Annotated in this window: 37 protein-coding genes and 1 pseudogene; 15 read left to right on the top strand and 23 right to left on the bottom strand. The window is 65.4% G+C overall.

What is annotated here, in order from left to right; genetic code table 11:
- Nucleotides 1-313 precede the first annotated feature (313 nt).
- Complete coding sequence (locus ACLMAL_RS36480; RefSeq protein WP_412003219.1) at nt 314-964, top strand: hypothetical protein; 651 nt, start codon at nt 314-316, stop codon at nt 962-964.
- A gap of 602 nt (nt 965-1,566) precedes the next feature.
- On the opposite strand, the gene ACLMAL_RS36475 is transcribed toward ACLMAL_RS36480, so the two are convergent.
- The 6 genes from ACLMAL_RS36475 to ACLMAL_RS36450 all read right to left on the bottom strand — a co-directional run bounded on the left by ACLMAL_RS36475 (nt 1,567) and on the right by ACLMAL_RS36450 (nt 6,274).
- Nucleotides 1,567-1,989 carry an NUDIX domain-containing protein gene (locus tag ACLMAL_RS36475; protein ID WP_412003218.1) on the bottom strand — a complete coding sequence of 141 codons (423 nt, stop codon included), beginning with the start codon at nt 1,987-1,989 and terminating at the stop codon, nt 1,567-1,569.
- A 136-nt stretch (nt 1,990-2,125) separates the two neighbouring features.
- Nucleotides 2,126-3,025 carry an amino acid ABC transporter permease gene (locus tag ACLMAL_RS36470; protein WP_412003217.1) on the bottom strand — a complete coding sequence of 300 codons (900 nt, stop codon included), beginning with the start codon at nt 3,023-3,025 and terminating at the stop codon, nt 2,126-2,128.
- Nucleotides 3,022-3,696, bottom strand: a complete 675-nt coding sequence (locus tag ACLMAL_RS36465) for an amino acid ABC transporter permease (protein WP_328403669.1) — start codon at nt 3,694-3,696, stop codon at nt 3,022-3,024. Before ACLMAL_RS36465 ends, ACLMAL_RS36470 begins: the two co-directional genes overlap by 4 nt.
- A gap of 149 nt (nt 3,697-3,845) precedes the next feature.
- A complete protein-coding gene (locus tag ACLMAL_RS36460; protein ID WP_328403667.1) occupies nt 3,846-4,682 on the bottom strand; it encodes a glutamate ABC transporter substrate-binding protein in 837 nt (278 codons plus the stop codon).
- Nucleotides 4,683-4,730: 48 nt separating this feature from the next.
- A complete protein-coding gene (locus tag ACLMAL_RS36455; protein WP_412003225.1) occupies nt 4,731-5,459 on the bottom strand; it encodes an amino acid ABC transporter ATP-binding protein in 729 nt (242 codons plus the stop codon).
- 179 nt (nt 5,460-5,638) lie between these two features.
- Complete coding sequence (locus ACLMAL_RS36450) at nt 5,639-6,274, bottom strand: HD domain-containing protein (protein ID WP_412003216.1); 636 nt, start codon at nt 6,272-6,274, stop codon at nt 5,639-5,641.
- Between the two features lie 706 nt (nt 6,275-6,980).
- On the opposite strand from ACLMAL_RS36450, the gene ACLMAL_RS36445 reads away from it, so the two are divergent.
- The 3 genes from ACLMAL_RS36445 to ACLMAL_RS36435 all read left to right on the top strand — a co-directional run bounded on the left by ACLMAL_RS36445 (nt 6,981) and on the right by ACLMAL_RS36435 (nt 10,735).
- The gene (locus ACLMAL_RS36445; protein WP_412003215.1) at nt 6,981-7,967 is read left to right on the top strand and encodes a GlxA family transcriptional regulator; all 987 of its coding nucleotides are present in this window, start codon (nt 6,981-6,983) and stop codon (nt 7,965-7,967) included.
- Nucleotides 7,968-8,226: 259 nt separating this feature from the next.
- Complete coding sequence (gene miaB, locus ACLMAL_RS36440) at nt 8,227-9,762, top strand: tRNA (N6-isopentenyl adenosine(37)-C2)-methylthiotransferase MiaB (protein WP_412003214.1); 1,536 nt, start codon at nt 8,227-8,229, stop codon at nt 9,760-9,762.
- Between the two features lie 379 nt (nt 9,763-10,141).
- Nucleotides 10,142-10,735 (top strand): hypothetical protein, encoded by a 594-nt coding sequence (locus ACLMAL_RS36435; RefSeq protein WP_412003224.1) that lies wholly within the window; start codon nt 10,142-10,144, stop codon nt 10,733-10,735.
- A 60-nt stretch (nt 10,736-10,795) separates the two neighbouring features.
- Here ACLMAL_RS36435 and ACLMAL_RS36430 read toward each other — a convergent pair whose 3' ends face one another.
- On the bottom strand, nt 10,796-12,178 hold the full coding sequence (locus tag ACLMAL_RS36430; RefSeq protein WP_412003213.1) for a DUF349 domain-containing protein: 1,383 nt from the start codon (nt 12,176-12,178) through the stop codon (nt 10,796-10,798).
- 276 nt (nt 12,179-12,454) lie between these two features.
- Here ACLMAL_RS36430 and ACLMAL_RS36425 point away from each other — a divergent pair, with 276 nt between their 5' ends.
- From ACLMAL_RS36425 to ACLMAL_RS36390, 8 genes are all read left to right on the top strand, one after another.
- A complete protein-coding gene (locus tag ACLMAL_RS36425; RefSeq protein ID WP_412003212.1) occupies nt 12,455-13,240 on the top strand; it encodes a hypothetical protein in 786 nt (261 codons plus the stop codon).
- Nucleotides 13,237-14,175: a tRNA (adenosine(37)-N6)-dimethylallyltransferase MiaA gene (gene miaA / locus ACLMAL_RS36420; protein ID WP_412003211.1), complete on the top strand. Its 939-nt coding sequence runs from the start codon at nt 13,237-13,239 to the stop codon at nt 14,173-14,175. The genes ACLMAL_RS36425 and miaA overlap by 4 nt, the downstream gene beginning before the upstream one ends.
- Nucleotides 14,172-15,011, top strand: a complete 840-nt coding sequence (locus ACLMAL_RS36415; protein ID WP_406231322.1) for a TrmH family RNA methyltransferase — start codon at nt 14,172-14,174, stop codon at nt 15,009-15,011. The genes miaA and ACLMAL_RS36415 overlap by 4 nt, the downstream gene beginning before the upstream one ends.
- Before the next feature lie 56 nt (nt 15,012-15,067).
- Complete coding sequence (gene dapF, locus ACLMAL_RS36410; RefSeq protein WP_328413220.1) at nt 15,068-15,949, top strand: diaminopimelate epimerase; 882 nt, start codon at nt 15,068-15,070, stop codon at nt 15,947-15,949.
- 201 nt (nt 15,950-16,150) lie between these two features.
- Nucleotides 16,151-17,662: a GTPase HflX gene (gene hflX / locus ACLMAL_RS36405; RefSeq protein WP_412003223.1), complete on the top strand. Its 1,512-nt coding sequence runs from the start codon at nt 16,151-16,153 to the stop codon at nt 17,660-17,662.
- Between the two features lie 171 nt (nt 17,663-17,833).
- On the top strand, nt 17,834-18,736 hold the full coding sequence (locus ACLMAL_RS36400) for a lysophospholipid acyltransferase family protein (RefSeq protein ID WP_412003210.1): 903 nt from the start codon (nt 17,834-17,836) through the stop codon (nt 18,734-18,736).
- A 60-nt stretch (nt 18,737-18,796) separates the two neighbouring features.
- A complete protein-coding gene (locus tag ACLMAL_RS36395) occupies nt 18,797-19,864 on the top strand; it encodes an alpha/beta hydrolase (RefSeq protein ID WP_412003209.1) in 1,068 nt (355 codons plus the stop codon).
- A 390-nt stretch (nt 19,865-20,254) separates the two neighbouring features.
- Nucleotides 20,255-21,400, top strand: coding sequence for an acyl-CoA dehydrogenase family protein (locus ACLMAL_RS36390; protein ID WP_412003208.1), 1,146 nt, complete (start codon nt 20,255-20,257; stop codon nt 21,398-21,400).
- Nucleotides 21,401-21,527: 127 nt separating this feature from the next.
- On the opposite strand, the pseudogene ACLMAL_RS36385 reads toward ACLMAL_RS36390, so the two are convergent.
- The 14 genes and pseudogenes from ACLMAL_RS36385 to ACLMAL_RS36320 form a co-directional block, all read right to left on the bottom strand.
- Nucleotides 21,528-21,686, bottom strand: a pseudogene (locus ACLMAL_RS36385) (IS30 family transposase); the annotation flags it as partial.
- 1,681 nt (nt 21,687-23,367) lie between these two features.
- The gene (locus ACLMAL_RS36380; RefSeq protein WP_412003207.1) at nt 23,368-24,030 is read right to left on the bottom strand and encodes a histone deacetylase; all 663 of its coding nucleotides are present in this window, start codon (nt 24,028-24,030) and stop codon (nt 23,368-23,370) included.
- Nucleotides 24,031-24,263: 233 nt separating this feature from the next.
- Nucleotides 24,264-24,905, bottom strand: coding sequence for a class I SAM-dependent methyltransferase (locus ACLMAL_RS36375; RefSeq protein WP_412003222.1), 642 nt, complete (start codon nt 24,903-24,905; stop codon nt 24,264-24,266).
- A gap of 137 nt (nt 24,906-25,042) precedes the next feature.
- Nucleotides 25,043-25,432: a VOC family protein gene (locus ACLMAL_RS36370; RefSeq protein ID WP_412003221.1), complete on the bottom strand. Its 390-nt coding sequence runs from the start codon at nt 25,430-25,432 to the stop codon at nt 25,043-25,045.
- Nucleotides 25,433-25,434: 2 nt separating this feature from the next.
- A complete protein-coding gene (locus ACLMAL_RS36365; RefSeq protein WP_412003220.1) occupies nt 25,435-25,719 on the bottom strand; it encodes an ArsR/SmtB family transcription factor in 285 nt (94 codons plus the stop codon).
- A gap of 184 nt (nt 25,720-25,903) precedes the next feature.
- Nucleotides 25,904-26,500: a hypothetical protein gene (locus ACLMAL_RS36360; protein WP_412003206.1), complete on the bottom strand. Its 597-nt coding sequence runs from the start codon at nt 26,498-26,500 to the stop codon at nt 25,904-25,906.
- 38 nt (nt 26,501-26,538) lie between these two features.
- Complete coding sequence (locus ACLMAL_RS36355) at nt 26,539-27,495, bottom strand: MlaD family protein (protein WP_412003205.1); 957 nt, start codon at nt 27,493-27,495, stop codon at nt 26,539-26,541.
- 26 nt (nt 27,496-27,521) lie between these two features.
- The gene (locus tag ACLMAL_RS36350; RefSeq protein ID WP_412003204.1) at nt 27,522-28,595 is read right to left on the bottom strand and encodes an MlaD family protein; all 1,074 of its coding nucleotides are present in this window, start codon (nt 28,593-28,595) and stop codon (nt 27,522-27,524) included.
- Nucleotides 28,592-29,689 (bottom strand): MlaD family protein, encoded by a 1,098-nt coding sequence (locus tag ACLMAL_RS36345; protein ID WP_412003203.1) that lies wholly within the window; start codon nt 29,687-29,689, stop codon nt 28,592-28,594. Before ACLMAL_RS36345 ends, ACLMAL_RS36350 begins: the two co-directional genes overlap by 4 nt.
- 2 nt (nt 29,690-29,691) lie before the next feature.
- The gene (locus ACLMAL_RS36340; protein WP_412003202.1) at nt 29,692-30,720 is read right to left on the bottom strand and encodes an MlaD family protein; all 1,029 of its coding nucleotides are present in this window, start codon (nt 30,718-30,720) and stop codon (nt 29,692-29,694) included.
- Complete coding sequence (locus tag ACLMAL_RS36335; RefSeq protein WP_412003201.1) at nt 30,708-31,727, bottom strand: MlaD family protein; 1,020 nt, start codon at nt 31,725-31,727, stop codon at nt 30,708-30,710. The genes ACLMAL_RS36340 and ACLMAL_RS36335 overlap by 13 nt, the downstream gene beginning before the upstream one ends.
- Nucleotides 31,724-32,776 (bottom strand): MlaD family protein, encoded by a 1,053-nt coding sequence (locus ACLMAL_RS36330; protein WP_412003200.1) that lies wholly within the window; start codon nt 32,774-32,776, stop codon nt 31,724-31,726. The genes ACLMAL_RS36335 and ACLMAL_RS36330 overlap by 4 nt, the downstream gene beginning before the upstream one ends.
- 5 nt (nt 32,777-32,781) lie before the next feature.
- Nucleotides 32,782-33,648, bottom strand: coding sequence for an ABC transporter permease (locus ACLMAL_RS36325; RefSeq protein WP_412003199.1), 867 nt, complete (start codon nt 33,646-33,648; stop codon nt 32,782-32,784).
- Nucleotides 33,648-34,499 (bottom strand): MlaE family ABC transporter permease, encoded by an 852-nt coding sequence (locus tag ACLMAL_RS36320; protein WP_412003198.1) that lies wholly within the window; start codon nt 34,497-34,499, stop codon nt 33,648-33,650. The genes ACLMAL_RS36325 and ACLMAL_RS36320 overlap by 1 nt, the downstream gene beginning before the upstream one ends.
- A 453-nt stretch (nt 34,500-34,952) precedes the next feature.
- Between ACLMAL_RS36320 and ACLMAL_RS36315 the strand changes: the two genes are divergently transcribed.
- On the top strand, nt 34,953-35,561 hold the full coding sequence (locus ACLMAL_RS36315) for a TetR/AcrR family transcriptional regulator (RefSeq protein ID WP_412003197.1): 609 nt from the start codon (nt 34,953-34,955) through the stop codon (nt 35,559-35,561).
- Nucleotides 35,562-35,565: 4 nt separating this feature from the next.
- Nucleotides 35,566-36,216, top strand: a complete 651-nt coding sequence (locus tag ACLMAL_RS36310) for a TetR/AcrR family transcriptional regulator (RefSeq protein ID WP_412003196.1) — start codon at nt 35,566-35,568, stop codon at nt 36,214-36,216.
- A gap of 59 nt (nt 36,217-36,275) precedes the next feature.
- Here ACLMAL_RS36310 and ACLMAL_RS36305 read toward each other — a convergent pair whose 3' ends face one another.
- Together ACLMAL_RS36305 and ACLMAL_RS36300 are read right to left on the bottom strand one after the other, a co-directional pair.
- Nucleotides 36,276-37,061 (bottom strand): GntR family transcriptional regulator, encoded by a 786-nt coding sequence (locus ACLMAL_RS36305; protein WP_412003195.1) that lies wholly within the window; start codon nt 37,059-37,061, stop codon nt 36,276-36,278.
- Nucleotides 37,062-37,161: 100 nt separating this feature from the next.
- The gene (locus ACLMAL_RS36300; RefSeq protein WP_412003194.1) at nt 37,162-38,748 is read right to left on the bottom strand and encodes a flavin-containing monooxygenase; all 1,587 of its coding nucleotides are present in this window, start codon (nt 38,746-38,748) and stop codon (nt 37,162-37,164) included.
- Between the two features lie 213 nt (nt 38,749-38,961).
- On the opposite strand from ACLMAL_RS36300, the gene ACLMAL_RS36295 reads away from it, so the two are divergent.
- Nucleotides 38,962-40,038, top strand: coding sequence for an AraC family transcriptional regulator (locus tag ACLMAL_RS36295; protein ID WP_412003193.1), 1,077 nt, complete (start codon nt 38,962-38,964; stop codon nt 40,036-40,038).
- Nucleotides 40,039-40,624: the final 586 nt, after the last annotated feature.

The raw sequence follows: 40,624 nt of genomic DNA, 5'->3' as shown, positions 1-40,624 counted from the left end.
CCCGCAGGACACCGCAACCAGCACCCGGCACCACGCTACGACGTGCACATCAAGACGCCCAGCAACCAGAAAGCATCCAAAGCCGCCGGGCCGCGACCACGCCGCACAGGTTAAAACTCAAGCTAGCGCCTGTTTCATAAGTGAATCGATTTGAGGGTGTCGTTCTACAGCGCCGCAACTTCTGCCCACTTCGCTCGCTGACGGCTGCCTGGCCTCATTACATCCGACATGCTTGGATGACGCGGTGTCGAATGCTTTCGATGAGCATGTGACGGCTCTTCTGGCGAGGCTGTCTTCTCGAGGTTCGGATGCCATGGTGTGGAAAGAGTTGTGGGATGAGCTCTACCACCAGTATCGAAGCGATGTCGCCTGCACGGCATTGCCCGAGCTCGCTGCTATCGCCGCCGACGGCGCCCCGAGTGACCGCTTCGAAGCCGTGCAGCTCGCGGGTGCTCTCCTCGCGAAAGCCGATCCGTATACCGCGGAGATACGCGAGCGATACGCTGGGCACATCGCCACCTTGCTTCGGGAAGCACAGATCGAACTGGCCGAGAACAGCCCCGAAGACGATCACGATCCGACCTCCTTCGTCTTCCGTGTGCAAGCCGTGTTGGCATTCGAGGATGCCACGATCTGGTCGGAACAACTGATAGGGCTGCTCGACGAGGAATTCGAGATCATCTGTCCCGTATGCTGGGCAGCGATGGACCTACACCTCGGCGAGCGCGGGTTTTTCACCTGTACGGGCGGCTACCCGCCCGAGACGGTCACCCGACGGCCCTTGGTTGCGACTCATCCTGACGAATTGACCGGTCTCGGCCACAGACTCCATCGACTCGCCGCCGCCGCACGACAGCACACACTTGCTCGACAGCTCACCTACCTGTTCGGCCGCGGCACATGTACGGAAAACGGACACCAGTTCATACCCGCCGACTCTGTCGTTGAGCTGTGGACGTCTTAGCTCATCTCTTGAATGTGGGTGAGGGCGGGCGTGTGCCCGCTCTCACCCGTGTCGTAGCCATTTGATGGCGGCGATGCTGACGATGGCCAGGTAGCGGAGGGCGAGTTTGTCGAATCATGTTGCCACATAACGGTTTTCCTTGAGTTGACCGATTCCGCACTCCCAGCATGACGTTGCTTGTAGTCCTCGGCGTCGAACACCGGTGGCCGTCCACCGGCCGAACCCTTCTTCTGGCGGTGGGCGGCTTGGTCGGCCTTGATCGGGATGGTGGCCTTGATCCCGCGGCGCCGCACGGCGGCGCCCTCAGCTCAGACCACTTTCAAAACACGGGCTAGCGCCGGCAGCTGCTCCGTAGCCCCCCTTCAGCAGCTCTGCGCAGCGACCTCGGCGAAGTCGTCCTCGGCCCGTGGATGCCGCGCGGACTCTCGACGGGATTCACGGCGGCACAATGACGGTCACAGCGCTGATCGACACTTGCCGGTGCGGGGCCACAATCTCGCCACTGGATTCGGTGGGTCACCGCTTGCCTGGTGCCCCTCGGGCCCGGCACCTGTTTGCATATATCCCGGTCCGTCTCCCTTCGGATCGGGACATGCCCATACTCAGCCGTTCCAACCGTGCCAGAACGACTGTGCACCGCTGGCGATGACGCCCTTCAACGCGCTCGGTCGCAGATCAGTCGTCGACAGCTGGTTTATCGGCAACCAGAAGAATTCGAGGTGATCTTCCTGGCTGGCGGGGAAACTGTCCACCTCAGCGGCAAACACCAGATTCACCTCATGACGCGTGGTCGATTCGTCGTCGACATATCCGTGCTCGACGACACCGACGAGGCCGAGGATCCTGCTCGCCGTTCCGAGTTCTTCCGACAGTTCACGGACCAGGGCTGACTCGACAGGCTCTCCGGGCTCGACATGGCCACCGGGTAGGAACGCCCCTTGCTTGCCGCGTGCGCGTGCCACGAGCAGCCGATCGCCGTCGCGGATGACTGCGCGGGCGATGATTTCGGTTGTTGCGGCGCTCATCTGGACCCTTCTATTTCGGATGCCGCCCGTATGGAGGTAGGTGACTTCGGTGCTTATTACCGCATCGAGCGCCCGCCGGCCCGGCCCTCGGGTCCGGTCCGGGCCAGGTATTCGTCTAATGCCGCCGCGTCGAGGCTCACGGCTTCTTCGTGATATCCATGCCGGGTGCGGCGTCGGTGAGGACTGAGTCGGCCGCGAGGACCGTTGCGCCCTTGGCCCGTTTGCGCGAGCGCAACCGCTGCTCCAGCTTGTTCGCCACGAATGTCAGCGTGCTGTTCAGCAGAATCATGACGATCGCGACGACGATCAGTGCGGGCACCGTATTCCGTTCGGACGCACCGAGTTGCGAGCCCTGGCGCACGATCTCGAGGTAGGTGATCTGGTAGCCGAGCGCCGAATCCTTCAGTGCGACAACCATTTGCGAGATCAATGCAGGAAGCATCGCGGTGATCGCTTGCGGCAGCAGGATCAACCGCATCAGCTGCCCCTTGCGCAGCCCCAGCGCCACTGCGGCCTCGGTCTGCCCCTTCGGTAGCGACTTGATGCCCGCGCGCACGATCTCGGCGATAACTGAGCCGTTGTAGATGGTCAGCGCGATCACGACGGCCGCGAGGGCGAGCTGATCGACCTTGAACAACTTGTAGTCGGAGAAGATGTAGAACAGGAAGATCATCAAGATCAGCACGGGGATAGACCGGGCCACCTCGACGATCGCCCCTGCCACCCACCGCACCAGACGGTGCTCCGACAGCCGGAGGATGCCGAAGATCATGCCGATCACGAGCGCGAACACGATCGAGAGCAGTGCCGCGACGAGGGTGCCCCGCAGGCCGGGCAGCAAGTAGGTCGTCCAGACGTCGGCCTCTGTGAACGGCTTCCACTTCTCCGTGGTGAACTGTCCCTTATCGGCGAAGCCGCGGTAGAACACCCAGCCGATCGCCAACACGGCGATGACGGCGATGACGGAATAGATCTGGTTGCGGATGCGCGCCCGGGGACCCGGCGCGTCGAAAAGAACCGAAGCACCGGTACTCATCGGGCCACCTCGAATCGCTTGGCGAGCCAGCCGAACAGCAGGCCGGTCGGCAGGGTCAGGATCACGAAGCCGAGCGCGAAGATGGCGCCGATAGTGATCAGCGCGGCCTCGTTCTCGTTCATCTTGGCCATCAGAGTCGCGGCCTCGGCGACGCCGATCGCCGAGGCGATCGTGGAGTTCTTGGTCAATGCGATCAGTACGCTGCCGAGCGGCGCGATGACCGAGCGGAATGCTTGCGGCAACACCACGATTCGCAGATTCTGTGTGAAGCTGAAGCCCAGTGAGCGGCCTGCCTCCGACTGGCCCATCGGCACGGTGTTGATGCCAGAGCGCAACGATTCGCAGACGAATGCCGCGGTGTAGATGCTGAGTCCAAGTACGGCATACCGAAAGTTGTTCTGCGCCAGCGAGTTCGGGCCTTCCGGTGCCAGCTTCCAGCCCATGGTCGAATAGAGGCCCAGCGAGCAGAACACGATGATCAGCGTGAGCGGGGTGTTGCGGAAGATGGTGACGTAGGCGCTGCCGAGGAAACGGGCGACCGGCACAGGGGATACGCGCATTGCGGCGACAAATGTGCCGAGGATCAGGGCAAGGACCGCGGACGACGCGGTCAGCTTGATGGTCACCCAGAAGGCTCCGAGGACGTCATACCTCGAGATCAGGTCGAACACGGCGGATCCGTCCCTCCGATCGGGGTCGGTGCGCGAGGCCGGGGATCATCCTGGCCGCGCGATGTGCAGGGCTTGTAGCGACGGTGAAACCATCCCTCAGCACGTCGAGAGCGATTGGGTGGCCCTTCCGGACCACCCAGTCAGCAATCTCAGTACCGGTTCACCGTCGGCGGAGTCGGGGCCTGGTAGCCCGAGACACCGACCGTCGTGTCGAACGCCTTCTTCCAAGAGCCGTCCGCAATCATCGCCTCGATTGCGTCGTTGACCTTGTCGCGGAGTTCCTTGTCGCCCTTCTTCACGCCGATGCCGTAGTTCTCCGTGGTGAACGGCTTGCCGACGACCTTGTACGAGCCCGCACTTTGCGCGGCATAACCGGCCAGAATGATGTCGTCGGTGGTCACCGCGTCATACGAACCTGCCGAGAGGCCCTCGAGGCACAGCGAGTAGGTGTCGTTGGTCTGCAGCTGGGTGTCGGGGTAGTTCTTCTCGATGTTCTGGGCGGGGGTCGAGCCCTTCACCGAGCAGACCTTCTTCCCCTTCAGATCATCGGGGCCGTTGATGTTGCTGTTGTCGGCCTTCACCAGCAGGGACTGGCCCGCAACGTAGTAGGGCCCGGCGAAGTCGACCTTCTCTTTGCGCTTGTCGTTGATCGAGTAGGTGGCGACGATGTAGTCGACCTGTCCGTTCTCGATCAGCGTCTCGCGCTGGCCGGACGGGGCTTCCTTGAAGGTGATGCTTTCCGGCTTCACGCCGAGCTTGCCGGCGACGTATTTGGCGACCTCGATATCGAACCCGCTGTAGGAGCCGTCCTTGTTGCGCAGGCCGAGGCCGGGCTGGTCGAACTTGATCCCGACGGTGAGTTTGCCGTCCTTGGCGTTGTCCAGGGCGGTCTTGCTGTCGCCTCCGCCACAAGCGGCTGCGGTCGCGGCGGTCAGCGCCAGGGCGATCGCCCCGACACCGATTCGAAGCGCACGGTTGATCCTCATCGAGTTCCTTCCCTCATATGGTTTTCGATGGCCGTGATTGTCAGATGGTCAGTGGCTCAATATTTTCCCGAGGAAATCCTTCGCACGCTCGGATTTCGGCGCGGTGAAGAATGCCTCCGGCTCGGCATCCTCGACCACCTGTCCGTCGGCCATGAACAGCACCCTGTTCCCGGCGCGACGAGCAAAACCCATTTCGTGGGTGACCACCAGCATGGTCATCCCTTCTTTGGCCAGCGACACCATCACATCGAGCACCTCCTGGACCATTTCCGGGTCCAGTGCGGAGGTCGGCTCGTCGAACAGCATCACCTTAGGGCTCATTGCCAGGGCGCGCGCGATGGCTACGCGCTGCTGTTGGCCACCCGACAGCTGCGCCGGGTATTTGTCGGCCTGGTTGGCGATGCCCACACGTTCGAGCAGTTCCATCGCCCGGGCGCGGGCGTCGCTCTTGGCGATCTTGCGCACCTTGAGCGGCGCGAGCATCACGTTCTCGACGATGGTCTTGTGCGCGAACAGGTTGAAGGATTGGAACACCATCCCGACATCGGCGCGCAATGCGGCGAGCGCGCGGCCCTCGGCAGGCAGCGGCACACCGTCGATGGCGATATCGCCGGAGTCGATCGGCTCCAGCCGGTTGATGGTGCGGCAGAGCGTCGATTTCCCGGACCCCGAGGGGCCGAGAACAATGACGACCTGTCCCTTGGGAACTTCGAGGTTGACATCCCGCAGCACATGGAGCTCACCGAAGTGTTTATCCACATTGCGCATCGAGATCATCGGCGCACTGGTGGTGGCGCTCTCATCCCCGGTCGTGGCGGCCCCGGTCGTGTCGGGCGCGGCAGCGGCGTCGGTCATGCATCAAGACCTTAAGCGGAAAATACGAATTTGCCCGAGTTTCTGCGACACACCGCCCCGCCGCGCCGAATCGACACGTGCCTGTAACCTTCCGGTCGGCCCTACTCGGGCCAGCTGGAGCCCTCGATCACCTCGACGAAATCGGTTCGCTCGAAGCCGGGCACGAATCGGGCGAGCACGTCGGCTTTGACATTGCCGAAGGTGGTCTGCGGCCGATCCTCGATGCCGTGCGTGAACGCGGCGAGAATTCTCTTCTTGAAGTCCGGGCGCGGGTGCGCGGCGACTATGGCGTCACGAATGTCGGCGGGCAGATCGCGATAGCCGATCCCGAGGACATCGAGTTCGACGCCCGCGGTGACCAACGCGATCTCCGGCCGCATCCAATGCGGGATCTCCGGTGTGGTGTGCAGCGCGATGGCATCCCACACCAGCCGCACCGACTCCTCCGGAATGCCGTGTGCGCGCAGGAACGCTGCGGCCTGCTCGGCGCCGTCGATCTCGAATCTGCGGTCGGAGGTGCGGTATTCGTCGGTCAGGCCGAGGTCGTGGAACATCGCTCCGATGTAGAGCAGCTCCGGATCGAACTCGAGGCCGCGACGGGCGCCCTGCCAGGCACCGAACAGGTAGACGCGGCGGGAATGGTCGAACAGCAGATCGTCGGTGGCGTCGCGAACCAGTTCGGTTGCGGAGGCGGCCAGGCGGCTGTCGGGGATGACGATGTCGGCGATGTGGCTCATGGGGACTCCTGGTGTCGGTGTTCTCGTCATCGAGTCTTGTTGCGGCCGAAGGTCGCAGCCATGTCTGTATGGACAGGTATCCCTCGGATTCGGCCATATTTCCGCGATAGGCTCGCGGTATACGACGGCGTGCGACAGCTCGACATCACGAACCGCTCGGGGTGTCATCGCTCGCTCTACCGCCGTCCTGACCCGGATCGCGGTGGACCTGCCCACGTCAGCCGCATCGAGAAACGCGTTGTCCTGCGATGGTGGGACTGCTCGTGGTCAGCGGTCCGAGTCCTCGAGTATCGGTGTAACCGTGTCTCGCGCGGGATCGGCCGGGCGACATTCGGTGAGCAGCCCTTCGCGGACGAGGCGTCGGATGAGCACCACACGCCCTTATTTGTCGATATGGCCGGGTAGCTGATTCGCTGCGCATTCTCCGGTTTCGAGGAGAGCGCTTGGATACAGAAGATCGTTCAGGTCCACGGTGACCCCTGGCACGACTTCGGAACGGGCCTAGTGCTCGGTTACGGGTTGTTCCAGATGTCCCTCGCCGCTGGGTCGTGTCCACAGTGTCCATCGGCATCTGTGGCGGAAGCGGGTATTCGGGGCCTGGTCGGCGTTGTCGAAATAATCTGCGGTTGCGGCTGAAGACCGAGTCATGTCCGTATGGATAGATATCCCTCGAATTCGGCTATGGCCACACGAATAGGCTTGCGGCATGTCGCGCAAGGTTCGTCACATCGTGTTCCTGGCCTACAACGGCGTGCGGCAACTGGACATCACCGGACCACTGGAAGTGTTCGCGACCGCCCGCGACCTGGGGGCGCGGTATCGATGGTCGGTGTGCTCTGCCGATGGCGCGGACGTGACCACCGCGACGGGTCGACTCGCTGTCGACGGCCGGGTCGAGCACGCCCCGATCGACACCGTGGTGGTCCCCGGTTCCGCGGATCTCCCGCGCAACCGAATCCCCGTGACTCTGCTGACCGATCTCGCCGCGCTCGCTCCACGAGTGCGCCGGGTGGCCTCGGTGTGCACCGGCGCGTTCGCCCTGGCCGAAGCGGGCATGCTGGACGGCCGCCGCGCGACCACCCATTGGCGACACGCCGCCACGCTGGCGCACCGCTATCGCGCCGTCCGCGTCGAGCCGGATGCCATCCACGTCCGTGACGGACATGTGCTCACCTCCGCAGGCGTGACCGCGGGCATCGACCTCGCCCTGGCGATGGTGGAGGAGGACACCAGCGCCGCCCTGGCCCGCGAGGTCGCTCGTGACCTGGTGGTCTTCATGCAGCGCCCCGGTGGACAGTCGCAATTCTCTGCCGCGCTGCGCACTCCGGCGGTCCGCCACTATCCGCTGCGCGCGGTCGTCGACGCCATCGCCGTCGACGCCGCGGCCGACCATTCCACACCAGCCCTTGCCGCTCGCGCGGGCCTGAGCATCCGCCACCTGACCCGCCTGTTCCATGACCAACTCGGCACAACCCCCGCCGCATACGTCGAGTCCGTACGCGTCGAGGCGGCACAAGCCCTGCTCGCCGAGGGTGCAACAGTTACAGATACGGCCCTACACACCGGCTTCGGCAGCGACGAATCGCTGCGGCGCGCATTCGGTCGTCGCCTCGGCATCACCCCCTCGGCATACCGCGCGCGCTTCCGCACCACAGCCAACGGCACCGCCGAGACCGACACCCATCACGCGTAGCCCGAACGGGCACACCGAGAACCCCCGCTCGGCGCGGGCGAAGGCGAGGCTGCCGCGCACCGCTTGATCGGGTGTAGTTGGGCGGAGTCCGCCGTTAGTTGCGCTTGGTTCGAGCGGAGGCGAGGCCACCGCTTGATCGGGTGTAGTTGGACGGAGTCCGCCGTTAGTTGCGCTTGGCCCGAGCGGAGGCGAGGCCACCGCATACCGAGGCGCTGAACGGCGCAGATGCCGGCGGCCTTACCCTGGATAGGTGAATTCGATGGGCCAGGTAGAGGGAGCAGTTCGCAGCTACGAGGTGCGCACCTTCGGCTGCCAGATGAACGTGCACGATTCCGAACGTTTGTCTGGTCTGCTGGAGGACGCGGGATATGTGCAGGCCGCGCCGGGGGCGACGGCCGACCTGGTGGTTTTCAATACCTGTGCGGTTCGCGAGAACGCCGACAACAAGCTCTACGGCACCCTCGGCCACCTCGCTCCGATCAAAGCCGAACGGCCCGGTATGCAGATCGCGGTAGGCGGCTGCCTCGCGCAGAAGGATCGCGACACCGTGGTGCGCAAGGCGCCCTGGGTCGACGTGGTGTTCGGCACCCACAACATCGGCTCGCTGCCGGTGCTACTGGAGCGGGCCAGGCACAACCACGAGGCACAGGTGGAAATCCTGGAATCGCTCGAGGCGTTCCCCTCGACACTGCCCGCCAAACGGGAGTCCGCGTACGCGGGCTGGGTGTCGATCTCGGTGGGCTGCAACAACACCTGCACCTTCTGTATCGTGCCGTCGCTGCGCGGCAAAGAGGTCGACCGTCGCCCAGGTGACGTACTGGCCGAGGTGCAGGCACTGGTCGACCAGGGCGTGCTCGAGGTGACGCTGCTCGGGCAGAACGTGAACGCCTACGGAGCTTCCTTCGCCGATCCCGAGGAACAACGTGATCGCGGCGCGTTCGCCAAGCTGCTGCGCGCGGCCGGACGGATCGAAGGACTTGAGCGCGTGCGTTTCACCTCCCCGCACCCGGCCGAGTTCACCGACGACGTGATCGAGGCGATGGCGGAGACGCCCAATATTTGCCCACAGCTGCACATGCCGCTGCAATCCGGCTCGGACCGGGTGCTCAAGGCGATGCGCCGCTCCTACCGCAAGGCGCGCTACCTCGGCATCATCGAAAAGGTCCGTGCGGCAATGCCGCACGCAGCGATCACCACCGACATCATCGTCGGCTTCCCAGGCGAAACCGAGGAAGATTTCCAGGAGACCCTGGACGTGGTGCGCCAGGCCCGCTTCACCAGCGCCTACACCTTCCAGTACTCCAAGCGTCCCGGTACGCCCGCCGCCGATATGCCCGATCAACTGCCCAAAGAGGTGGTCCAGGAGCGCTACGAACGGCTCATCGCGCTGCAGGAGGAAGTCTGCCTGGACGCGAACCGCGAGCTGATCGGTACCGAAGTGGAGCTGCTGGTCGCCGAGGGCGCGGGCAAGAAGAACGCGGCCACCGCACGCATGAGCGGCCGAGCCCGCGACGGCAGGCTGGTGCACTTCCGCCCGCCCGTCACGGAATCGGGCAGCGCCGGCACGGTTCGGCCCGGCGACATCGTCACCGTCGACATCACCGGCGCGGCTCCCCACTACCTGATTGCCGACGGACCCGTGCGCACCCATCGCCGCACCCGCGCGGGCGACGCGCACGAGCGCGGCATCACGCCCAAGACCGAACCGATCGGAGTCGGTCTCGGCCTGCCTCGCATCGGCGCCCCGGCCTCGGAACCGGCCGCCGCGGGCTGCTCGACCGGCTGTGGCGCATGAGCGTGCACAGCATGGCAGTCGCTCCAGCGCCCATCGCGAGTGCGCCACGGTTCGGCGTGGTGGTAGGCGCGCGGAAATCGTGTTCGGAGGGTGGACGAGGTGTGCCGAAACTTAGCATCGACGAGGTAGCGGCATGAGCAGCGCGCCGGATGAGGACAGCGACGCGACGCGCGGACCCGGGGGAGCGGAGCTCGCGTCCGGCCGCAGCGCGGACGGTGCGAATCCGCTTCCGGCCGAAGGCGAATCGAACCCTGGCGCCTCGGATTCGGCGGAAAATACTACCTCGCGTAGTGGGTCGGCTTCCGGTGTCGGACGCACCGATGGCACAGTTGACCCCGGCAGTGCCGACCATGATGACGCCGAACGAAACGAGGGCTCAGTGAATTCGGTCGAGAGCAGCAAAGACTTCGAGCAGTTCCGCGACGACCTCGATGCCGTCGAGCGCCGTGTCGCCGGTGAGATCGATCCCGGCATCCGCGCCATGGTGGTCGCAGGCGCGGTGTTCGTGCTGCTGGTGTCGCTGGTGCTGCCGCACGCGGGCACCGCACGCGGCTTCGACGTCTTGCTCGACACCAGCGCCGCGAGCTTCGAGCACATCGGCCTGCCGTCCCGGATCTTCGTCTGGTTCGTCGTCATCTTCGGCATCGGTTTCTCATTGCTCGCCCTGATGACCCGCCGCTGGGCACTGGCCTGGATCGCGGTCGCCGGATCCGCCATCGCAGGTGCCTTCGGTGTTTTCGCCATCTGGCACCGCCAGACCCCCGGCGTCGGCGGCCCCGGCGGCGCCAACTACTACGGCGCAGGCCCCGGCATCGGCCTGATCCTCGGCGCACTCGCCGCCATCGTGCTGACCTTCCACTGGGTGCGCGTCGTATGGAGCCGCACCACACTGCAATTGGCCGCGGAAGAACAGCGCCGCATCGCCGCGGCCGCGGCGGAAGAGCGCGACCGCCGCCGCTTGATGGGCGAGTAACCCACCCGACCTGCCGGATGACCGTTCCTGAAATCGGTTCGACCGACCGTCTCCCCGGTGTCAGAGGTTGCTGACAGCGCCCTCTGCCGCCTCGGCCCATTCACGCCACTGCTTGGCCTGTTCCATGGCCTTCTCGGCGTCACGCTTGTTGCCCGCCGCGGTCGCCTTCGCCGCCTGCTCCTCGAATTGCGCTACCCGCTCACGGAATTGGGCGGCCCTGGCCATTGCCTCCGGATCGGTGCGGCGCCACTGTGCGTCGACCGCGTCACGGACCCGCTTCTCGATGGCGCGCAGCTTGCCTTCCAATTCCTGGATCCGCTCCCGCGGCACCTTGCCGAGTGCATCCCACTTGTCCTGGAGCTCGCGCAGCGCGTTCCGTGCGGCATCGAGGCCGTTGGCCGGATCGATGTGCTCGTAGGCGTGCAGCAGCTCTTCCTTGGCGATGGCATTGTGTTCGAACTCGGCGTCACGTTCGTTGACGGCGGCATTGCGCGCGGCGAAAAACACATCCTGGGCGCTCTTGAATCGCCGCCACAGCGCCTCGTCGGCCTCGCGCGGCGCGCGGCCCGCGGCCTTCCATTCGGCGAGCAGGTCACGGAACACACCCGCGGTGCCGACCCAGTCGGTAGAGCCCGAGAGTTCCTCGGCGCGCACGCACAGTTCTTCCTTGCGCGTCTTCGCGGCCGAACGTTCCCGATCGAGCTCCGCGAAGTGCGCGCCGCGGCGGCGGTTGAACGCCTCACGGGCCTTGGAGTAGCGCTTCCACAACGCGTCGTCGACCTTGCGGTCCACGCCGCGAATGGACTTCCACTCGTCGAGGATCTCGCGCAGCCGATCGCCCGCGGCCTTCCACTGGGTGGACTCGGTAGCGATCTTCTCGGCCTCGGCGCACAGCACTTCCTTGCGTTCGGTGTGCTCGTGCCTGGCCTTTTCCTTCTCCTCCTTGGCGTGTGCCGCCGCCTCTTCGGAGTGCTCGGCGATCGCGGCGAGCCGGCGAGACAGGCTATCGATATCGCCGATCACCGCTGCGGTGGGCAGCGACTCGGCGATGGTGATCGCCGCCGCCTTGGTCTTGCGAGCATCCGCGCCCGCGGCCAGCCGCGCCTCCAGCAATGCCACCTCGGTGGCCAGGTCGTCGAATCGGCGACCGAAATGTGCAAGGCCTTCGGCGGCGTCACCGGCCTGCCAGGAGCCGACGATGCGTTCGCCGTCGGTGGTCTTCACCCAGGCGGTGCCGTCCTCGTCGACGCGGCCCCAGACACTGGGATCACTGGTGGTCGGGACGACCACAGGATGGGGATGTTCGCCGGGAGCCGGCTTGATGGCGTGCGGCTTGGGATGAGCCTGCGCGGCGCCCGGTTTGGGGGCGCCGGGCTTCGGGACGTCCGAGGGGCGCGGTGTCGTGCCGGGGGTGGCCTTCGCGGTTCCGTTGCTGTCCGTCATTGCTCCTCGTCCCTGCCGCGCGTCACGGCTGCCTGGTTACGCCCTAGCTCATCCCATTGAACCCGGTTCGAGCCTTGCAAACTATCGATCGACGTCCTCACGCGGATGATTCCAAGGGAATGCAACCCGTGATGACCTGGGTTGTAGCACCTCGAACACTATCAATCTCGGCCAAGTTTGCGGCAGAGACACTCGAACCCGACCGGCCGCGGGGTCGCCCGGGGACCGGTACCCGCGGTGCGTGGCACCGGTATTGCGAACGACTACGGTTACGTCGTGTTCTCCATTGCGGCCCTGGTCCCGTCGCCGCCGATCCTCGTGCCCGAGCTCTGTGGCGGTGTCGCGCATGTGACCGGGGCGGATCCCGTCGGTGTGCCCGCCCTGCTGCGTGCGGCGGCGCTGGAGGCCGCAGGCGCTTTGGCGGTCGCACAGCACTGGCTGGTGATCGGGGCAGGCGCCGCCGACGCGCAGCTCGCGCCCGACACTCTCGGCACATTCCGTGGATTCGGGGTCGACACTCGGGTCGCACTATCGAATCCAGCCCTCTCGACAAGGTCTGCTGACGATGTGCCGGACGCACAGCTTCCGCTGCCGGCGTTGATCGCCGGATGGTTGCGGGGACAGGTCGCGCCGGCCGCGGAGGCCGCGGCCCGTATCGTCGCCGCAGATACCTCGACGGCCCGCTGTGCCGAAATCGGAGCAGAGCTACGAACAGTGCTCGACGATGCACCCGAACCACTGGGCGTGCTGGTGATCGCCGACGGTGCAGCAACACTGTCCACGGCCGCACCCGGCTATCTGGATACCCGCGCCACCGCCGTCCAGGACGATCTCGATCGCGCGTTGGCCGCGGGCGATCGGGCCGGACTGCTCGCCTTGGATCCGGCATTGTGCGCCGAGCTGGCGATGGCAGGGCGGGCCGCCTACCAGGTGCTGGCCGGGCTGTTCGCCGCCGATCCGAGCGATCCGGAGGTCGAGACGCTGTATCGGGACGCGCCTTTCGGCGTCGGCTACCAGGTGAGTGTGTGGCGCCCGGTGCGCGAGCAGGGTGATGCGCCGTGACGATCACCCCGATCGCCGTCGTCGGCCCCACTGCTACCGGCAAATCGGATCTCGGCCTCGACCTCGCCGAGCGACTCTGCGGCGAAATCGTCAACATCGATGCGATGCAGCTCTACCGCGGCATGGACGTGGGCACCGCCAAACTTGCCCCCGGCGAGCGTCGCGGCATCCCGCACCACCAGCTCGACGTACTCGACGTGACCGAGACCGCCACCGTGGCCGCCTACCAGGCCGCCGCGATCGCGGACGTCACCGCGATCATCGCGCGCGGGCACACCCCGGTCATCGTCGGCGGTTCGATGATGTATGTCCAAGCGCTGCTGGATGATTGGGGGTTTCCCGCCACCGATCCCGAGGTCAGGGCGCGCTGGGAGACCCTGCTCGCCGAACAGGGCCTCGTCGCGGTGCACGAGGCGTTGCGGGCGGCCGATCCCGCCGCCGCGGCGACCATCCTGCCCACCGACGGCAGGCGGATGGTGCGCGCACTCGAGGTCGTCGAACTCACCGGCCGCCCGTTCGCGGCCTCGGCGCCCGCCATCGGCGAACCGCGCTGGGGCACCGTGATCATCGGCGTGGATCGGGATACCGCCGAACTGGATTCGCGCATCGAGCGGCGCACCGCGCTGATGTTCGAATCCGGACTGGTCGAGGAGGTACGCGGTCTCATAGATGTCGGCCTGCGCGACGGCGTCACAGCGCGCCGGGCGATCGGCTACGCACAAGTCCTGTCCTACCTGGACAACGAATACGACCTGAACCACGCGCAGGAACGCACCCTGATCGGCACCCGGCGTTACGTCCGGCGCCAGCGCTCGTGGTTTCGGCGGGATCCCCGGGTGCACTGGGTGGACGGCGCCGACCCCGAGCTGGTCGCCACCGCGTTGTCTCTGCTGCCCGCGCAACGTCTCGACAACACAGAACGGACTCCGCAGTGACAAGACGTGTGAGTACCCGCAATGCCTCGGTTCAGGTCTGGCAGGCATACCTGAACAATCGCACCAAACGCCACCGTGACAGCCGTTTTCTCGTCCAGGGCGTGCGCCCGATCACCCAGGCGATCGCCAACGACTGGCCACTCGAGACGATGCTCTACCGGCTCGGCGCGCCCGAGCTGTCGAGCTGGGCACGTGAACTCCTCGACACCAGCGGCGTGCCGCAGGTCGGCCTGGTGCCGGAGCTGATGGCCGAACTCGGCGAAAAGGCAACCGGCATACCGGAATTGGTGGCCGTTGCGGTATCGCGGCAGCCCGAGCTGGACACGTTCGAACCCGGTGAGCCCGGTGACACCGCACCACCGGTGGTCGTGGTCTTCGACCGCCCCAACTCGCCGGGCAACCTCGGCACCCTGATCCGCTCGGCGGACGCCTTCGGCGCGAGCGGTGTGATCGTCACCGGCCACGGTGCCGACCAATACGACCCGCAGGCCGTCCGTGCCTCCACCGGCTCGCTGTTCGCCATGCCGGTCTACCGGGCCGCCGGCGCCGCTCAAGTGCTCGAATTCCGGGACCGGCAGGTGCAACGCGGCATCCCCACCCGCATCGTCGGCACCGACGAAGACGGTGCGAGCGCGGTCTTCGACCACGACTTCACCGAGGCGACCATTCTGGTGATCGGCAACGAGACCAGCGGCATGAGTGCGGCCTGGCAGGATGCCTGCGACGACATGGTCTACATCCCGATGGGCGGCACCGCCAGCTCGCTCGGGGCGCCGTCGGCCGCGGCGGCCACGCTGTACGAAATTTCCCGCCAGCGCAGGACGTTTGTCAGATGACTCACCCGCGATCAGCCGGGAGCACACCGAACAGAGAGAATGGGAACGTGGCAGACATCGAATTTTCGAAAGGGCACGGCACCCAGAACGATTTCGTGGTGCTGCCCGACCCGGAGGTTCGGCTGGAGCTGACCCCGGAGCGGATCGCCGCGCTGTGCGACCGCCGGCGTGGCCTCGGCGCCGACGGGGTGCTGCGCGTGGCGCGCGCAGGCGCACTGCGCGAGCGCGGTGTGCTCGACCGGATCCCCGACGGCATCGACGCCACCGACTGGTTCATGGACTACCGCAATGCCGACGGCTCGATCGCGGAAATGTGCGGCAACGGCGTCCGGGTTTTCGCGCACTACCTGGCCACCAGCGGCCTCGAATCGCGTACGCAGTTCGTGGTCGGCAGCCGAGCCGGGGCACGCCCGGTCACCGTGCACGCCGCCGACCCGGTCAACGGCGATGTCACCGTCGATATGGGTGTGGTCCGCGAGCTGGGTCTCTCGACGGCCACCGTCACGGGCTGGGCGTTCTCCGGAATCGGGATCGACGTCGGCAACCCGCACCTGGCCTGTGTCGACCCCGGCCTGTCGGTCGATGCGCTGGCCAAGCTCGATCTGACCGCCTCACCCGGCTACGACCCCGACCTGTTCCCGCACGGCGTCAACGTCGAGATCGTCACCGCGCTGGATGCCGACAACTCCGTCGACATGCGTGTCTACGAGCGTGGTGTCGGCGAAACCCGTTCCTGCGGAACAGGAACCGTCGCCGCTGCCGCCGCGGCACTGGCGGACTCCGGATTTACGATCGCCACCGACAGCGGCGAGGTCCGGGTCCGGATCCCCGGTGGCGAGGTCATCGTCACCCTCCGTGGCGGTTCCGCCCAGCTGCGCGGCCCGTCGGTGCTCGTCGCCTCCGGCCGCATCGCCGCAGGCTGGTGGCAGGCGCTCTGAAATTCCGGGCCGGCGCGGCGTCGCAATACTCGGATGCGCTATGTCGGTGGATCGTGGGATCATGGACCTTGTATGACGAAACAAGAGACGTATGAATTCACGCCGGCAGCCGACGATGACGACTTCACCACGGCCGCCGATGAGGCGAACTTGGACGAAGTCGCCGACACCGGTGACGTAGTAGCCGAGCACAAGGCGCGCATGGCGCGTTCGGGCTGGACCAGAGAATCCAAGTCCGCGGACCCGACAGTCGGCGAGATGCAGCTGCAGGACCGCAGCTCACTACGTCGTGTCGCGGGTCTGTCCACCGAGCTCACCGACATCACCGAGGTCGAGTACCGGCAGCTGCGCCTGGAGCGGGTCGTGCTGGTCGGCGTCTGGACTTCGGGCAGCACCGTGCAGGCCGAGGCGAGCATGGCCGAACTGGCCGCGCTCGCCGAGACCGCGGGTTCCGAGGTACTCGAAGGTCTGATCCAGCGCAGGGACAAGCCGGACCCGGCCACCTACATCGGTTCCGGCAAGGCCGACGAACTGCGCGCGGTCGTCCTGGAGACCGGCGCGGACACGGTGATCTGCGATGGTGAGCTCACTCCCGCGCAGCTGACCGCGCTGGAGAAGGTCGTCAAGGTGAAGGTGATCGACCGGACCGCGCTCATCCTGGACATCTTCGCCCAGCACGCCACCTCCAGTGAGGGCAAGGCGCAGGTCGCCCTGGCCCAGATGGAATACATGCTGCCGCGCCTGCGCGGCTGGGGTGAGTCCATGTCCAGGCAGGCCGGTGGCCGGGCAGGCAGCAACGGCGGTGTGGGTCTGCGTGGTCCCGGTGAGACCAAGATCGAAACCGATCGTCGCCGCATTCGCGAGCGAATGGCCAAGCTGCGCCGCGAGATTCGTGAGATGAAGACCGCGCGCGACACCAAGCGGGCCCGCCGCAATTCCAGTGGCATCCCGTCGGTCGCGATCGTCGGCTACACCAACGCGGGCAAATCCAGCCTCATGAACGCGCTGACCGGTGCGGGCCTGCTGGTCCAGGACGCGCTGTTCGCCACCCTCGATCCGACTACCCGGCGCGCCGACCTCGACGACGGCCGCGAGGTCGTCTTCACCGACACCGTCGGTTTCGTGCGCCACCTGCCGACCCAGTTGGTCGAGGCATTCCGCTCCACCCTCGAAGAGGTCACCGGTGCTGACCTGCTGCTGCACGTCGTCGACGGCTCCGACTCGCTGCCCGCCGAACAGATCAAGGCGGTCCGCGAGGTGATCACCGACGTGATCAAGGAGTCCGGCTCGGCCGCGCCGCCGGAGCTGCTGGTGGTCAACAAGATCGACGCGGCCGATCCGGTGGAGCTGACCCGGTTGCGCGGGGTGCTGCCCGACGCGGCCTATGTGTCGGCCCACACCGGCGCGGGCATCGCGGCACTGCGCGAGCGGCTGGCCGAGGTCCTCGGCGGACTCGATGTCGAGGTCAGCGTGCTGCTGCCCTATACCCGTGGCGATCTGCTCGCCCGCATTCACGCGGACGGCCGGATCACTACATCAACCCACGAAGAAGGTGGCACCCGGGTGCGGGCACGAGTACCGCACGCACTGGCCGCGGCGTTGTCGGAGTACGCCCACGCCGGGTCCGCCGCGGAGGTTTACGGCGCTCCCGACACCAACGGATACGCCGAGACCACTGGACATCCGGAAACGAGCGCCCCATTGCAGGACTGATCGTCGCAATGCGGAACCGGAGTGTGACGTAACGCTCACCGTGCTGTTGTGCGAGCGTGCACGGCCCGCCGACCATCGGTCGGCGGGCTTTGTGCATTCCGGGTACACAACTGATGCGACGCAGTCGATTTCGTTACGATATCGTCGTCGAATCGACATCAGGAGGGTTCCATGTCGCACGACAACTCCGGCTCGGCCGTTTCCCGTGATCGGCCATCCGGTGACTCGTCGCACACCAGCGTGCTCAGTGACGGTGCGCCGCTTTCGGTTTCACTGACCGACACCGATCTTCGGGTGCTCGACACCCTGCTCGCGCCCCTGCGCGCCTGGACGAGCCCCCGCTACTACGGCCTCGAGAACATCCCCGCCGACGGTCCGGTGCTGTTGGTTGGCAACCACAACCTGATGGGCGGCATCGACGCACCGCTGCTGCTGCCGGAAATTCTGCGCCGCCGCGGCAGGCTCATTCGCGGCCTCGCCGAGAACGTCCTCATTTCGGTCCCCGGTGTGCGCGAACTGCTGCACCACTTCGGTGCCGTTCGCGGCAATCGGCGCAACTGCCTTGCGCTGCTGGCCCGCGGTGAGGCCGTCATCGTCTTCCCGGGTGGTGGTCGCGAGGCGGTGCGCCGCAAGAACGAGAAGTACGTCCTGAAATGGCAGGGCCGGTCCGGATTCGCGCACATGGCGATCGAAGCGGGCGCGCCGATCGTGCCGGTGGCGATGATCGGCGTCGATGACGCCTACGACATCGTCTTCGACGGCGATCATCCCGTGCTGCGCCCGCTGCGCTGGGCGGTCGAGGCTCTGGGTCTCAGCAAAGATCTGACCCCGCCGCTTATCCGTGGCATCGGTCCGACCGTGCTGCCCCGCCCGGAGCGCTTCTACTTCTCGGCGGGTGCTCCGATCGATCCTGCGCCGTGGCGCGATGCGGTCGACAAGCATGCTGCCGCAGTGGAATTGCGCGATATCGTGCGCAAAGAGCTGGAGGAGGAGCTGAAGTTCCTCTTCGCCGAGCGGGAGCGCGACTCCGGTCGAACCCTCATCGGTCGGCTGCGTGGCCTGCTGAATCGTTGATGACCGGGTCTCGCCTGCACTGTCAGCAAATTCTCAGTTAGTGGCAGCTACGGTGGTCCCATGCGTTGGACACGAAGACGAATGGCGGTAGCGGCGGGTGCGGTAGTGATGTTCCTGGGGGTGCCCGCAGCGTCAGGTGGCCTCGCTACCGCGGTGTCCGCACCGTCGGATCCGATCATCGCCTCCGGTTCACTGCTCGCCTCGCCCCGCTCGTCGGACGGTTCCCGCATCGACAGCTTCACCATCACAAACGCCCGCAACCTCGTCCTCCAGGTGTTCTCTGCCGCTATGGACAAGAACATCGAGGTCAAGGTGCAGCGCCCCGCCGACGCCTCGGTCGCGCGTCCCACGCTGTACCTGCTTTCGGGAGCGGGCGGCGGCGAGGATGAGGCCACGTGGGACTTGAAATCGTCCGCATCACAGTTCTTCGCCGACAAGGATGTGAACGTCATCCAACCGGTCGGCGGCGCATGGAGCTACTACGCCGACTGGCGCACCTCTGACCCGGTGCTCGGCGTGAACAGATGGCAGACCTTCTTCACCGAAGAATTGCCGCCGCTGATCGACTCGGCGCTCGGCGCGAACGGCACCAACGCGATCGCGGGCATTTCGATGTCGGGCACGCCGGTGCTGCAACTCCCCATCACCAAGCCCGGTCTCTACCAGTCGGCCGCGGCCTACAGCGGTTGCGCTCAGATCAGCGACCCGATCGGCTGGAACTTCGTCAACACCGTCGTCGCGGCAGGGGGCGGCGAATCCGTGAACATGTATGGGCCGCAAGGTGATCCGATGTGGGCGGCCAACGACCCCTACGTCCATGCCGACCGACTACGCGGCACAAACCTGTTCATCTCCAACGGCTCCGGCATCCCCGGCCAGTGGGACACCCTGAACGGTCCCTACGCCCTACCCGGCGTCGGCGGCCTCGCGAACCAGGTGACCCTCGGCGCCGGCCTCGAAGCCGCCGCCAACTACTGCTCCCACAACATGCAGAATCGTCTCAACCAGCTCGGCATCCCCGCCACCTATGACTTCCAGTCGACCGGCACGCACTCCTGGGGCTATTGGCAGCAGGCGCTGGTCGCCTCCTGGCCGGTCCTTGCCAAGGGTCTGGGCCTGCCTGCTTGAGCGGTGGTTGCCAGGATCTCCGGCGACCCATGCTCGCCGTCTCCTGGCCCGAGCTGCCCGAAGCCTTTCATCTGGAGACCGGGCGTTGTCGCTCACCGCGCCGCGGGCAGGCCGGCCGAGGGCTGCGGCCGCCCAGCTCGGGGTCGTGGTTGCCGGATCTCGAGGAGGTCGCGCCAGTCGACGGTTTGTCGGTTCTCGCCATGGTCGAGCCTCGCCGCTCGGGTCACGGCGTTTGCCGGGAATCTCGATCTGCTGCGGAAATCATCGCCACCAGACCAGGTAAGGCAATAGATTTCGGATGCGAAGTGAACTGGCATTCTCTTTCCGGGTACCGTATGTAGCAACAACGGGTCGGTGTGGACCGGCCGCTGTGGTCACTAGGAGGTTGGTGTGGAGCGCACATTGTTCGAACCCGAACATGAACTGTTCCGGGAGTCGTTCCGCAAGTTTCTCGATCAGCACGTCGCGCCGAATCATGCGAAGTGGGAAGAGCAGGGCATCGTCGATCGCGGCGTCTGGCTCGAGGCAGGTAAGCAGGGATTCCTCGGCATGGCCATGCCCGAGGAGTACGGTGGCGGCGGCGTCAAGGACTTCCGCTACAACGCGATCGTCGCCGAGGAATCCGTCCGCGGCCAATACTCCGGCCTCGGCTTCGCCCTCCACAACGACGTCATCGCTCCCTACCTCTCGGAGCTCGCCAACGACGAGCAGAAACAGCGCTGGCTCCCCGGCTTCTGTTCCGGCGAAATCATCACCGCCATCGCCATGACCGAACCCGGCACCGGCTCCGACCTCCAGGGCATCAAAACCCGCGCGGTCCGTGACGGCGACGACTGGATCCTCAACGGCGCCAAGACCTTCATCACCAACGGCATCAACTCCGACATCGTCATCGTCGTAGCCCAAACCGACCCCGACAAGGGCGCCATGGGCTTCAGTCTTCTCGTTGTCGAACGCGGTATGCCCGGCTTCGAACGCGGCGCCAACCTCGATAAGTTGGGTCTCAAAGCCCAAGACACCGCCGAACTGAGCTTCACCGACGTCCGCGTCCCCGGCGCAAACCTCCTCGGCACCGAAGGCATGGGCTTCATTCACCTCATGCAAAACCTGCCCCAGGAGCGCCTCTCCATCGCCGTCATGGCAGCCGCCGCAATGGAAGCCTGCCTGGACATGACCATTCAGTATGTCCGCGACCGCAAAGCTTTCGGCAAACCCATCGGCGCCCTCCAGAACACCCGCTTCGTGCTGGCCGAACTGGCCACCAAGACCACCGCGGTCCGCGTCCTCGTCGACCGTTTCATCGAGGACCTCAACGCGGGCAAGCTCTCCGTCGAGGACGCTGCCATGGCGAAGTGGTGGAGCACCGAGGAGCAGGTCGACCTGATCGACCGCTGCCTCCAACTGCACGGTGGCTACGGCTACATGAAGGAATACCCGATTGCCAAGGCGTACATGGACGCTCGCGTCCAGACGATCTACGGCGGGACGACCGAGATCATGAAGGAAATCATCGGGCGTTCGCTGAAACTGTCCTGACGACAAGCGGTTTCGGACTCCAGAGGTTGTACGAGCCGCCGCCTGGAGTTCCGCGGTCGACAGCGAGAAGCCCTGCACCTCAATGGCAGGGCAGATTCCTGCGGTTGTCGCAATACGTAGTGGTCGATCAGGCGGCAAGTAGTTCAGGCAAGCGCTCGGCTGGGGTTTCCCAGTCGGGCGTTTTGCGTTGTCGGCTGTTGAGTTCGGCCGCGACGGTGGCCAGGCGCACAGCAGTATGGCCGGAATGATCGGTTCCCTTCGGAAGGTATTGCCGCAGTGGGCCATCTGGGCGGATGGGTCGTGGGCTACTCGACTGTGTTCTGTATGTTGCATCCAAGTCGATTCAGCGGTGAGTGATGCATATGTGCAACAAAATAAGGTTGACGATGCTCTTGACGTGGGCGTTCGAATGCGGCTTGATTGCAACATGAGTTGATATCCAATCATGGATGAAACAGGTGAAGGATATGTTGCAATCCGTCGATCCCCGCACGGCCTGCGGGTGGCGAACCGGGGCATGGTGCGCGAGCGCCCTCGATGTCTCATACGTCACCGCCCAGGTAGGAAAACATCACGTCTTTCCGCTTGTGGGCCTGTCGTCCATGATCGCGGAATGCAACGCCGTCGAGGAAACGCCGAGGTCGTGAGCGATGTATCTGAACAGGACGACACCATCGATCCAACAATCGGGCGGGCAATCCTCGTCAGCCATGACGTTGCCGTTACTGGAACCCGCACATCTACTTCAAGCGATCTCAGGCCGCTGTACCAGCGCATCACTCATGGTCGGGTGGGCGCGCGAGCTCAGTGATATGCACGCGGAGCTAATACCATTTCAGGTCGGCCGGGTGCCGCAGCGCAGAGCTCTCGCGTATGAGCAAGTTCGTGCAGGGATCGATCGAGTCGTGCGCGAGATCGATGCGTGGGCGCTACGCAACATACCGCGCGCGAAAAGTGCACGCAAACATACACATTCGCTAGGCGAGGTGATCAGCCACATCGCTAGAACCTACGCCGAGACTTGGTGGACAGTGCTGCATTCGGAGGACGCGGAAACTCGTCACCAGGCATGGTTTCACCTGAGCGAGGCCCGTGAAGGCTACGCGGAAATGGTCAACGAAATACGAGCGCGACACCTCCAGCTGCCATTGGGGTGGAGCGGGATTCCGGGAGGTATCGGATGACATAGGACACGAACGGAGATGGATTGTCATGTCGAAGACGTGTTGGAGCTGCGACCTACTCCCGGCTTCGTCCATCTCGGGGTCGTGGGTGCTTTGCACCCCGACTGCCTGGCAACGGGGCCGACGGCGGTTCACAACGGTGTGGACCTCGAGACAGGCGCGAACCGGAGATCGTTGGATCGGGGTTACCAACCGCGGCAATCCGGCCGGGGTCCGATCCTCTTACCCCGCATCTGCTGATGTGAGAGGTACTGAAGAGATTGGTCATCGGAATGACTGACATATATTGCTCGCGCTGCGGAAGAGCGCTGCGATCGAAATTGGATCGGCGTCGACGTCTGCACATGGCATGCGTCCGATTGGATGAACGTGCTGATATTCGAATGACTCCTGCCGATTGGACAGCTGTGGCCGGTTGGCTCAATCCCGGCGATTGTCACCTGATGGGTCAGATGGGGGTCGAGTAGTCGCCCTGAGATGGGCAGCTCGAGGTGGTCTCAGTGGTGGTCGGCGACTCGACGCTACGGCTACGCGGCGGCGCGGAAGTATCAAGCGTGGTGATCGGCACAATTCACCGTGCGGTTGCGCAAGCCGTGAGCCAGGCGTGGGCCAGGTCGCCAGTTGTCGCGGTGGTCATCAAAATCGTGGGCCAGCAACAACTTCGGACGCTCTGGGGCCGACCAGGGTTTCATCACGCCGGGCACGTACCGCATGCGCAAGCCGGCGGGCGAAATCCTCGATGTTCCACTCGGACCCGGCATGACGGGCCTGCAGCAGTGCGTCTTATGAGCTGAGTAGGGCGGTGAGGGAGTCAGCTGTCCAGCCGATGTCCGCACCTGGGCATGCCGCAAGGTAGGCGGCGATTTGTTCGGTGGCCCATCCGTGCGAATCAGCCAAACCGGTGGCTAGATGACGTAGGTACGCGGCTGATGGTGGATTGCCAGGGAGGTCGGTGCAACGCCAAGGGGCGGTCAAGGTCAGGAGAGGGTAGCCGTCGTGAGTGCCTGCGCAGATCAGTGTTTCGTAGCGGCCGGGGCCGAGTGTGCTGCGGCCCGAGTTGACTGCCTCGGTCAGGTCGAGGTCGGTGCCCGGCTCGCGGTACATCTCTTGCGCTGCGATATCGGAGAACTGGGAGGTCGTGATCAGGTGGGCGCGGACGGCGATCGTGCCGGAAGTATCCGGATCGTAGAAGGCCCGGCCGCCGGCCCAGATCAGCGATTCGGTGGCGAAATACAGTTGGCCGCTCAGCATGATCGAGGCGGAACGTGCCGGGTCGGCAGGGTTGCGGCAGCCGGGGAGGGCCAGGGCGCCACCTTCGGGGGTGCCACCCGCGAGATAGCACCGCAACCGCGGCAGATGCATGTTCGATCCGTAGGCCGCGTACCAGACCCGGCTCGTCCCGTCGTCGGATCGGCCTGTCGTGTGGAAAGAATCGTTGCCAGGCATCACCTCGACGATAAGCACTGCGGCCTGGTTCATGTCGGAGCAACGCGATGTCGTGGCGCGGATCAGACGCCGAGCGCGGCTGCTCGGCAACCGGTGCGCGCGGTCGGTGGATGCCGGCATGAGTGGTCGGGTGGTTGAGCGGTGGTGTCCGGCCGTCGGACATCGGTGGGAGCGGTCGGGTGGCTCAGTGCTGGCGTAGGACCGGCTGATTCCAGCAGGTGCGCCCAGATAGTTCAGTCGCGGCGGGCAACCGTCAATACGTCTGGAACCAGCACGGGCGGAATCGGATACCGTTGCACCGGCCGCTGCTCGGTGACGGTGAACCCGGCCGCCTCGATCAGCGCGCGCATCTCGCTGGGCGGTGGAAAGTAGGCGAGGCGCTGTATCGGTGCGGACTGCAATGCTCGGGCGAATCGGCCGGTGGGGTTGTTCAGCACGATCGCAAGTAGGCCGCCGGGTACCAGAATTCGATGGAATTCGGCTAGGGCGGATCGGTGATCGAAGAAGTGGAAGGCGTGTGTGGATACCACTGCATCGACGGCGGCGTCGGGGAACCCGAGGTCTTCGGCTCGGTGGTGGCGCCATTCGACTCGGCCCGAGCGAGCTATGGCTTGCTTCAACATTCCTGCCGAGGCATCACAGCCATAGACTGCCTCCGGCGCTAGATCCGCGGCGATCCGGGCGGCCAAAATGCCGGTGCCGCAACCGACATCGACAATTCGCCGGGCTCGGTTGAGTGCCAGCTGGGCAATGATCTCGTCCTGCGGCGGTCGGTAGGCGAGCCGTTGCAGGATCGGTGTGTTGTACAAGCGCGCGGCCCTGTTCCAGCCCTGGGTCACCAACCCGTTGAACGCGCGCGGGGACGCTTGTTGCATGGCAGACATCGATCTCCCCTTCAGGAAGTGCCGATTCCAGACTAGATCGTCTGAGACACGTGTGGAACCCCTGATTGCCGCCACTGCTCGACTTCAGCCTCGCCGGGCTGTATCTGGGAATTCGGGGAGGGCGGCGCTCAGTCCGTCTGCTGTGCGATCTGGATGAGATTGCCACAGGTGTCATCGAGAACCGCGACGATTACGGGCCCGTGGTCCAGCGGCTCCTGTGTGAACCGGACGCCGAGAGCGCGCAGCCGGTCGTATTCGGCGCGCACGTCGTCGACGGCAAATGAGGTGAACGGGATGCCGTCCTCGACGAGAGCCTTCTTGAATGGGCTCGCCGCGGGGTGGCCGTCGGGCTCGAGCAACAGCTCGACGCCCTCCGGATCCTGTGGCGACACCACGGTCAGCCAGCGGGCCTCGCCGAGCGGGATGTCGGTCTTCTTCGTGAAGCCGAGCACCTCGGTGTAGAAGCGCAGGGCCTTGGCCTGATCGTCGACCAAGACGCTGGTCACGTTGATTCGGATCATCATTCCTCCTGAAGCCAGTGGTCTGTGAGGTGCCGCAGGGGCTCACGATTCAGGTGGTGGAACTTGTATCGGCCGTCCCGGCGGGTGCTGATCAGGCCGGCGGCTTCCAGCACGTCGAGGTGCTGTGAGACGGCCTGCCGGGATGAAGCGAGTCGGTGCTTCATGGTGAGCCTGCTGCAGATCTCGAACAGCGTCCGGCCGTCGCGGTCGGCCAGTTCGTCGAGGATCGCTCGGCGGGTCGGGTCGGCCAGCGCCTTGAAGACGTCGCCGGGCTCGGCAACAATGCTCACGCTCGTCAGCGTAGGCAAGTATTTACTTGCCTGTCAAAGGTCTCGGCAAGGCCGCCGGGGATGGGCGCGCCGCGAATGCGAGCCGCACAGCCAGGCTGCCACCCGCCGAATCGCCTGCGACGATGATCTTTTCGACACTGTGCCAGACAGCGTCCGTGGGGACGACGAGCGGGTCGTACTACTTGACCGAGAGCGCGCCGTCCAGGCCACCGACATCGGTGATCTTCCAGTCGGAGCCGCGGTCGACGGTGACGTTGTAGGTGACCGTGGTCTGCGCTCCGGCCGGGTTCTGTGCGTTCGTGGAGCTGACGGTGACGAAGACTGTCACCCGGTAGACGCCGTCGCGCTCGGACAGGATCTTGGCCGTGATCGGGCTGCCGGTCGATGCCCACTTCAACGGGGTGAGCAGCTCTTGCAACTTCGGTGCGGTCGCATCGAACTTGTTGGCAAGGGCGGGTGCGGTGTTCTGCTTGAGCCGGCCGACCCAGGAGGCGAACTCGGCGTAATTGACGGTGGCGGCGCCGACGGCGTAGTCGGTGGCGATCTGCTCGGCGTGGCGGTTGTCGGCGGCCACCCGGTCACGGTCGGCGAGGTCGCCGCGTGCCGCGAAGAGGAAGCCGGCGAGCGTGACGGCGAGGATCGTCAAGGCAGTGGTGGCCGCCGCCCATACCACCGTGGTGATCGGCAGTGAAATAGACCGCGGTGCGGCATCGGTTTTCGACGCGACCACCTCGGTTGTCTCGGCGTCGGCGGTCTTGGTGGTGTCGACGTTCATTTCGGCTCCGAATGATCGGTTGTCGGACTGCGTTGGCGCTATTTGACGGTGAGTTGAAGATTCAGCGTCCCGTCGGGGCTGGTGGTATCGAGCGCCTGGGTGATGAGGCTGCCGATGTCGAGTGGCCGCACCGCATTCGTCGCGAGCGGGATCAGCGGTTGCAGCATCGGGATCATCGTCGCCAGGTCCGGTCCGATGGCATTGATCCGTTCGGCCAGCTGACGTAGGAACGGGACGAGTCCGACGGTCTCCGGGGTGTCGATGACGTAATCGGCTGGGACGTTGCCCTTTCGGATGACCCGCGCGATCGCGGCGGCCACCTCGCTGACCCGAGGACCGAAGGCGGCCCATGGTCCAGAGGCATCGGTCAGCGCGGGCCCCGACCACGCCATATCGTTCGCGTTGGCTTGGAACGCTATGAGCATCTCGCGGATGACATCAGAGCGAACCAGCAGTGTCGCGGCCAGCAGGTCGGTCGCGCGGGACAGTTGCGGGATGACCGTTTCGGTGCCCGCCAGCCCCTCGGTGAAGGTCTGGATGATGGCGGCCATCGCCTGCGGATCCAGCTGGTTGAGCAGCCGGGTGGCGGTCTGTGCTACCTCCGGGATCGAGATCGGCATCGTGACCTCGGCGGCATCCACGATCTGTCCGTCGCGCAGGTATGGTCCGTCACCGCTGGCGGGGCGGAAGTCGAGATACGGTTCGCCGAGTCCGGACAGTGTTTCGATGCGGGCCATGCTCGAGCTCGGAATTCGGTATCTGTCGTCGACGCGGAACTGCACCGAAACCGTGGTCCCGGTGTGCGACACCGAGGTCACCGTGCCGACCTCGATGCCCGACAGCAGCACCTTGGAGCGCGGCAGCAGACCGCCGGAATCGGTCAGCACCATGGTCGCCTCGGTGTACTCGTTCAGCCAACCGACCCGCACCACCCCGAGGGAAAGGTAGGTGCTGCCGACAAGGAGGATCGCGGCGATAGTGCCCAGGGATGCCATCGAGCCAGATTTGACCGAGGAGAGCTTCACCGGACCGCTCCGATCATCCGCAGCGTGGCGACGATCCGATCGACCTGGTCGTCGGTGGACATGGGGCTTGCCGCACCGGTCTCCGCCGCGATGCGGGTCAGGTTCACCGTCGGCCCGCGTTCGACGAACGGGATGACCTTGTCGCGCAGCAAGGCCACCAGCCGATTCAGATTGGCGGGCGCGAACAGGTCGAGTGGGTTGGCGGCCAGCAGCATCGGCACGAAGGCCTCGGCCGCGGCGTCACCCGCCTGCAGGAGGGGGCCGAGCCAGGCCACCGCGTGCCCGACGATGCCGAGGGCGCCGACAACGCCGAGGGTCAGCACCAGGGAATTCGCGAAGGCCGGGATGTCACGCGCGCCGCGTTCGGACAGCAGGACGTCGAGCTCTTCCCTATTGTCCTGCACCGCCGTCACATCCTGCTGGATGGCGTCGAGGAATCGGCCGACACTGTCCAGATTGTCGGCCACGTCCTGGGTGTCGCGGCCGAGCGTCTCGAATATCCGGGCCGTGTCTGCTGGTCGCTCCGGCAGCACGGCATTGCTCCGGTTGATGATCTCCTGCACGCTGTGCAGCGCACCGCCGCCGATGAAGGTCGACATGCCTGCCATCAGGTCCTCGATCTGCAGTGCGGGGCGGGTCTGCGGTAGCGGAATCGTGCCGCCCGGCGGCAGAGTCTCGGCGAAATCTGTCGGGGGAGTGGTGAGTCCGATGTAGATGTCACCGAGGATGGTGTTCTGCCGCAGCTGCGCGGTGGTGGTGGTCGGCAGCCGCGCCGACTCGGAGATCTCGACGATCGCGTCGATGCGTCCGGGATGCTGTGTCGAAGGATCGACGACGGTCACGGTGCTCAGTGTGCCGATCTGCGCGCCATTGGCCACCACCTTGGCCTGCTTGGGCAGGTTCAGTGCGTTCGCGAACTCGATCCGGACCTGATAGGTCGGGCCGGACACGGATGCGCCCGGCACCGGCACCGACGAGGGATCGAAACCGCAGCCGCTGACCAGCATCCCCGCCGTGAGCGTGCTGGCAAGCCAGGATCCGGTGCGCCGCACCACTGTCCGCCTTTTCATCGGGCACCCACCGATCCGAGCACGATTGCGGCCAGGTCGACACCGGCAAGGCCGTTGTCCGATGTCTTGCATCGGCCGGGTGCCACCGTGTTGACCGCAGCGCAGATCTGATCGGCATCCGCTTGTGGCAGAGCGACTTTCGGTGCGACGTAGGTGAGCCGGACCTTGCCGGTATTCGGGTTGATCGCGTGCTGGAATGCCCCGACCAGGGCCGGGATCATATCGATAACCTGTTTCAGTGATCCGACGCCCGCGCCGAGCAGCCGCAGGTATGGGGCCAGATCATCGACGCCGCCGAGTATTTCGCGGCCGTACTTGCGGGCGATGTCGTTGAACATCGGAAAGTCGACCAGGAGTGAGTCGACGATCTGGATGACCTGTTGCCAGACCTCGTTGACGAAGGCGATGCCGGGCCCGGCATTCAGCAGCGTCGTCTTGATGTCCTGCCAATTGACCGAGATGCTGGTCGAGAGTTCGCCGAGCGCGTCGAGCAGCGCACCGATATGGCCGATGGCGGCATCCGGTGCGCGCAGTGCGGTGCCGAGATCCTGGATCAGGGCATTCATCTTCGGCCCTGTCCCGGAGGTGGCACGCTGGAAGGCGGTGACAGTGTCACGGATCCGGCTGTGCTCCGCGGGGTCGCCGTTGCCGCCGAGCTGGTCGGCCAACGCCGAGAAGGCCGCCAGGGTTTCTGTCATGCTCTTCGGCGTGAATGTCCTTGTCACGCAGGTGTTTCGGTTCCAATCGGGTGCACCGGGTTCGCCGAGCACCGCGAGATTGCGATCGGCGACGAGAGTGTCGGCGACCGTTGTCGCGATGACCTGCCCGGTGAGCGGGTGATCGGCGTCCACCTCGAATTCGACACGGACGCCGGCGCCGTCGGGCGAGAGCGCCGTCACGGTACCGACCGGCATGCCGAGCATGGTCACGTGGTTGCCGGGGTAGAGGCCGACGGCATCGGGCAGGATCGCGCAGTAGCCGATGGTCTTGTCCAGCGGACGGAAAGCGACAAAATAGCCTGCAACGGAGAGGATTGCAACGAGGACGCCGCCGATCAAGGTGACGAAACCCGGCGAGGCGAGCAGGCGCTGCACGATCAGCACCCCTTTCCCGGCACCGGGACGCAGACGGCCGGTGCGGATATCGTGTCCGCGGACTGGTCGACGACGATGCCGTCCTGTGGTGTCACCGCGGTCTGCAGCCGGTCGTGGGCGGTGCGCAGGGTGCCGAGCACGCCGTCGAGTTTCCCGACGAGCTCACGCAACGCGGGCAGCGTCGCCGTGAGCTTGTCGACCATCGGCTGAAGTTGTTCGCGCCAAGACGGTTCCAATGCCGCGATCCTGGACAACAATTCAGCGGCGATCCGCAACGCTTCGGTGATCTCGGCCTTTTTGTCGAGGCCTTGCACCTCGAGCAGGCCGATCTTGCGGACGAACTGTCCCACCAGCGACCGGTTGCCGTTGATCGCGGTCAGGAACTCGTCGGTGACGATCAGCGCCCGCGACACCTCGGCGTTCTGTTTGTCGAGGATCGTCACGAACGACTGCATGGCGGCGCCCATCCGGCGCAGCCCGTCGGGACTCCGGTCGAGGGAGGTCTGCGCTGCAGCCAGGTTCTCGCGCAGCGTGCTGCCGTTCACCTCGGCCACCGGTTTCGCGGCATCCTGGAGCGTCCGAACCAGGCTGTAGGGCAATGTAACCCGTTCGGGTGGAATCGGCTTGCTGCCCAGCGGCGTCGTCCCGGCGGGAATCATGGCGACGTAGTGGCCGCCGACGACCGTGAGCATCCTGATCTCCAAAGTGGTTGCGTCCCCGATGAAGACATCCCGATTCACGGTGAAGGTCATCCGCACCCGGTCCGGCTGCAGCTCCAGCGAGGAAACCGTGCCGACCGAAATCCCTGCGACCCGTATCTGATTGCCCACCCGGATCGACTGTGCCTCCGACAGGTACGCGGTGTAGGTGCTCTTCCCCAGCGGCAACACATAGAGGACGGCGGTCGCAGCGAGCGCGATAACGATCAGAATCGCGCCGATCACCCCGAGGCGCAGTTCGCGGCGATTCTTGGTGGCCTCGTGCCGGTCGTGGCCTCGACGCCCGGGCAGCCCGATGGTCAGTTCTTGCATATCGCAATCCTTTGCCCAGCGATCAACACCGCGACCACGGACGGCACCTCGGCATTGCCTTTCGAGCAGGTGAGGTCGACATGGACCGCGGACCCGCTGGCGGGCACCAGCGTCGACAGCGACTGCAGCAGGCCGGGTAACTTGCCGAGCTGGTCCAACGCGGTGTCCGGGTCCGGAAACAGCAGGCGCAGGTCGCGTTCGAGATGTGGGTTGGTCGTCTCGGTGAAACCCAGGGTGGCAAGCAGGCTGTTGAGCGGGCTCAGCGCGGACGGTGCGACGCTCGCAAAGTCGATCAGGCCGTCGAGCTTCTCCTGAAAGGCGGTGAACACGTCGGTCAACCCGTGCAGCAGGGTGATCAGATGGGGTGACTTGCCGCCGATCGTGGTGGAGATCGACTCGAGGTTCGCCACGATGGTGGAGATCACCGTCTGCCGATCGGTCACGTAGGCGCTGAGCTTTTCGATCGCGTCGAGGGCGGGCCCGATCCCCGAACCATTGCCCTCGATCACCGCGAGCACGCTCTCGGTGAACTGGTTGAGCGCACCGGGAGAGAACTCCTGCAGGACCGGTTGCAGTCCGTTGAAAAGCTGGGTGACGTCGAAGGATCCGATGGTGCGATCGGTCCCGATGATGCCGGCCGATGCCTGCTTCGGGGTCGGATGCTCGGGCTGGCGAATGTCGATGTAGCGCTGTCCGGTCAGTGACTGGTACCGGATGGCAAGGGAACTCGCGTCGTAGAGGGGCCGGTCGCTGTGCACCGTGAATTCGACCCGCGCGCGGCTCTGCACCAGCGAGATTTCCGCAACCTTGCCGACTGCGACCCCGAACATGCGGACATCATCACCGGTCTTCAAGCCGCTGGCATCGGTGAAATCGGCTCGGTAGCTGTCGGTATCGCCGCCGATGGGCCGAATAATGGCCGCCGCGATCATGGCGAGCAGGGTGATCATCGCCGCGGCGAACAGACCGAGCTTCCACGCGATCGAGAAGGTCGACGTCGGTGTCATCGCGTCCCTCCCGGCGCGGCGAATCCGGCCTGACCGAGCAGCGGCACCGCGAGTCCGGGGACACTGCGCAGGGTGACCGATGCGTTGAGGGTCGGACCGTTCGGGGTGTCGGCGAATATGCGGTCGAGTCGGTCGATCAGTTCGGTGAGTTCGGCATGCGACCGCGCCGGGTGCGGCACCGTCGCGGCGATGGCGGCGACGAGGGGCGCGAGCAGGTCGGCGTAGCCCGAGAAATGTTGTCTGGCAACATCTCCGATGGCGCCGATGTCCGGGAACGCGTCGTCGACGAGCATGCCGATGGTCGCATCGAATTTTTGCCGGTCGTTCTGGAGCACCTCGATGTCCAGCACGGCTTTCAGGAGTTTGAAAGTGGCCGAGGTGAACGACCCCAATCCGTCGTAGAACCTCGCGAATTGGTCGATCAGGAACGAGGAAGGGTACCGCTGAGTGTCGGCGACCGCCCGGCTCAGCATGACGACGGCTTCCAGCATCGGAGTTAAGGCCTGCAGGTCACCGCTGAATGTCCGGAGCATCTCGGCGAATTCGGGAGTGAAGACCTCGGTGGAGGTCTCGGTGAGTGCCCGCAGCAGTCGGCCCATGGTCGCGTCGGCCACGCGGTGCGCGTTGGCGCCCGCAAGATCGATGACCGCTCCTGGCCGTAGCGGCGCGCCGCCCTCGGCCCGTTTCAGCGCGACGGTGCTGATGCCGAAGAGATTCTGCGGTGCGTAGTCGATCGCGAGATCTTCGGTGAGACCGGCCGTTTGGGATCGGTCCAGGTCCAGGGTGATCAGCTGGCGGCCAGTGCCGATGCTCGCGATGTCGGTGATCTTGCCGACGTCCACGCCGTCCAGGCGCACCGAGGTGCCCTCGATGACGCCTTCGCCGATGTGCTCGGTGCGTAGCTGGATCTGCATGCGCGTGTCGTCGGGGGCGTTGTGGTACCCGGTCCAAGCCGCTGCCACCGCGACGGTCGCAGCCAGCGCGGCCGCACCGAGCACCTGAGAACTGCGCCGCCCCATGGTGACCCCGGGCAATCCGTAATTCGGCATTCGGCTCACCCCTGGAATTCGATCGAGGAGTTGACGCCCCACAGCTGCAGGGTCAGCAACATATCCAGCGCGATGATCGCGACGAAGCTCGCGCGCACTGCCCGGCCCGAGGCGATACCGACGCCTTCCGGGCCGCCGGAGGCAAAAAACCCGTAGTAGCAATGGATCAGGATGACCGCGATGCCGAACATCAGGATCTTGATCACCGCGCCGAGCACGTCGTAGCCGCTGGTGAACTGGAAGAAATAGTGGTCGTAGACCCCGCCCGCCTGGCCGTGCAGCAATACCACCACAGTGTCGCAGGCCAGGTAGCTCAGAATCAGGGCGATGAGGAACGTCGGCACGATCGCGATCGCGCCTGCGATGACCCGGGTGGTCACCACAAACGGAATCGAGTGCAGTCCAAGGGATTCGATCGCATCGATCTCCTCGGCGATGCGCATAGACCCGATCTCGGCTGTCATCCGGCAGCCGGCCTGGGCCGCGAACCCAACCGCGGCCGCAATCGGCGCCAGCTCACGGGTATTCGCGAACGCGGACACCACACCGGTGACCGGGCCGAGGCCGATCAGATCGAGCGTGGAGAACGACTGGATGCCGACACCGGCGCCCATCGCGATCCCGAGCACCACCAGCATGGGCACCGTGCCGCCACCGACGATGACCGAGCCGCGGCCCCACGTCATATCGGTGATGGTGCGCATGGTCTCGGCGCGATAGCGGCGTAGCGTCAGCGGAATCGCGGCCAGCGTCTGCAATACGAAGCCGAGCGCGAACCCGGCATTTTCCAACGGCGTCAACACCCGGCCGCGGTTGCGCACGAGGCGGCTGACCGAGCGAAAGCCCTTGGGTACGTAGGGAGTAGCAGTCATTATGCCACCCGCAGCGGCAGGAACATCGCGACGACCTGGGTGATCACCAAGTTCACCACGATGATCGATGCCACCGACAGCACGACGGCCGCATTGACGCCGTCGGCGACGCCGCGCGGTCCGCCGCTGGCCTCCAGACCGCGTTGGCAGGCCACGATGACGACGATGAACCCGAACAGTATCGACTTCAGCAGCGAAATCCACACGTCGGTGAGCACCGTGAAGGAGCCGAAGGTCGCCCAGTAGCTGCCAGGGGTGACGTTCTGCGCGCCGATCGCGACCGCGTAACCGGCGACGATGCCGACGAAGATGATCAGGATGTTCAGCAGCGGCGCGACGAGCAGCATCGCCGAGACACGCGGAATCACCAGTCGGTGTGCGGGATTGATGCCCATTGTCCGCAACGCATCGATCTCCTCGCGGACCGTACGCGCGCCGAGATCGGCGGCAATCGCCGAAGCACCCGCGCCGCCGAGCAACAGGCCCGTTGCGATCGGGGCACCCTGCTGGATCACCCCGAGGCCACCAGCCGCGCCGATCAGCGAGTCGGCGCCCAACTGATGGATCAGATTGCCTACCTGCACGGAAACCACGACACCGAACGGCACCGCCATCAGCACGGCAGGGATCGCGGTGACGGTGACCAGATACCAAGCCTGACGCAGCATTTCGGACCACTGGAATCGCCGCGCGATGATGTCGGAGGCCGCGCCCCGCGTCGACTCCAGTCCCAGGTCGACCACCCGCCCGAACGTCCGCAGACTCGACAGTGTCGTGTCGGTGACGTTCTTACGCGCGATCCGTGCTGCCGTCGGCCCGCCCTTCAGTGCAATCGGCGCTTCGGATTCCATCGATAGTCCTCCATCGACCCCCGCCGTGGACCGCAGCCGCGGCGATCCGGAGGCCTTCCCCAACGCTAGGTTTCGCGGGCGACGGTGCCCATGACGTCACGCGTCACAGTGTTGACGGTTTCCGACAGCTCGTATCAGAGCGATCACCGACGACTATGAGCGTGCTCACGACGTACCCCGAATGTGATCGATGCCATGCACTGTTCGCGACGACGCTAACACTGCGGAGTAGTGAATACAACGGTATCAATTTCGCCCCTGGACCGGGGCGCAACCAGGTAAGTTCGATAACCGTCCGCGTCGTCGCAAGATCTCGTATGTCGTTGTGGTGCTACACCGATCGCGCCGACTTCTCGATGCAGGAATACCGGGCAAACATGCCGCGTACACTGGCGCGACGGTCCACTGGCCACGATCGCGAGGCAACGGCAACCGACGACACGGGGTGAGCTGATGACAACCCGACGCGAGGGCATCCTCGACGCGGCACGGGGACTCATCGTGCGGGCGGGGTACGCGAGCGCGAGCATGCATGCCGTCGCGCGTGCGGCAGGTGTCACCCGGCCCGCCCTCTATGCCGAGTTCGGTGACCGCGACGAGTTGTTCGCGGCGCTGTTGGCTCGTGAGGAGGAACGGGTGCTGGCCATGGCGGCCGCCGCGACACCGGAACTTGCCGAAGACGCCGATCTGTCGACTATCGACGTGGCCGTCCTCGGAACGGACGCCGTCGATATCTTTCTCGATCAGGTGCTCGCCGCACCGGAAACCTGGCAGTTCGTCCTGATGCCGGGCGATGGTCTGCCGCCCGCAATGCACGAGCGGGTCACGCAGGGGCGCAATGCGATTCGGGCTCGCAGCGAGTTGCTGTTCGCCGTGATCGCGGCACTGGCCGATCGGGAACTCGACACCGAGATGATGAGTCATGCCTCCATCAGTGTGAGTGAGACGGCGGCTCGGATCATCGTGTCCGAGGGCGGACGCGACAAGCATGCGGCGTTGTCCAAGACCATGCGCTGGATGGCTCGCCGGATGGTCGCTGGCACCGGAATCGAGAAGGGATAGTGCGGTGGCACAAGTGAAGCGGGCGGCCGGCCCGCCGGCACGCCGGCGCTATGCCAAGCGCCTGCAACCCGCGGATCGACGTGAACAGCTGCTCGACGTCGCGCTGAATATCGTTGCCGAGAGCGGATTCGCCGATGTCAGTGTCGCGGCAGTGGCGGAGCGGGGTGGGGTGACCCGGCCGGTGGTGTACGACTCGTTCGGGAGCCGCGACGAACTACTCGCCGATCTGGTCGAGCGGGAGACCACCCGGATGCAGGAGGCTGTCGTGCGGGCGATGTCGGAGGTCGACGGTTCGATCAGGTCGGGCGCCGACCCCCGGGATGTGCTGGCGGCAGCGCTCGTTCGATTCCTGGCCGAGGTGCGGGCCATGCCGGAGACCTGGCGGCTGGTCTACTTCCCTCTCAGCGGCGTGCCCTCGACCCTGCGGGAACGCGTCGTGCAGGCGCACGACCAACCGCGGGGCCCGCTGCATCGAGTGCTCGGCGCCTGGCTGACCGGCCGGCCGGACGCCGACGAGGTCGACGTCGATGTGCTGGTGCAGCTGATCCAAGGATTGATCCAGACCGCTGCGCGGCTTGTTCTCGACGAACCCGACCGGTTCGACGTCGACCGGATTCTCGCGCAGTTCGATTTGGTGCTCTTTCAGGAGTCCTGACGCCGGATCAGTCGTTCTCACCGGCTGCCGCCCAGGAACTTCGGGAGCCAGCCGTGAGGTCACGGCGTCACTGTGGACACCTCGGCTCGTGGCTGCGCGGCGGCAGCAGCCGTGACGAGTTGCCGAAAATGTTCGATGACCTGATCGTGATACGCCCGGATCAGGGTGTCGACCATGTCGATCGCCGCGTCCTCGACCGTGGCATCCGACTGCCACAGTGCGAGCAGTTGCCGGGCAACCCGCACATGACCCTCGGGTTCCAGCGGTTCGTAGAAGGCCGCACCCGCTTCGGGTGTGGCGATGAGGATGTCGCCGACGGAATTGAACAGGTTGAGAAACGCGCTCTGTCCGACCGCGGCGAAGCCGACGCGCAACACGTGCAGCTCGGCCTCCATGATCTCGCTGACTCCTGCCCGCCCGGCGCTGACGAGCAGCTCGAACCGGTCCACCGCGCGCGCCAGTGCGGTCAGGTCGTAGCGGCGCGGGTCCGTGGACACGGTGCGGATGGTCTGCATGAGCAATAGATGATCGACATCGATGATGTCGGCGAAGATCTTGGCGGCGCGCTCGGGCAGCTGCCTGGAGTGCCGGAAAATGTAGTGCGCGGTATCGATCCCGCCGTAGAGGTAGATGTCGCGAACGATATTGCCGAGTCCGCGGCGGGCCTCCACGAACCCGAGGGCGGCCAGCCTGCCGAGCGCGCTGTTCGCGGTCGGTGTGCTGATACCGAACTCCGCGGCCACCTGACGCACCGATGGCAGCAGCTCGCCGGGTGGGTAGACGCCCGCGGCGATCCGATAGGCGAGCTCGTCGGTGATCTCGTCGACGATCGTCGGGTTCTTCACGCTGGGATTCTCCCAGGTCCCCACGGCAGCGGGCACAGGCCGGACGAACTGTGGCGGGCCGTCCGGCCCGTGCGACCTCGGCAGCGCGGTGGCCGATGGATTACGCACCGGCCCTGGAGTCGGCGGCGCGGCGCACGCCGCCACCGGCCGATGTCGATTGCGGTGTCTCGTACCGGTAATCGTCCAGCGGAAACTTCCGGTTACCCCGGCGCGCCTCGAAGAATCCCGACGGCCGCACATAGGTGGTGTCACCGTGGGAATTCCGGTAGTAGGTCGGCACATGCCCGTTCAGATCGGTGAGGTAGTACCGCAGCGATTCGCCCTGCCGGTAGATCGCACGGTGGTAGGCGTCGGCGGCCTCCTTGCGGACCTCCACCACCGTGGCCTGCCGGGTGCCCGCCTCGGTGATGGCGCGCACCGCGTGGTCGGCGGTCATTTCGACGAAGGCGTGCCAGCCACTGCCGGTCCACGAATAGGGGCCGCACAGCGTCCAACGGTTCGGCAGCCTGGGCACCGACACGCTCTGATACGCCTGCAGACCTTCCTCGTTGTAGAACCTCGCGAGGTCGAAGCCATTGCGGCCCACCACCGTTCCCGGTCGGTAGGTCTCTGGATCGGAGAACACCTCGTAGCCGGTGGCGAGCACGATCACATCGAATTCGTGCAGGTTGCCGTCGCGGGTCCGGATGCCCGTTGTGGTGATCGCGTCGATCGGGTCGGTCACCAGGGCGACATTGTCTCGGTTGTAGGCCTTCAGATAGCTGTTGGACATCGTCGGCCGCTTGGCCAGGACGCCGAAGTCTGGTGTCAGTCCCGCGCGGGTGACGGGATCCTTCACGACCCGGTCCAAATACTTCCGGTAACCGGCGATGCAGGCGGCGTCGAACCTGTCCATCGCGGGGCGCGCAAGACCCGTCGGCGCTTTGACGACCCCGCGCAGCACCAGATCGACCAGGACGAGCGCGCTTCCGTGCAGCCCTGCCTGCAGTCCGGGAATGCCGAGCAGGCGTTGCACGGCGGCGGGCACCTGGAAATCGGGCTTGGGCACCGACCACACCGGGGTGCGCTGGAAGACCTCCAGCCGGGCCACCTCGGGTGCGATGGCCGGAATGATCTGCACCGCACTGGCTCCGGTGCCGATCACGCCGACCCGCTTTCCGGTGAGGTCGTACTCGTCGTCCCAGTCGGCGGGTCGCTGGATCTTGCCCTCGAACGACTGCTGGCCCGGGATGCCCGCGTCGTCCTTGGGTCGGACGAACGCGCCGACGGCACTGATCACGAAACGTGCGGTGACGACGGAACCGCTCTCGGTATGCAGCTTCCAGTAGTTGCCCGCGTCGTCCCACTCCTCGCGTGCGACGTTGGTATGGAATCGCACGTGCGAGTAGAGCCCGAACCGCCGCGCGACCTCGGCATGATAGGCCTTCACCTCTGCACCGAGCGGAAAGAAACGACTCCAGCGCGCATTGCGGGCGAACGAGTACTGATAGGCAATGGCCGGGATGTCGACGCCGATGCCCGGGTAGTGGTTCTCGTGCCAGCTGCCACCGACGTCGTCGGCGCGTTCGAGGATGACGAAGTTATCGATGCCGGCCTTGCGCAGCTTGACGCCTGCCGCGATGCCGCCGGGACCGGCCCCGATCACCGCCACCTCGAATTCCGGTGGCGTTGCTTCCTCGACCGTCATGAGTCCTCCAGATCCGAGTCGACACTGTTGTTCACACTGTATAACACAGTTGAGGTCTTCCGTCTGAGACAAGATCTCGGTCAATCGCCGGCGCCGGCGGATTCGGATTGCTACATGTCGCCAACTGGGACAGAACCCGTTCGATGAGGATGCAGTTCACGTGTTCGATGGGGATCTACTCCGCAGCACCTCGCGAGTGCATGTCCTCATGCAATGGGCGGACGAGCGTGGCAGGACCGCCGCGAAGTGCCTGGACCGAACGTCGCTGCTTCCCGCAGCGGTGCTCGACCCCAGTGCCGAGATTTCCGCGCGCACAGAGCTGCGGTATTACTCAACCTGCTCGCCCACTTCGGTGACGAGCCGGGACTCGGCGTCGAGGCGGGTCGCCGGTATCACCTGTCGTTGCACGGCGCGTCGGGGCTCGCGCTGATCAGCAGTCGAACACTGCGTGACGCGATGGATGTGGCGCTGCGGTACGTCGACCTCGCGTTTGCCTTCGGTCAACTCACCTTCACCGAGGTCGGCGAGCAGGCGCGGCTGCGTTTCGACGACTCGGCGATCCCCGAGGATCTACGCGCCTTCCGCACCGAGCGCATCATGACCGGCATCCACACCTTCGGTCAGGACATGTTCTCGGTCGCAATCCCGATGAGCAGCGTCCGTTTTCGACATGCGGCGCCCGCGGACACCACTCGTCACCGCGCGGTTTTCGAGCTCGAGCCGGAATTCCGCGCGGAGGTCAAGGAACTGGCGTTCGACTGCGCTTACCTCGATATTCCGCTGCCGCAGGCCAACGGCTGGGCCCGAGTCACCTGCGAGCAGCTGTGTCGCGATCTGCTCACGACTTGCCGCGCGTGGACCGGCGTCGCAGGCTCGGTGCCTGACCTGATGGTCCGCAACCCCGGCGAAATTCCCGACCAACTCGCGGTCGCCACCGGACTGTCCATGAGTCCGCGCACGCTCTCGGGCCGATTGTGCGAGGAGGGGACGTCGTTCCGTGTGCTGGTCGACGAGGTGCGGCAGATGATGTCGGAGGCGCTGCTCACCCACACCGGCATGACCACCGAGCAGGTCGCAGCGCAACTCGGCTATGCCGAACCGGCGTTCTTCATTCGGGCGTTCCGACGGTGGAGAGGCGGTCCGCCGCAGGAATTTCGGGCGGGCGCCTCGGGGTCGCGGGCATCGGCGGCCGCTGTATCGAGGCCGAGCTCTCGGCGAGCACCTTTCTGGACGAGCACATCCACTTCACCAATGACACACAAAGAGATGGCGGAAACCTGCTCGCCTTGATCTAAGGACCCGCAACACCCACAGGGCGGGATCGTTGGGCGCAGTTCGTGCTCGGGCGGTTGCGGGCAGGGTCGAACGGAACCGCGCAGCCGGCTATTCGAATCGATGCAGGCGCCGTTCCATCCGATGTCGGCATCAATCCGAGCCCCACGATCGTTGCCATGGAGGTGAAGCGGTGATGGCGATGCGCCCGCGGCCGGGGGAACTCGGCCCGCATCGGCTGTTCATGCCGCAAAACCCCCGGTAATCAGGCGATTTGCATATTCGCCAAAGCGTCACGTAATGTTCTCCAAGTCAGAGCGACACGGACACCGACCCGGAGCCGAGAAGCACAGCGGAAACGCTGAGCGGAGGCCAGGGAAACGAGGTAGGACGAGGAGCGCCTGACCACCCGGCTCGACCGAGATCCCGATTTGTTTCGGGTTCAACGCTGAGCTAAGCTTGAACAAGTGCCTCACTGATCAATCAGAGTAAATCTGGGCGATGGTGTGTGCGTGTGTTCTTTGAGAACTCAATAGTGTGTCGATGAATGTCAGTGCCAATTATTTAATTGGTTCCGGCCTTACATACCCCCCGGTTGTAGGGT

Source organism: Nocardia sp. CWNU-33 (genome assembly GCF_046764895.1).
Classification (GTDB): Bacteria; Actinomycetota; Actinomycetes; order Mycobacteriales; family Mycobacteriaceae; genus Nocardia.
Note: the sequence above shows the minus strand (reverse complement) of the source record. Positions and strands in the feature narration are given on the sequence as shown.

Excerpts from the sequence above, each read along its gene's own strand:
- ACLMAL_RS36360 (WP_412003206.1), bottom strand. The coding sequence starts at position 26,500 with ATGAACGTCGACACCACCAAGACCGCCGACGCCGAGACAACCGAGGTG.
- ACLMAL_RS36325 (WP_412003199.1), bottom strand. The coding sequence starts at position 33,648 with ATGACTGCTACTCCCTACGTACCCAAGGGCTTTCGCTCGGTCAGCCGC.
- ACLMAL_RS36475 (WP_412003218.1), bottom strand. The coding sequence starts at position 1,989 with ATGAGCGCCGCAACAACCGAAATCATCGCCCGCGCAGTCATCCGCGAC.
- ACLMAL_RS36375 (WP_412003222.1), bottom strand. The coding sequence starts at position 24,905 with ATGCAACAAGCGTCCCCGCGCGCGTTCAACGGGTTGGTGACCCAGGGC.
- miaB (WP_412003214.1), top strand. The coding sequence starts at position 8,227 with ATGGGCCAGGTAGAGGGAGCAGTTCGCAGCTACGAGGTGCGCACCTTC.
- ACLMAL_RS36295 (WP_412003193.1), top strand. The coding sequence starts at position 38,962 with ATGGGCGGACGAGCGTGGCAGGACCGCCGCGAAGTGCCTGGACCGAAC.
- ACLMAL_RS36300 (WP_412003194.1), bottom strand. The coding sequence starts at position 38,748 with ATGACGGTCGAGGAAGCAACGCCACCGGAATTCGAGGTGGCGGTGATC.
- ACLMAL_RS36445 (WP_412003215.1), top strand. The coding sequence starts at position 6,981 with ATGTCGCGCAAGGTTCGTCACATCGTGTTCCTGGCCTACAACGGCGTG.
- ACLMAL_RS36350 (WP_412003204.1), bottom strand. The coding sequence starts at position 28,595 with ATGAAAAGGCGGACAGTGGTGCGGCGCACCGGATCCTGGCTTGCCAGC.
- ACLMAL_RS36315 (WP_412003197.1), top strand. The coding sequence starts at position 34,953 with ATGACAACCCGACGCGAGGGCATCCTCGACGCGGCACGGGGACTCATC.
- ACLMAL_RS36430 (WP_412003213.1), bottom strand. The coding sequence starts at position 12,178 with ATGACGGACAGCAACGGAACCGCGAAGGCCACCCCCGGCACGACACCG.
- ACLMAL_RS36460 (WP_328403667.1), bottom strand. The coding sequence starts at position 4,682 with ATGAGGATCAACCGTGCGCTTCGAATCGGTGTCGGGGCGATCGCCCTG.
- ACLMAL_RS36395 (WP_412003209.1), top strand. The coding sequence starts at position 18,797 with ATGCGTTGGACACGAAGACGAATGGCGGTAGCGGCGGGTGCGGTAGTG.
- ACLMAL_RS36335 (WP_412003201.1), bottom strand. The coding sequence starts at position 31,727 with ATGACACCGACGTCGACCTTCTCGATCGCGTGGAAGCTCGGTCTGTTC.
- ACLMAL_RS36330 (WP_412003200.1), bottom strand. The coding sequence starts at position 32,776 with ATGCCGAATTACGGATTGCCCGGGGTCACCATGGGGCGGCGCAGTTCT.
- ACLMAL_RS36400 (WP_412003210.1), top strand. The coding sequence starts at position 17,834 with ATGTCGCACGACAACTCCGGCTCGGCCGTTTCCCGTGATCGGCCATCC.
- hflX (WP_412003223.1), top strand. The coding sequence starts at position 16,151 with ATGGCGCGTTCGGGCTGGACCAGAGAATCCAAGTCCGCGGACCCGACA.
- ACLMAL_RS36480 (WP_412003219.1), top strand. The coding sequence starts at position 314 with ATGGTGTGGAAAGAGTTGTGGGATGAGCTCTACCACCAGTATCGAAGC.
- ACLMAL_RS36455 (WP_412003225.1), bottom strand. The coding sequence starts at position 5,459 with ATGATCTCGATGCGCAATGTGGATAAACACTTCGGTGAGCTCCATGTG.
- ACLMAL_RS36450 (WP_412003216.1), bottom strand. The coding sequence starts at position 6,274 with ATGAGCCACATCGCCGACATCGTCATCCCCGACAGCCGCCTGGCCGCC.
- ACLMAL_RS36320 (WP_412003198.1), bottom strand. The coding sequence starts at position 34,499 with ATGGAATCCGAAGCGCCGATTGCACTGAAGGGCGGGCCGACGGCAGCA.
- ACLMAL_RS36355 (WP_412003205.1), bottom strand. The coding sequence starts at position 27,495 with ATGGCATCCCTGGGCACTATCGCCGCGATCCTCCTTGTCGGCAGCACC.
- ACLMAL_RS36340 (WP_412003202.1), bottom strand. The coding sequence starts at position 30,720 with ATGCAAGAACTGACCATCGGGCTGCCCGGGCGTCGAGGCCACGACCGG.
- ACLMAL_RS36380 (WP_412003207.1), bottom strand. The coding sequence starts at position 24,030 with ATGCCTGGCAACGATTCTTTCCACACGACAGGCCGATCCGACGACGGG.
- ACLMAL_RS36470 (WP_412003217.1), bottom strand. The coding sequence starts at position 3,025 with ATGAGTACCGGTGCTTCGGTTCTTTTCGACGCGCCGGGTCCCCGGGCG.